The sequence below is a fragment of the Melioribacter sp. genome, from assembly GCF_049325435.1.
In the GTDB taxonomy this organism is placed as follows: domain Bacteria; phylum Bacteroidota; class Ignavibacteria; order Ignavibacteriales; family Melioribacteraceae; genus Melioribacter; species Melioribacter roseus.
Genome location: NZ_JBMOLD010000008.1, coordinates 1 through 57,671, shown reverse-complemented (window position 1 = coordinate 57,671; position 57,671 = coordinate 1). Strand labels below are relative to the sequence as shown.

38 protein-coding genes and 1 pseudogene (1 of these 39 running past the window's edge) are annotated in these 57,671 nt (G+C 40.4%); 1 reads left to right on the top strand and 38 read right to left on the bottom strand.

The window, feature by feature from the left end; genetic code table 11:
* From ACOYVE_RS05410 to ACOYVE_RS05225, 38 genes and pseudogenes are all read right to left on the bottom strand, one after another.
* Window positions 1-166: the 5' portion of an AMP-dependent synthetase/ligase gene (locus ACOYVE_RS05410; protein ID WP_422881165.1), read on the bottom strand. 1,550 nt of this gene lie to the left of the window's left edge; the window shows 166 of its 1,716 coding nt (coding positions 1-166); it begins with the start codon at window positions 164-166; the stop codon falls past the left edge of the window.
* Between the two features lie 2 nt (window positions 167-168).
* Window positions 169-1,629: an aminoacyl-histidine dipeptidase gene (locus ACOYVE_RS05405; protein ID WP_014857016.1), complete on the bottom strand. Its 1,461-nt coding sequence runs from the start codon at window positions 1,627-1,629 to the stop codon at window positions 169-171.
* Between the two features lie 9 nt (window positions 1,630-1,638).
* A complete protein-coding gene (gene ychF / locus ACOYVE_RS05400) occupies window positions 1,639-2,718 on the bottom strand; it encodes a redox-regulated ATPase YchF (RefSeq protein WP_014857015.1) in 1,080 nt (359 codons plus the stop codon).
* 47 nt (window positions 2,719-2,765) lie between these two features.
* The gene (locus tag ACOYVE_RS05395) at window positions 2,766-3,056 is read right to left on the bottom strand and encodes an ATP-dependent Clp protease adaptor ClpS (RefSeq protein WP_226990954.1); all 291 of its coding nucleotides are present in this window, start codon (window positions 3,054-3,056) and stop codon (window positions 2,766-2,768) included.
* An 84-nt stretch (window positions 3,057-3,140) separates the two neighbouring features.
* Window positions 3,141-4,361 (bottom strand): pectinesterase family protein, encoded by a 1,221-nt coding sequence (locus tag ACOYVE_RS05390; RefSeq protein ID WP_014857013.1) that lies wholly within the window; start codon window positions 4,359-4,361, stop codon window positions 3,141-3,143.
* A 3-nt stretch (window positions 4,362-4,364) separates the two neighbouring features.
* Window positions 4,365-5,843 (bottom strand): pectate lyase, encoded by a 1,479-nt coding sequence (locus ACOYVE_RS05385; RefSeq protein ID WP_157867405.1) that lies wholly within the window; start codon window positions 5,841-5,843, stop codon window positions 4,365-4,367.
* Between the two features lie 185 nt (window positions 5,844-6,028).
* Window positions 6,029-7,705, bottom strand: coding sequence for a glycoside hydrolase family 28 protein (locus ACOYVE_RS05380; RefSeq protein WP_422881162.1), 1,677 nt, complete (start codon window positions 7,703-7,705; stop codon window positions 6,029-6,031).
* An 11-nt stretch (window positions 7,706-7,716) separates the two neighbouring features.
* Window positions 7,717-9,660, bottom strand: a complete 1,944-nt coding sequence (locus ACOYVE_RS05375; protein ID WP_014857009.1) for a glycoside hydrolase family 88/105 protein — start codon at window positions 9,658-9,660, stop codon at window positions 7,717-7,719.
* Between the two features lie 11 nt (window positions 9,661-9,671).
* Window positions 9,672-10,685 carry a PorV/PorQ family protein gene (locus ACOYVE_RS05370; RefSeq protein WP_014857008.1) on the bottom strand — a complete coding sequence of 338 codons (1,014 nt, stop codon included), beginning with the start codon at window positions 10,683-10,685 and terminating at the stop codon, window positions 9,672-9,674.
* 14 nt (window positions 10,686-10,699) lie between these two features.
* Entirely contained in the window at window positions 10,700-12,844 is a 2,145-nt protein-coding gene (locus tag ACOYVE_RS05365; protein ID WP_422881159.1) for a hypothetical protein, read from the bottom strand.
* A gap of 25 nt (window positions 12,845-12,869) precedes the next feature.
* Window positions 12,870-16,118 carry a TonB-dependent receptor gene (locus ACOYVE_RS05360; protein WP_014857006.1) on the bottom strand — a complete coding sequence of 1,083 codons (3,249 nt, stop codon included), beginning with the start codon at window positions 16,116-16,118 and terminating at the stop codon, window positions 12,870-12,872.
* A gap of 29 nt (window positions 16,119-16,147) precedes the next feature.
* A complete protein-coding gene (locus ACOYVE_RS05355) occupies window positions 16,148-17,752 on the bottom strand; it encodes a glycoside hydrolase 43 family protein (protein WP_014857005.1) in 1,605 nt (534 codons plus the stop codon).
* Between the two features lie 4 nt (window positions 17,753-17,756).
* Entirely contained in the window at window positions 17,757-20,276 is a 2,520-nt protein-coding gene (locus tag ACOYVE_RS05350) for a T9SS type A sorting domain-containing protein (RefSeq protein ID WP_422881157.1), read from the bottom strand.
* Window positions 20,277-20,287: 11 nt separating this feature from the next.
* A complete protein-coding gene (locus ACOYVE_RS05345; RefSeq protein WP_422881180.1) occupies window positions 20,288-21,163 on the bottom strand; it encodes a LamG-like jellyroll fold domain-containing protein in 876 nt (291 codons plus the stop codon).
* 684 nt (window positions 21,164-21,847) lie between these two features.
* Window positions 21,848-23,236 (bottom strand): annotated as a pseudogene (locus ACOYVE_RS05340) (pectate lyase family protein); the annotation flags it as partial.
* Between the two features lie 90 nt (window positions 23,237-23,326).
* The gene (locus ACOYVE_RS05335; RefSeq protein WP_014857001.1) at window positions 23,327-24,715 is read right to left on the bottom strand and encodes a DUF5123 domain-containing protein; all 1,389 of its coding nucleotides are present in this window, start codon (window positions 24,713-24,715) and stop codon (window positions 23,327-23,329) included.
* Window positions 24,716-24,820: 105 nt separating this feature from the next.
* Window positions 24,821-25,534 carry a ThuA domain-containing protein gene (locus tag ACOYVE_RS05330; RefSeq protein ID WP_014857000.1) on the bottom strand — a complete coding sequence of 238 codons (714 nt, stop codon included), beginning with the start codon at window positions 25,532-25,534 and terminating at the stop codon, window positions 24,821-24,823.
* On the bottom strand, window positions 25,531-26,523 hold the full coding sequence (gene yiaK / locus ACOYVE_RS05325) for a 3-dehydro-L-gulonate 2-dehydrogenase (RefSeq protein ID WP_014856999.1): 993 nt from the start codon (window positions 26,521-26,523) through the stop codon (window positions 25,531-25,533). Before yiaK ends, ACOYVE_RS05330 begins: the two co-directional genes overlap by 4 nt.
* Entirely contained in the window at window positions 26,520-27,188 is a 669-nt protein-coding gene (locus tag ACOYVE_RS05320) for an aldo/keto reductase (RefSeq protein ID WP_422881154.1), read from the bottom strand. Before ACOYVE_RS05320 ends, yiaK begins: the two co-directional genes overlap by 4 nt.
* Window positions 27,175-27,522, bottom strand: coding sequence for an aldo/keto reductase (locus ACOYVE_RS05315; protein WP_422881152.1), 348 nt, complete (start codon window positions 27,520-27,522; stop codon window positions 27,175-27,177). Before ACOYVE_RS05315 ends, ACOYVE_RS05320 begins: the two co-directional genes overlap by 14 nt.
* 11 nt (window positions 27,523-27,533) lie before the next feature.
* Window positions 27,534-28,550, bottom strand: a complete 1,017-nt coding sequence (locus tag ACOYVE_RS05310) for a TonB family protein (RefSeq protein ID WP_014856997.1) — start codon at window positions 28,548-28,550, stop codon at window positions 27,534-27,536.
* A gap of 29 nt (window positions 28,551-28,579) precedes the next feature.
* The gene (locus ACOYVE_RS05305; RefSeq protein WP_014856996.1) at window positions 28,580-29,341 is read right to left on the bottom strand and encodes an SDR family oxidoreductase; all 762 of its coding nucleotides are present in this window, start codon (window positions 29,339-29,341) and stop codon (window positions 28,580-28,582) included.
* Window positions 29,342-29,365: 24 nt separating this feature from the next.
* Window positions 29,366-30,199, bottom strand: coding sequence for a 5-dehydro-4-deoxy-D-glucuronate isomerase (kduI, locus tag ACOYVE_RS05300; RefSeq protein ID WP_014856995.1), 834 nt, complete (start codon window positions 30,197-30,199; stop codon window positions 29,366-29,368).
* Window positions 30,200-30,486: 287 nt separating this feature from the next.
* Window positions 30,487-32,484, bottom strand: coding sequence for a transketolase (gene tkt / locus ACOYVE_RS05295; protein ID WP_014856994.1), 1,998 nt, complete (start codon window positions 32,482-32,484; stop codon window positions 30,487-30,489).
* A gap of 47 nt (window positions 32,485-32,531) precedes the next feature.
* Window positions 32,532-33,983, bottom strand: coding sequence for a decarboxylating NADP(+)-dependent phosphogluconate dehydrogenase (gnd, locus tag ACOYVE_RS05290; protein WP_014856993.1), 1,452 nt, complete (start codon window positions 33,981-33,983; stop codon window positions 32,532-32,534).
* A gap of 11 nt (window positions 33,984-33,994) precedes the next feature.
* A complete protein-coding gene (locus ACOYVE_RS05285; protein WP_014856992.1) occupies window positions 33,995-35,269 on the bottom strand; it encodes a lactate racemase domain-containing protein in 1,275 nt (424 codons plus the stop codon).
* 51 nt (window positions 35,270-35,320) lie between these two features.
* On the bottom strand, window positions 35,321-36,403 hold the full coding sequence (locus tag ACOYVE_RS05280) for a sugar kinase (RefSeq protein WP_014856991.1): 1,083 nt from the start codon (window positions 36,401-36,403) through the stop codon (window positions 35,321-35,323).
* Between the two features lie 48 nt (window positions 36,404-36,451).
* Entirely contained in the window at window positions 36,452-37,300 is an 849-nt protein-coding gene (locus tag ACOYVE_RS05275) for an SDR family oxidoreductase (protein WP_014856990.1), read from the bottom strand.
* An 8-nt stretch (window positions 37,301-37,308) separates the two neighbouring features.
* Window positions 37,309-37,956 carry a bifunctional 4-hydroxy-2-oxoglutarate aldolase/2-dehydro-3-deoxy-phosphogluconate aldolase gene (locus ACOYVE_RS05270; protein WP_014856989.1) on the bottom strand — a complete coding sequence of 216 codons (648 nt, stop codon included), beginning with the start codon at window positions 37,954-37,956 and terminating at the stop codon, window positions 37,309-37,311.
* Between the two features lies 1 nt (window position 37,957).
* On the bottom strand, window positions 37,958-39,505 hold the full coding sequence (locus ACOYVE_RS05265; protein ID WP_041356608.1) for a tagaturonate epimerase family protein: 1,548 nt from the start codon (window positions 39,503-39,505) through the stop codon (window positions 37,958-37,960).
* Between the two features lie 20 nt (window positions 39,506-39,525).
* On the bottom strand, window positions 39,526-40,938 hold the full coding sequence (gene uxaC / locus ACOYVE_RS05260; RefSeq protein WP_014856987.1) for a glucuronate isomerase: 1,413 nt from the start codon (window positions 40,936-40,938) through the stop codon (window positions 39,526-39,528).
* 18 nt (window positions 40,939-40,956) lie between these two features.
* Entirely contained in the window at window positions 40,957-42,282 is a 1,326-nt protein-coding gene (locus ACOYVE_RS05255) for an MFS transporter (RefSeq protein WP_014856986.1), read from the bottom strand.
* Between the two features lie 1,068 nt (window positions 42,283-43,350).
* On the bottom strand, window positions 43,351-46,248 hold the full coding sequence (locus ACOYVE_RS05250; RefSeq protein WP_014856985.1) for a discoidin domain-containing protein: 2,898 nt from the start codon (window positions 46,246-46,248) through the stop codon (window positions 43,351-43,353).
* A gap of 75 nt (window positions 46,249-46,323) precedes the next feature.
* On the bottom strand, window positions 46,324-47,919 hold the full coding sequence (locus ACOYVE_RS05245; protein WP_014856984.1) for a T9SS type A sorting domain-containing protein: 1,596 nt from the start codon (window positions 47,917-47,919) through the stop codon (window positions 46,324-46,326).
* A gap of 24 nt (window positions 47,920-47,943) precedes the next feature.
* Window positions 47,944-50,856: a TonB-dependent receptor gene (locus tag ACOYVE_RS05240; protein WP_422881147.1), complete on the bottom strand. Its 2,913-nt coding sequence runs from the start codon at window positions 50,854-50,856 to the stop codon at window positions 47,944-47,946.
* Window positions 50,857-50,892: 36 nt separating this feature from the next.
* Entirely contained in the window at window positions 50,893-54,423 is a 3,531-nt protein-coding gene (locus ACOYVE_RS05235) for a glycoside hydrolase family 2 TIM barrel-domain containing protein (RefSeq protein ID WP_422881146.1), read from the bottom strand.
* Between the two features lie 20 nt (window positions 54,424-54,443).
* Entirely contained in the window at window positions 54,444-55,625 is a 1,182-nt protein-coding gene (locus tag ACOYVE_RS05230) for an alginate lyase family protein (RefSeq protein WP_014856980.1), read from the bottom strand.
* Window positions 55,618-56,826, bottom strand: a complete 1,209-nt coding sequence (locus tag ACOYVE_RS05225; protein WP_422881145.1) for an alginate lyase family protein — start codon at window positions 56,824-56,826, stop codon at window positions 55,618-55,620. Before ACOYVE_RS05225 ends, ACOYVE_RS05230 begins: the two co-directional genes overlap by 8 nt.
* Before the next feature lie 134 nt (window positions 56,827-56,960).
* Here ACOYVE_RS05225 and ACOYVE_RS05220 point away from each other — a divergent pair, with 134 nt between their 5' ends.
* Window positions 56,961-57,599: a hypothetical protein gene (locus ACOYVE_RS05220; RefSeq protein WP_422881143.1), complete on the top strand. Its 639-nt coding sequence runs from the start codon at window positions 56,961-56,963 to the stop codon at window positions 57,597-57,599.
* The last annotated feature ends 72 nt before the right edge of the window (window positions 57,600-57,671 follow it).

Below are 57,671 nucleotides of genomic sequence, written 5' to 3'. Positions count from 1 at the left end.
ATTTTAATATGCTAAGTTTTAACTCATCAAATGTCAACTTCGAAATCGGCGTATTGTTAAGGTCTTCCAGCGCAAGTTTATCGGCATAAACATTTCCGGAACGGAGCGCCATATCCTGAATCGATTCGATTTTGGGTACGTCGTACAATTTCAGTTCTTTTTTCATTGCTACTCCCTGTTTGCAATTTCGGTAATTATCTTTTTTACCAAATCGAAAAATTTGGGCACGTCGCTTATTTTAAGTTTTTCGTCCGGCGAATGAGCTCCCGTAATTGTGGGTCCTACGGAAATCATATCGAGTCCGGGATATTTTTCGCCTATAATGCCGCATTCGAGTCCGGCATGAACAACTTTTATTTCCGGTTTATTGTTGAAATTCTTTTCATAAACCTCTGACGCTATTTTGAGCAATTCCGAATCGAAATTCGGCTGCCATGCAGGATATCCGTCCACTACGTCCACTCTTGCTCCCGCCAGTTCAAAAACAGATTTTACTGTTCTGCCGATTTTCTTTTTAGCCGACTCGACCGAACTTCTTTGACTTGTTCCGATTCTAATTTGATTGTTTTCCGTTACAACTGTCGCCAGGTTTGTGGACGTTTCGACCAAGCCGTCAATTTTTTCACTCATTTCAACTACCCCGTGAGGCAAAGCAATAATCGTATTGATAATTTTACCCGCAAATTCGTTAGTAAATGCGTCGGCGTATTTTTCATTTGATTTTTCCAGTTTAATTACGAGGTCCGAGGCGTTTGCTCCTATTTCATTTTTTACTTCCGACAAGTACCGGGAAATTATTTTATCAATATCACTTAACAGATCTTTTTTAATCAAAACATTTGCCTCTGCTTCTCTAGGAATTGCGTTTCTTTTCGATCCGCCGTTGAGCGAGGCAATTTTAACGTCGCGCTTCTGTAATAGATCCATCAGATAAGCGAGAATTTTAATCGCGTTTCCCCTCCTTTCGGAAATCTCCATACCGGAATGTCCGCCTTTCAATCCTCCGACATATAGACTGTAGGATTCGTATTCCCCGTTTACCGGTTCGTACCGGATATCAAAAACGCCTACGGTATCCATTCCGCCCGCGCAGCCGATATAAAAGATACCGTCTTCTTCAGTGTCGAGATTAATCATATATTTTCCACGGAGCATATTCTTATCGAGGTTGCTTGCTCCCGTCAATCCTGTTTCTTCATCCACAGTGAAGAGAAGCTCTATCGGTCCGTGCTCAAAATCTTCGTCTGCAATTGCTAAAGCCGCGGCCATACCGATGCCGTTGTCAGCCCCCAATGTAGTTCCTTTGGCTTTAATCCACTCTCCTTCTATTTCGAGTTCAAGAGGATCATTGAAAAAATCGTGTTCTGTGCCTTTGTTCTTTTCGCATACCATATCCACGTGACTTTGCAATACAATTGCTGGCGCGTTTTCTTTGCCTTTCGTCGCCGGTATTTTTATGACAATATTTTTTACGTCATCTTCGATGAATTCAAGATTTTTCGATTTGGCAAACTCCTTCAAATAATCGAGAATTTTCTCTTCGTGTTTAGATGGTCTCGGAATTTGCGTAATTTGATAAAAATACTGCCATACATTTTTCGGTTCGAGGTTAGATAGATTTGCAGTCATTTATTTTCCTTAATTATGTCTGATAGAAATGATATCGCCGTCTTTTACAATGTACTCCTTGCCCTCCAGACGCCATGCACCCGATTCTTTGCATTTATTAAACGAGCCGTATTTAATAAAATCGTCGTAATGCACAACTTCGGCGCGTATAAATCGGTTATAAAAATCCGTATGTATAACGCCCGCCGCCTGCTGAGCGGTATAATTCTTCTTTATTGTCCAGGCTCTGCATTCGTCTTCTCCGACTGTAAAGAAGGACTGAAGACCGAGCATTTCGTAAGAAGTTCTAAGAATTTTGGCAAGAGCGGATTCTTTTATGCCATAATCCGCCATAAATACTTTTTGATCTTCCGGCTCCAATTTGGAAAGTTCCAACTCAATTTTAGCAAAGAATGGAATGACCGGATTATTTTTCTCTTTTAAAGAGGATACGATTTTTTTAGTCTCTTCTTCTACTTTGGGAATTGCATTCTCGTCGAAATTGAGCGCGATAGCCAACGGTTTGAGCGTCAAAAGTTGATAACCCGACAGAAGTTTTAATTCGTTTTCGTCGAGTTCGAGCGTTCTTAAAGGTCTCTCGGCTTCGCAATGGCTGTAACATTTTTCAATAACGGGCAATTCTTTTTTTAATTTTTCGTCTTTCGATTTCTGGACGTCTTTTTTCAATTTTTCGAGACGATTTTCGAGAAATGCCAGGTCGGACAATAAGAATTCGGTTTCCAGGAATTCGATATCTCTTACGGGGTCAACGCCGCCCATCGGATGCGGCACCGACTCGTCTTTGAATGCTCTTATGACATAAAAAAGAGCGTCGTTGTTTCTGACGTTATTCAAAAATGCGTTTGTAATTCTTACTTTATTGTCGTCGGACATTTTGAGTCCGGGAATGTCGAAAACCTCTATTGTGGCATTTACTTTCTTTTTCGGTTGAAATATTTCCGTCAGTTTATCGAGTCGTTCGTCGGGAATTTTAACGACTTCGATAGCGGCTTCTTCTTTTTGTAATGACGGGTCGGATTCTTTTTTTGATAAGGTATTAAACAAGGTAGTTTTGCCGGAGAATTGTAAACCTACCAGACCAATCTGCATTATTTCATCTCATTTTATTGAAAAATAGAAAATAAATATATGATATTTTAGGCAATTATTTGCGTATGAAGTTCGATTTCTTCGAGCACGGAAGTTACACGCAGACATTCGCTCAATTCTCCTTCGAATATTTTTGCTTTGCCTTTAACGTGAGCTTCAAATGCATACGATTTGGCTTGTTCGAAACTGCATTTGAGCGCTTTGATTAGTTGCCTTATAACTTCGTCGAACGTATGGATGTCGTCGTTGTAAAGGATTACGCGATACGGTAAATCTACCGTGGTTTCTTCTTCAATTTCCGGTTGAATTATATTTTGTGTCTGTTCGTCAGCCATCATATTTCCTTTCTAACAATTTACATTCAATCACGGAAATTAAATTAAGTATTCGCTCCAATTTAATCAAACCGATAAAAGCGATTTTTAATCTAGGCGCACATTTCTCTTATGCACCGATGCCCTGCTGCTTATAATTTCTGCGTCGTTAGTTATACTCAATCCCGAGCAATCTTCTTTAGTCAATCGTTTATCCGTTCGAAATTTTACCGTCGAATTTTCATTTCCGGAGACATAAATAAATTTTGTGCCATTGGAAGCGGTCAACTCGGGCGTACCGTAAACGGTAACGGGTTCATCAAAATTTAAGATCAGACAATTTTCTACTATATCCTTTTGGACAACCGACGGACCCTCGGTTGATTCGGGGTCCCATTTAAAGTCGAAAGTCCAGGCAGGAGTAATTTCTTCTTTATAATATCCCGCCTGTCGCAGATTATCATTCATCCAATCGTAATTGCCGCCTTCCCTTTTGCATCCGTCGAAATAATATCTTTTGCCCCAGTGAAATATTCTGTTGCGAGTTGTGTCATCATAAGTAACGCGATAGACAGGCGAGTCGGAAAGATTCCCGGAAAAAACGCAGTCGAGGAAAATAAATTGCGCTTCGTAGTGGTGGCGCGCCAGTTGAAAACCTTCAACTCCGTCGATGTATGAATTTTTAATCACGAACTTTTGATTTTTATCGTAAGCGCCGGCATGCCACAGAGCAGCCGTTTTTTTAACTTCATAAAATTTAGAATCTCTTATAAAACACCAGCCGCGCGGACATACGAAATCGACGGCTCCTGTAAAATTACATTTCGCATGATAATACATACCTTCTTTATAATTCCACAAAGAAACCGTATCGGCGCCTTTGCTGATGAGATTGCAGTTGTAAATAATGGTTCTTGTGCCGTAGCCGTATACCGCAAAAGCATGAGGGCCGATTTCCGGCTGAGTGTTTTCTATCGTCAGATTTTTCAACACCACGTCGTCGGCATAGATGTTAATTACTCCGGGCCCGATATTATCCGGATTTTTGTTCCATTCTTCTCTCGGCAGGTTATAGACTATCTTTGTTTCGTCTTTATCTTCGCCTATCAATGTTACATAATCTCTTTCTATTCTAATTCTTTCGTTGTAAGTGCCCTTCTTAATAAAGATTATAACGCGCCTGTAACTGAACATCGGCAATTTTTTAATTGCTTCCGTTAAAGTCTTGCAGTCGCCCGAGCCGTCCGCCGCCACTATAATATCGTATTTTTCCTGCGCGTAAGTAACCGAAATCAATAAGATCAATAAAAGAGGTAAATATTTTTTCATAATTTAATTTCCCGTTTTATTAATATAATCGAGAAGGATTCTTATGTTTCTGATAAAATAGGAAGTTGATATATATTCTTCATCGGTGTTATTTCGATACGGGGACGTATCGTATTTATCTCCGACGTAAGAAACGGCGTATATTTTATTCGCGTTTTTTACTTCCGACGGGTGTCCGATATACGGATTGGAAATAAAGACGCGCTTTGTAAACCAACAATAATTCGTATCGATAGTTGATATTATTTCATGAATTACGCTTGCTCCGTCTTTACCGTCCGGTTCTCTTCTTTTTCTTCTGCTTTTTTCATAGTCCAGTTCAAGATAATTCGATAGCAATCCATAAATTTCAACGCCTTCTTTATTCTCGATTTCGAAAGGAAACAAAAAATTTCCGTATCCGAAATTATTACAATTTGCTTTATGATATAGCTCTTTAATCCTTTTCAAATTTATTGTAGAAATGCAGGGATAATGGCTTACCGTCAGACTGCTGTCGTAGTCGTAAAAATATTTTCCGTTCGACGAATTGCTTCCGGTACGGTGAATAAAAAGAGCTTTGTTTGTACCGGGTTCAACGAATTTCGGCGCTCGGCAATTTTCTTCGTCGTCGTTAAATTTAACGGTCTCAATCCATTTTAACGCATCCGGAATAATATTCAAATATTTTTTGTCGCATGTCATTTCGTAAAATTTTATCAGCATTTCGACGTGATGCGCGGAATACTGAGGATCGAGCGCCGCCGGTTCATAGGTTCGCGCGGGAGCGGGCTCCATATTAAAATCGTATTGTTGCGCCCATCCGGCTTGTGGCTTTTTGTATTGGGATAAGATATAAAAATTCATAGCTCTAATGATCGGACCGTACAGATGAGCATATTTCAGCGTCGAGTAGCATAAGATTAAAAACCTGATATTGTTCCAGATAACGTCGTCGTTATAAGTATAGTAAGCGGAATAGTGCGTCGAATCGATAATCGGATAGCGTTGAGGCCATGCGCCGTTGGGATATTGACTCTTGAGAATAAAATTAATGGCGCCGTCCAAACTTTTTTTAACGGTTGTATCTCCGCTTACCAAAAAATATCTTAACAGATATTCCGCAGCGCCGGCTGTGGAATTGTCGTCGAATGTCGCGTTCCCGAAATAGTGATTGAATTCCTCGAGGCGCCAAGCGCATTTACCGATTGTGTCGTACCATTTAATCAACGATTCCTCGCCGTTGAAATCGGCAAGGTAATTCCACCCGCCGCATTCGAGCTGAGCTTTCATCAACGCCGCTGCGGATTTACCGGCAAGATGCAAATAAAAACTGTCCTGCAATGTTTCATAAATATCGAGAAATAAATGTCCCATTGCTACAGTGCCGTTGCCCTGTATCCAGATCATGGAAGGATAAGCTTCGAGTTCTCCCCATCTTCTCGAAAGGTCTTTTTTGTAATACCAGACATAACCGCCTCCCGTAGAGACTCTTTCGTCCATAAATTCGCACGACTTCCTGATAATTTTCTTTATGTCCGTAATGTCAGCCGCGTGGGATTGAGAATACGCAGCGCCTTTTAGGAAGAATGTCAACAAAAGAAAAGTTAAGAGACGTATGATTTTTTTTGATCGGTCATTCATAATAAGAGTAAAAAAAGCGGGGTATTTTAAACCCCGCTAAATTATTATTCAACATTTATTACGTTTTCCGAAACGCCTTCGCATTTCGATTTTTTCATAAATAATTCTGCATTCTTTCCTTTCAGGATAATATTGCCGGTCTCATTGCCTTCCAGTTTAATAATTTGATCTAGAGAAAGATCGGTATCGAAATTTTCAATCGATATATTTTTGCTCTGGAAAATTCTAATAACGGGCTCACGCGAAATTATTTTGGTATTTTTAAGCTCCACGCCGTCTGCGTCGAATATCGAGACGCCTCTTTTTGACGTCATCACAACGTTATTCAATACGATATTCTTAATTTTCATTTCAGGCAAGCCTTGAATAATAACGGCGTCTTCGGCTCCTATGCAATAAATATCGTTCAGAAAAATATTTCTGAATTGAGGGGTCGTTTCGTCGACATTCAATACTTTTCTGTTTTTCAATTTTTCCGCCAGCGGAATATCTTCCGTTGGAGCTTGACCTCCGTAATACATATTGAAGCTCAAGGCTTCGGTAGGAATATCCTTCATATAAATATTGTCTATATAAATATTTTCAACGACTCCTCCTCTTCCGCGCGTGCTTTTGAATCTGAGACCGATATCCGTGCCGATAAAATTACAATTGGTCACTTTAATGTTTCTAACGCCGCCGGACATTTCGCTGCCGATGGTAAAACCTCCATGGCCATGATAAACTATGCAATCTGCAATAATAACATTTTCCGTCGGGATTCCTCTTTTTCTTCCGAATTCGTTTTTACCGGATTTCATGCAAATTGCATCGTCGCCCACATCAAACTTACAATCATAGATTACGACATTTTTACATGATTCGACGTCGATGCCGTCCCCGTTTTGCGAGTACCAGGGATTTCGAACGGTAACGTTTTTTAAAATTATGTTTTCGCTCATCAAAGGATGAATATTCCACGCCGGTGAATTTTGAAAAGTAACGCCTTCCAAAAGTATATTTTTGCATTTAACCAAATTAACCATAACCGGGCGCAGATAATCGCGCACTTTCCGGTAATCTTCCTTTGTTAGTTCTCCGTTGGCTTCCAACAGACTGTCCAGTATGCGCTGACCGTTCATTGCTTGTTCGGAGGGCCACCATTGATTCTTTTTGTCCACAACTCCTCCAGAAGAGACAAGCTTTTTCCATTGACTTTCGGTCAACTTGGATTTTTTAACGTAACGCCACGCGTCTCCTCCGCCGTCGATTACTCCATATCCTGTTATCGCGATATTTTCCAGATTCCATCCGCTTATGGGCGATTGGCATCTGTATTGTTCCGTACCTTCGTAGGTCGTTAAGACCAAAGGATAGTCGTCGAAGTTTTTAGTAAACTGAATCATCGCTCCTTTTTCGAGAAACAGATTTACGTTGCTTTTCATTTCGATGGGACCGGTCAGCCATATGCCCGCGGGTACAATAACTTTACCGCCTCCGTTTTCAGAGCAAGCGGCAATAGCCTTATTAATAGCATCGGTATTTTTAGTCAAACCGTCGCCCACCGCGCCGTAATCAAGTATGTTGAATTCGGCTTTAGGAAATTCCGGAGGAGACACCAAAGGCATTTCAAAAGGCAAATCTTTATAATATTTTTTTATTTCTTCTTCGATGCCGCTCTGCGCAAATAATGGAGCGACCAGAGTAAAAATTACAAAAAAATAAAAACTCTTTTTTATCATAGATATCTCTCTTAATTTTCTGAAACATAATCAAGTTGCAGGATCCATTTTACCCAGTTTTCGGCGGCTCTATAATTTTGAAAATCTTCGGGCAATCTGCGATTGTCGATATACTCGTTATAAATCCACGGATCCCCTACGGCAAACAAATAACCTTTGCCTACTTTCTTAAAAATCATAACAGCCTGTCCTTCTTTTTTAAGAAGAGTTTCGACCGGTTCCGGATTGTTTATTGTGGAAATCTCCTTCATATAGATTTTATCAACTCCGGCGAATACAGGATTAAACGGTAAATTGACAAATGCGCCCATATCGTATTTTTTGCCGTCCACACGATTCAGACTGACTTCGTTAAAAGTAAACCCGAAGTTATTTGCAAGTTTGTTCAGATGTTCAAATTCGCAGTTGCCTTTATCGTTAGCGAGAATTAAAAGGATTCCTCCGTTTCGAACCCATTCATTAATATTTTTCACATCTTTCGATCCGATATAATTCGGTTTTTCGGTTTCCTTTTCGGTATCGGGGTCGACGATTATATAGACATCCGAATCGGCAAGATTTCCCGCGGTAGGAGCTTCTTTCAATTCGGAGATTTTTGCTCCGTATTTTGTAAATAATTTGCCAAGTTCATAATAGCCGGAATCGGTGGTGTCTTCCCAGATATAATGGAAAGGTTCCAATTGACCTGTTGCTTTGTTTTTTCTGTACTCGTTATTGAAGTAATTATCGAGAGCGACTTTTGTCTGATTTCTTCTCAGAGCATCCGCTTTTTCGAGTTCCATTGCAGCCATAATCAAAGGACCGTATCCTTTGAAATCATTAATTCTCGTCGGCTCGCTAATATAATATTCGTAGCTGCCGTCACGATACGGTTTGCCTCCCAGTCCAGCGCCGCGGCATGTGCCGTACAGGTTATAATAACCGTCGTCTTCGAGTTTGACAAATTGTTTTAAAATTCCTTCGAACGATTTTTGCGCTTCAGCTAAATATTTTTCCGGTAAATAGCCGTTATTTACGCCTTTGGCAATAGCATAGACGAACATGCACGAAGCGGAAGCCTCGAGATAATTTCCTTCTCTCCCGTGCATATTCAGTACCTGATACCATACATTTGCGGAATCGTCCCTTACTTTAAGGAGCGCTTCTGTTTGTTGGTTTAAAATATCGATAATTGCTTGTCTATCCGGATGCGTTTGAGGCAGAAAGTCGAGAACATCCACGAGCGCCATCATATACCAGCCGATTGCCCGTCCCCAGAAGTGCGGCGATTTACCCGTTTCGGGGTCAGCCCATTTTTGTTGGCGGCTCTCGTCCCATGCGTGATAGAGAAGACCGGTTTCTTTATCGAGCGTTTTTTCATAAACTAGTTTAACCTGATGCGTTATATCGTCGAAATTTTCCGGGAGATTAAAAACTTTGGAATATTCGGCATAGAACGGCTGTCCCATATAGAGACCGTCGAGCCACATTTGATAGGGATAAATTTTCTTATGCCAGAATCCGCCGCTTTCCGTTCGAGGCATATTTATAAGCTGTTTGTATAGCGTATCGAGAGCAATTTTATATTTTTCTTCTCCGGTTATCTGATAGACAAAAAGAACCGCTCCGGCAGGTTTTATATTATCGATGTTATAGTCCGAAAGCTTATAAGTTCTTATGCTTCCGTCTTCGTTAATATACTGATCGAGATTGTCTTTAATAAACCGATAATATTTTTTTTCGCCCGTGTAGTAGTACATCTTTCTGAGCGACTCGAGCATTAATCCCTGCTCGTAATTCCAATCGTCTTTTGTCATATACTGGTCGTAAGTAACCGCGCCCGGATGCCTTGCCAGAAACGATTCGGCAAATTTAACCGACCATAAATCATGGGTGAACTTTTGCTCGCTCTGGCAGTTCGATAAACCGCTGAATAATAAAACCGCAATGAAAACGTTAATCGCTTTTTGAAACATATTTTCTCCTGTTATAATGTAAAATTGACTGATAACCGGTTGACGTTGTCGAATATTTTAATATACGAGTACGAATAATTGACTTCGATTCTATTGCCTGCAAATTCCGTTTGAAGTCCTATTCCTGCGGACCACGATGCAATATCCCGATTCGATTGATAGCCTGCTCTAAGTGAAATCAGATTCATAAAAGTATAATCGATGCCTACATTTACTCTTTCCGAGTAATTGTTATAATGCATAAAATCCGCCGCCAATGTCAACTGCTGATTATTCGAAGATTCATCGATGAATTTCCAGAGATTTATAGCCGTGCCCATTGCGAATACAATCGGCATTTGCTCGTCAATTTCTTCCCTTTTAATTTGCGACGAGAAATTTCTGATAGCCATTCCGAATCTGAAATCCTTGAAACCGGTATTATAAAGCACGCCGGCGTCGAAGACCAATTTTGTAGCGTTATTTTTTCGTCCGGTTCCGTCGAAGAAATGATTCTCGCCCAGATTCTGACCTGCTATACGAATATTGCCTCCGATCGAAAATTGCGGACTTATTTTCTTTGCATACGTAAGACCGAAGGAATAGGCGCCCACATTCGAAAGCGGACCGGTTTCAATATATCCGTCGGGATATTGACTTTGTTGAGAAGGGTCGATAAGAGTAGTGCCGATTATTTCGCCGTAATCGACAGTCATCACATGAATTCCGAGCGTGCCGTAACTATCCATATTATAAACGGCGGCTCCGGCAAGGTAATTAATATCGGCAATCCATTGAGTAAAATTCAGGCTTACGTCGAAAGTATTGTTTGTATTTGCTATGCCGGCAGGATTATAAAAAATTGCATCGGCGGAATTCCCGACGGCGTAGAAAGCTTCGCCCATTGCGCTGGCTTTGGGCGATACGCTGACCAGCATAAAATTCATTGTGCTCTGCGCAAGTTTATTCAAGCCGACCTGAGCAAATGAATTAATGCCGAATATCAAAGTAATTACTATTGTCAATAAAAATTTATTTGATTTCATTATTCATGCTCTCCTTATCTTACTACGACAAATTTATGGTATGCCAGTTCTCCGTTCGGTTTTTCGATAACGGCAATATAAACTCCGCTGCTGATTACCTGTTGACTCGAAGTTAGCATATCCCATGTAACCGAACCGGATTTTGCCGGGTCGTCGTGAACGATAGTTTGTACAAGGTCGCCGTTTTCGGAAAATATTTTAATCGTACATGTACCGGGCAAATTAAAGAAGATAATCCCTCGCTGGTCGGTAAATCCGTAAGTTTTTAAGAGCGGATCGTTAATGTTATACGGATTCGGCACAATTCTTACTTTCGACAAATCGTCAGAAGAAGGGCGAGGCGGATTTATCCAATAGATATTCGGCACGAGAACGCGTGAACTGTAGAGCATCTTGCCGCGCGTTGTCGGGTCGGCATTCGGATCGTTCTCGTCTATTTTAGCTTTCGACTGTACATAGTAATAATACTGAGCGCCGTAAAGCACGGTTTGATCTTTGAAGACGTGCTCGAGTCCCCTGTCGTTAGCGTCGGAATCGTAAATTGTTTCATAAAACACAGTATCCTGATTCGACACTCTGCGCATAATACGGTATCCGGCAAAGTTAGGCATCGATTCGGCGTCGGGGCACGACCATTTGATTTCGACGCCGTCGCCGTATCCCGTTACGGTAAGTTCCGAAGGCGGAGGCGGCGCCTGGGGTATTTGATAATTATGTTCGAAATTCCATTTTGCTCTGTAAGCGGTTAACATGACAGAATCGATACCGCTGCTTATCCAACGGTCTTTAATTTTATCCATTTCGGTAGCGTCAATCGGAAATGCAAATTCTTTAGGCAGCCATCCTTTTTCAGGGTCGGGCATATTCGGCGGATTCTCAAGAGTTTTGTTCAACCATTTCTTTCCGACTTCGATTGCTTTCTGGTACGACAGACCGGCTATTCCCGATGCATAAACAATTCTGATTTTTTGACCCGGCTCGAATTTTTCGTACGGACCGAAAACGCTTACCATCATCGGATTGGCGCCCTGTTTTGTGCCGCCGGGATAATCCGAATAATCATAAACGCCAAGTTCGTCGGAATTTCCGCCGTGATGAGTCTCCGGCCAAACATTTCCTGTCATCGGGAAATAGTCCGAGAAACCACCCGCCAGCGCCCAGAAGTTTTTACTGCCGTAAAGGTCGTTTTCCACGTTGTAAGGTATTCTTGTGGCTGTTGCGGCGTATGTAATTCTCGGTTGCAGAAAATCGTCTACGTCATCGGCGGGATTTGTAAACGGTTGTTTTGAAGCATGTATAATCGAGTAGAAATAGATATCGCTGAAGAGCAATCTGCCGTCCTGAGTAACGATCGGCGCTCCCATATCGTCGCCCGGCTTATCCGGATCGTCTGCGCTATATTGATAAAATACCCTTGCCGTATCGCCTATTCTGCCGCCGTAATAATGATTCCATACTCTTGTCAATACAGGTCTTTCATTGTAAGGCACGGCGGGCGTCATCCCTTTCGAGTAATAACTGTTTGCTCCGTTTCCTTCCATTTTAATATAAAGCGAATCGAAGGTAAAATCGGACTTATTTTCAAAAGTCACTTCGAATATTATATAATTGTCATTGTAATTTTGACTCCATGCCATAATTTTTCTGTGCATTTCGATACCGTAAACATACTCGTTCGACACCTCAATTATTTGGTCGTAAGTGCCGCCTGTAAATTTCGACGGGTCATAAACGCCGAAGTCTTCCAGGTCGACAGATTGAAAATTGACTTCCTGCGCGGGATACCGGTAACGAATATAATTTGTCATCGGTTTGGTTACTTTACCTATCGGGAATTCATCCGTAGTGGGACCGTAAATCGGCAAAGTGTCGATTAATCCGGTATACGGATTAGGCCATTCGGAAGTTGTGCCGATCTGAAAACCCGAACCTGTGTTGAGTTCTCTGTATTGACCTCTGAAGCCGATGATGTTGTAATCGTTCGGGAAGAAACCGGCGCGGTAATCGAAATTACCTTTATCCGCATTTGCAGTAACTCCGATCCATACACGCCCCATTTTCATCAGAGCTACTTCTCTTTCCGGCGGCAATTGAGCATAGGCAGCTTGCAAAGCCAGCAAGAGAAAAGCAATTACCGTTAATAATTTTTTTCCGTTCATTTATAAAATCTCCGTTTTGTTCTGATTAAAAATCAATCCTTACGCCGACCCATATGTCTCTGGGCTGACCGAAGAGCCAGAATGAATAATTAGGATCGTTTATATATGGTTTATCGTCCGAACGCAAATCGCCAACTTTATCGTCGCCCGGGATATAATAACCCGGTTGATTTTCTCTCAATTGGTCGAATTCGGGCGAATCGTACATCGGCAGATGAAGCGACGCAAGATATTTGTTCAGGTCGTTGTCGTCCTGGAATGCGTATTCGTAACGCATTAAACTGACTTTGAAATTGAACAGATTGCTGATGTCGACGTAGAAATTTAATTTAAGATGACCAACGTCGACGGCTTTGTTGAGCTTCAAGTCGACCATATAATAGTCGGGCCATTGCATATTATTGCTTATATGAAGTTTGCCCAGAGGATTATACGTGAAGTATGAACCGGCATACCATTCGCCGAAGATTGTCATACTCCAACCGCCGAATATCTTTGCGCCGAGAATTTCCGGACCCCAATCCATCGGCGAACGGAATGTAACATTCGCATTTACTTTAGGACGCGGCAACGCACGCGATTCATTACCCTGATAAAGTCCTTCCTGATCGTTGTTGATTGTTACGTCGGAGATTATCTGTTTGCCCGTCAATCCGGACTTGCTCAGCATATAATTGAAATTGACCCAGAAGTTGAACCACGATTGGTCGTTCTTGGACAGAGTGACTTCAAATCCCTGAATGTCTTCGTACTCGTTATTTGCAAGTCCGTCGTAATTCAACGTGCCGCTCGAAGTTTGGTAAGAAACTTCTCCGGCTTGCCCGGTTATGTCTTTATAGTATCCGGAAAGTTGCATCAGGTAACCTTCCATGAAATTGTAAGCCAGTCCCAATTCATAGGAGATGGTTCTTGGCGGCTCGAGATTCGGGTTAGACATATCGTACAATCCGTTTTTATCATATCTGTAACGGTAGAGATACATTGTGTAATAGGGCGGATTGGAACGAAAATGTCCGTAGTTAAAATAGAATTTGGAGTTAGTCGTAACGGGGAACGAGACGCCGATACGCGGACTGACTGTAAAGAAATTCTTTATCGGCTGCAAAAATCCCGGGTGATCTTTGTCATATTGTTCCCAGATTTCCCATATATAAGATCTGCCTGCTTCCAATATGCTAAACAACGAAGTATCTACTTTCTGTGGTCTGAATACTTCTTCGGCAAAAGGATCGCCCGAGGGCCACTTGCCTCCGCCTCCGTAGTAATAATCGAACCTGACGCCTAAATTGGCAACCAAGCCTTCGTACGATATTTGATCCTGGATGTAAGCGGCAGTCTGGCTGGGCCAACGGTGATAATTAAATTCGTATGTGTTATACGCGTTCTGGTTCCATTTTTCCCAGAAGTTATGTTTAATATCGATATAGTTATATTCCAATCCCGCTTTAACAAAGTTATGCTCGTTAATTTGCGAGGCAATATCAAACTTTAACTGTAACTGTCTTACCTTGGTTCTGTCGTAGAGATCGCCTTCTTTACGCGAGAACCTTCGCGGTATTCCCGGAGGAGCGTCATAGCTCGGGAATGTAAAACCATCAACTTTATGTTGCGATGCAAACTGCCATTTGCCGTACGGGGATTCGTCAACATAAATAGGTCCGAAATTAGTAACTATCGATGTATCCCGGTTGTCCCCGGTCGGCGAATAATTTTTAATATACAGATATCCCGCCGTAAATTCCCAGTATGTGCTGTTGCTTACCACTTTATTGATCGTAACTCCGTTCATTAAAATGGTTTGATTTAATATCGGATAAAACGATTGATCGTACCAATATTCGGGATTATTGGCTACATATTTAATATTATTTATCGGCATAAATCCGCCTGCATTGCCTGCGTTCGGAGGATCGCCCCACGGCGGTCTTACGGGACTGAGACCTATTTGTCTTTTCCACAAACCGTTGTAAGAAACGCTAAGGCCTTCCGAAGGAGTTGATTTTATTGTAGCTAAGGTCGTATACGATTTCTGGCTTCGTAAAGTCAAAGGCATTACATAATAACGCTCGCTTGAATTGTTTGATATATAAAACGTAGCGTCGCCCAAGTATTTCCCGATCAACGGCAGAGGACCGCCGAAGCCGCCGTCAAAGTTCCAGTCTCTTCCTTCTTCTTTCATCCTATGCGATGCAAAAAGACTTTTTTGTTCGTCGGGAATTTCGTAATAACCGATTTGTTGTTTCAATTCGTCGGGTAAATTGCGCAAGCCTTCATAATCAGGTTCAGCCATATGCATCCATGTTGCAAACAAATAGAGTTGGAATGGCGTTACTTGCTTTTCAGGATCCTTTCCCCTATTATAATTTTCTGCTTGAGTAATCCAGCCAGTAAACTTCGGATTTTGTTCGCGCATATAAGGGTCGTCGGCCCAAGCTGCGTCTGTGCCTATAAAAGAGACTTCCGGATCGAGATAAGCTCTCAATGCATCGTTATGCGGATCGTAGAATGACGGACCGAAGCGTTTCAAATGCGGCTGATTCGCCGAGAACGAAAATGTTCCGTGGTATCCGTCTTTGGAACCGCCTTTTGTAGTAATATTAATTAATCCGGAACGGAAATTACCGTATTCGGCATTATAACCGCCCGAAAGCAACGAAACCTGTTCAACGGCGCTCATCGGAATCGACGTCTCGGCATTTCCTACTGCAGAGTTAACGTACGACAAGCCGTTAACCATAGCGCCTGTTTGATCCGCGCTGCCGCCTCTAATCGTCAGGAATCCGTTTTCCGTCGACACGCCGGGCAGCTTGGAAAGGAACGCGTTTATTTCTCTCACGCCCGAAGCGTCTTGCAACTGTCCCGACGAAACAACCATTTGAGTATTGGAAACTTCTTTATGAAGTTCGTCCCGTTTTGCTGTAATAATAATTTCCTGCCCTTCAATAACCGACGGTTTGAGAGCAATTTCGAGATTTGTAACGCGGTCGGCTGAGACAACTACATTTTCGATAATTTGCGTACCGTAGCCGATCATCGATATCTGGATATCGTATGTTCCGACTGGCACATTCACAATAAAGAACTTACCGTCGATATCCGTCGCCGCGCCGAGATAAGTATCTCTTATTACTACGTTAGCGCCGAACAGCGGCTCTCCGGTTTGCTCGTCGATCACTCTACCGATAATACGGCTCTTTGTTTGAGCTTCTGTAATTGCCGATAGAGCGACAAGAGCCAAGAACATTACAATAAATATTTTGAGTTTGTCCGTCATAAATAACTCCCGCCTTTTATTGTAAAAAATTAAGGTTCGAATCTGAACCAATCAAAATCTGTGTATCCGTTGTTTTCATTTTCTTTCCAGTTCAAAGAAAAAATTCCGACTTTGGCGCCGACCCATTTGCCTTCGCGCGCTTTGAATCTTTTTCCCAAATTTTTAAAATTAATTCTGTCCGTACTGTAACCGAAACTGCAATATCCTCCTTCGCTCACATTTACTCTTAAATATACGAGATTAACAGGAAGATTTTCCGCATCTACAATTATTTCTTCGCCTTCCTTGTCCGCATTTTTGTTAATTGCCTGATAGATTGAATAACCGCCATTCGTCTTTTGAATACCGATATAAGAATAATCAAGACCGAAGACAATCAATCCGGCAAAGTCACTATCGGCGCCGGGATTAAACTCAAGTTTAGCAGTCGCTTTTAATTCCGATGCGGGAAATTTTTGCATTAATAATTGCGGCGCGTTCCAAAGATTACGAATCGAATCGCTTACAGTTTGCGAGTAGAACCGAAGCCATCCGTTCCTTACTTTTCTACTTGTCCATGACGTATCGAAATTAGCCTGCCACTGCCACTGTAAACCGGGATAATCGGAATCAAATTCGTCGTTTGTTTGAGGCGTTTTAATTTCGGAATTAACGGCGACTTTCGGTTTTTTATAATTCAAAACAGGTTCTCCGATTCCGTTGCCGTCGTAATCAATTCCCATTACAGGCCAATCGTCCTCCCAACGCATCGGCTGCAAATGAACAATTCTGCCGTAAGCGTCTTTATCCTGAAAATGGACGAACCAAGATTCGCCTTCGGGCGTTTCCACCCATCCTCCCTGATGCGGGCCATTAATGTTTGTGGAACCCTGTTCGAGCACCACCTTGTCCTCATACGGACCGTATATATTTTTAGATCGCAGCGCAACCTGCCACCCGTTCCGAACCCCGCCTGCAGGCGCAAAGATGTAATAATATCCGTTGCGTTTATAAAATTTCGGTCCTTCTAAAGTAGGGTGTTTTACCGAATCGCAATAAATCAAAACGCCTTCGTCGAGCAGCGATTCGCCGTCGGGACTCATTTTATGCAGAGTCAATCTGTGTTTAATACCGGAGCGGCTGCGAGCCCATGCATGAACAAGATACGCGTTTCCGTCGTCGTCCCACAAAGGCGACGGGTCTATCCAGCCTTTTGCTTTTCTTATTAATTTCAACGGTTCCCACGGACCTTCGGGAGATTTTGATTTAGTCATGAAAATGCCGTAATCAGGGTCACCGTAATAAATATAGAATTCGTTATTGTGATACCTTAGGCATGGAGCCCAGATACCGTTGCCGTGCTGCGGTTTGTCGAATTCCTTAATCGGATAATTTATAACCGCGTGCCCTATTATTTCCCAGTTAACCAGATCTTTTGAATGTAGAATCGGCAAACCCGGAAAATGCGAAAAACTCGACGAGGTCATATAATAATCGTCGCCTACGCGAATAACGTCAGGGTCGGAATAATCGGCGTGTATTATCGGATTTTTGTACGTTCCGTCGCCGTTGTCGGGAATCCATACATACGACTTACTCTGCGACAAGACCGTAACAAAAGAAATTAACGCTATATAAATTATTTTTTTAATCATATAACTATTTTGAAATAATCATCTTCTTAGTAATTGACCTGCCGTCGAAGTCGAGACGATAGAAATAAACTCCGCTTGAAACGCCGGTAGCGTCGAAATTAAAGGAATGATACCCCGCTCTTAAAATTCCCGTATGAAGATTTGCAATTTCCCGTCCTAACAAATCATAAACGGCTAATTTTACATAACCTCTTTTCGATAAACTAAAATCGATTTTAGTAGTCGGATTAAACGGATTGGGGTAGTTCTGATTCAAAATGAAATCGGTTTTAATTTCATTTTGATTATCGCTAATTCCCGTTATGGTTGCAAGTTCATTCAAATAAATTTCCAGAAAGGTATATCCGTCCTCGCGCACATAATTCCGGTCTTCGGGATTATTCGGATCCAAACCGTTGGCGGTTTCCCAGTCGTCCGGCATTCCGTCGTGGTCCGAATCAACGGGAACGTTATAAGTATTTAATTCCGGCCAGCCGCCTACGTCTTCCTGCGAATCGATAATGCCTTTTCCTCCGCCGCCCCAACTTTTACCGTAAGCAGCCGTGCCTGTACGAGCTTCTTCTACAATACGCGAGTCAATCGGGTCGCGTTTTGGCAACGTGGCGCCGGCGTTTTGCAAAACGAGTTGATATGCTTCTTCGGGCGATTGAACTGAAACATCAGCAATCGGAAAAGGAGTATCGACTCTCACCTGCGCTTTAACTTCGGCTGTAATTCCCTGAACACCCTTACCCCAGTTGTCCGCAGTCGCATCGGGATAACCGAATACAAAATTGTCGGCTACGTAGAATTTACCGAATCCGGTATTGGTGCCTCCGTCTGTGGTCGGATTCACAATTCTGTAAGCGACTCCGGATTTTGTTGCGGGACCGGCTTTATAATAATTCGATCTTACGTTTTGATTTCCTTCTTCGCCGCCGTAGGCGCTGTTTTCGCCCCAATTATAAATCACATTGTTGACAAAATCGACAATCTCTTTTTGAGGCTGACGATGGTAACGGCTTCCGTTAAAACGGGGATTCCTGCTTCTGTGATGAGCCAATAAATTATGATGAAAAGTAGCGCCCATTCCGCCCCAAATACCTCCGTATCCATGCGCTCCTTTGGAATGTTTCGATTCATTTAACGACTCGCTTATAATGCACCATTGCATTGTAAAATTTTCGTTGTCATAAAAACTGGCCGCTTCGTCTATGCTCCAGGACATAGAGCAATGGTCTATAATTATATCTTTGTTTTCTCTGCCGTTAAAAGCGTCGTCTTCCACTCCGTAAATATCGCCCAAACGAAAACGCATATATCGCACGATTACATTGTCGGCGTCGATTGTTACCGGATAGTCGGCAATACAAATACCGTCGCCCGGAGCGGTCTGTCCCGCAATTGTAAGATTTCCGTTTTTAATCGAAAGCTTCGATTTGAGTCGTATTGTTCCTGATACTCTGAACACAATTGTTCTGGGCCCCGACTGATTAACAGCGTATCTCAAGCTGCCGGGCGAATTGTTGTCATCAAGCGTCGTAACTTCGTAGACGTCCCCCCCACGTCCACCGGAAGTAAATCTGCCGTATCCTTCGGCGCCCGGGAATGCAATTATATTCGAAGGCACGCCTTTAGTATCGAATTTCATTTCGATACCGTAATAGATTGTATCCGCGGTTTTGGCATATGCCCTGTAGTAATACTGAGTATTTGGCAGCAGGCTATCGACCATGGCAGTAAAATTACCCGCGCCGTTTCCCGCAATTATTTTGATATCGTCGATTGTCGGGTTGCCTGTAGTATTCAGGCAAAATCCCCGTTCCAAAATATCGTCGTTATTTTCGTAAATGATATTTCCTCTTAACACCGCCGTAAAGGAAGTTATGTCGGTAGCTTGATTAGTTACAACGGTCAAAGGCAACTGATTTCCGGATTCGGAAGCTATTCCCGATATCGTAAATTCCTGAAGAAAAATATACTTGGACGGATTTGTCGAACCGTCCGGCAACCACGGATAGATTCTCACGTAGATTTTTTGCCGGTCTGTAATCGTCTCGGTAATATCAAATGAGTATTTATCCCGAGTGTCTCTGCCGACTTCAATAAAATCGCCGCTGTTCAGTTTAACGGGATTAGAGAAATCCGATGAAACGGAATAGTACACATTTGCTTTCATTTTGCCGGTGCCGCCGGCGTTCATATAGAAAGAGATATTCGTCACCGTTAATTTATAGCCGACAGCGGGGTATGCCGCAAATTCGATATATCTATCGGGATTGTCGGAAGATTCGTCCGGCCAGTTTTCTCCGGTCCACCATCTTTGATATTTTCCAAGGGGGCCTGTCGAATTATCCGACAAAACTCCCGTATAATCTCTAACTTCCATATTGCGCCCTGTGGCGGGCAACCCTAAAATATTTCCTTCCGTAAATGTCACTTCCTGATTTTCAATTAAATCCCATTTTACGACGGCATTATTTTGTCCGATAGCCGTACCGGTTAGAATTGCGAAAAAGAAAAAATAAGAGAGTATTTTTTTCACGTAAGCTCCTGTTATTTGAGTAGCAACATTTTTTTAGTGATTGTTTTATTGTCAAAAGTAAGTTGATAATAATAAATTCCGTTCGGCAAATTTTTATCAGGCAATGCGTTCAAACTAAAACGGTAAGAATATACGCCCGACGTCCTGTATTCATCAATCAATGTTCTGATTTCCCTTCCGAGAACGTCGAACAACTTTAATCTTACATGTCCTTTTTCCGGCAGTGAATATCTTATAATTGTTTCCGGATTGAAAGGATTGGGATAATTCTGGCTCAATTCGAGATTATATGGAATTTTGTCAGTTTCTTTCAAAGAAGTAATAAATTGTCTGAATATTTTTTCGGCTTCTGCCGCGTCAACCGGATAGTTAAATATTTTTAATTCGTCGATCGCGCCGGAAAACGGAGCGTTCTTATCGGAACTGTTTCCTACAAATAAATTTTCCCTTTCGGAAATATCGCCCGTAATGTCGGCCGCTTCGTCCGCCGGTTTACCGTTGAAAAATAATTTGAGTTTTCCGTTTTGCGCATCTCTTACCCCAATTACATTATTCCATCCTTCCGAAAGATAATTTGACAAATTCGTCAGCCTTGCGGTTGTTTTATTTGTATCGTCGTCGATTGCAAAACGAAGTTCGTTATTCTTTATTTCAATGCCGTACCATTTGCCCGACTTTTTGTTCAACGGGTCTTTTGCAAAAGAGCCTTTATTAATCAAATACATCGACGTTTCTTTCATTTCGTTTAATTCGAACCAACAGGAAATCGAAAAACTTTCCGTTGAAAAATCAATGGCGCCGTGATGAGGCATTTCCACATAATCGTCCACTCCGTCGAATAATAGCGCCGCATTGTTTATGCCTTCGGTCCACGAATTCTCATTCATTAAAAAAGCGGCGCCGTTTATATGAAATTGCATAAAATCATTGACAATAAAATTTTTACACTCGTCGAATTTCCAGTAAGCGATTACTTGGGGAGACAAATTTTTTTTTGTTATGAAATACCACGTATCGCCCGTTGTTTTTCCGTTGGAATTGATCTCGTCGATTCGCCAGTAATATTTTGTGTTGTATTCAAGATTGCCGGGTTTAAAATAATTTTCCGTAACCGTCTTAACAAACGGCGGCGGATTTTGGAGTCCGAAATAGACTTCGTGATAATCCGCGTTTAATCCGGCTTCCCATTCCAACGCCGTTGTTAACGAAACAAAACTTTCTTTATTGAACGGTATCGGATTGTTCGCTTTTAAAGGAGGCGACGTAGCGCTCAACGTTGTAATTATCAACGTATCGGAGTAATCGGAGGATAACGAGTCGTTAAATGCCGCAACCCTGTAATAATATGTCGTTAACTCTTCGGCGGAGAAATCGATAAAATTCGTTGTGTTCTTTTCTGTTTCAGCCAATAATTCGAAGACGATTTCAGATTCTCCGGATATAATTCCGCGTTCTATTTTATAACCGTTTTCGTTTTCTGCATTGTCGACCCAGCTCAATTTCACTTTCGAAAAGTCGATTAATTCTCCTCTTAAATCGGAAGGCGTAGGAATGAAATCAGGGAATGACGTTATCGAATTAAGATAATTTTCGAGATTCGTGTAACCGTTTTCGGCAAATGAGCTTCCGTCTGAAGCGTCTTGAGGATTAAGACCGTTTTCTGTTTCCCAAAAGTCCGGCATACCGTCATGGTCGGAATCGACTTGTACAGGTCCCTGCTTTAATTCCGGCCAGCCTCCTACTTCTTCCTGAGAATCGATAATTCCCGTTACCGGATGATCTTTGGAAAATCCCTGCTTTACTCGATATGTTTTGCCTTCGTAATTGGCATAACCGTTACGGACTTCGTCGATTATTCTTTTGTCGACAGCGTCTCTCCTCGGCAGAATAGCGCCCGCGCTATCGAGCACAAGTAAATATGCTTCTTCCGCAGACTGCTGCGTTATCGGCATATAATCAAAAGGCGAATCCGACTTTATTGAATCTTTATATTGCGGATAGACATTTTGAACGCCGTACTGCCAGTTGTCCTGAGTCGTTTCGGGACTTCCTTCAACATAATTATCGGCAACGTACCATTTGCCGTAATCGAGCAAACCGTTTCGGGTGCTCGGCGCCACAATTCGATTTCGCACTCCATCTTTTGTGGCGGGTCCCGGTTTAAAATAATTAGCCGCAAGATTTATTCGCGTAGCGGGACTCTCCGAATAATTTTGGTCGTGTAATTCGCCGCCGTAAATACTATTGAAGCCCCAGTTATAAATCACATTATTCCTGAAATCGGTATTGCCGCTGCCTGACACGAAACGGGGATTGCGGCTCGAATGGTGGGCAAAAAGATTGTGATGATACGACGAATTTTTTCCGCCCCAGATGGCTCCGTAGCCGTGTTCTTCTTTTTCGTGAGTCGATGAATATAAACTTTCGCTTATAATACACCATTGTATCGTTAAATTTTCGCACCAATAGAGCGACATTGTCTCGTCGATGCTCCAGCTCAGCGAACAGTGGTCGATTATAATGTTCTTATGATACCGGCTGCTCATAGCGTCGCCGTCGGCTCCCAAACCGGCTTTGTCGCCCAGGCGAAACCTTAAATATCGTATAATTACGTTGTCGGCGTCAATTTTTAACGGATAATCGGCGATGCAAATACCGTCGCCGGGAGCGGTCTGTCCGGCTATCGTAATGTATGGATTTTTAATCGAAAGGTCGGACTTGAGATGAATGGTACCCGATACCCTGAATACAACCGTTCTGGGTCCCGAAGCATCAACGGCATATCTCAAACTTCCGGGTCCGCTGTCGTTGAGGTTTGTAACTTCTAAGACGCGGCCGCCTCTGCCGCCAATAGTGTATTTACCCCAGCCTTCAGCTCCCGGGAACGCCGGTTGCTGCGCGGAGACGATTGCAAATTGAATAAAAAGCGACAGAATAAAGTATTTAATAAAATGCTTCATCGATTATCCGGAGAAATCATAAAAAAGGCATCCCGGAAAAAGTATTATTTCGATATGCAGGATGCCTTTTTAATCATATATTAAATTCCGTTATTTAATCAGCATCATTTTACGTACGAGCGACGTCTCTTTCGATGTAAGTTTATAGAGATATATTCCCGTTGATAAATTTTCGGCATTGAACGTAACGTTATGATTGCCCGCGTTCAATTGACCGTCGATCAGCACGGCTACTTCTCTTCCCAAAATATCGTATACGGCAAGTTTTGTATAACCGGCTTCGGGAATAGTAAACGAGATATTTGTAGTCGGATTGAACGGATTGGGATAATTTTGTTCCAGACTGAAACTTGTCGGAAGAATTTCATTTTCTTCTACGGAGACAGCATTGCCGGCCCATCTTAAGTCGCCGATAGGACCGCCGTCCGTACCGAATGTAAGCAGAGGCGAACCGGCGGGTAATGTAAAGTCACCGTTTTCAGGATCGAGATATTCGGGGTCCATATAAATCGTATCGTTTTCCGAAGGAATTGTAACCCATCTCAAATCGCGGTTTGGGCCCAATTCCCAGAAGCATAATTTTTGCCAGGTTGCAATCGGAGGCATATCGGAAGAAGCTCTTTTGAAATACAAAACTTTTTCGGTTTTATCCTGAGCATTAGAGAAGATCGAATTTGAAAGTACCCACTCATTTTCTGAGTGTTCTACAAGAATCATATTTTTTCCCCCGCCAACATCGTTAAAAGTACAATGGTCAATCAGACCTTTTGGAGGAAATGAATTAGGGTAACTGGAACCTCCCATAAAACGCAATCCGTATGCGTTAATGTGATAAAATGTGCAGTTCTTTGCTTCAAAGTATTTGCAATTTGCGTATTTGAACTGAACCACCGAACCAGTTGTGCCGCTTCCCGGTTCGTCTCCAAGGTTATATACGATCGTATTATGAATCATAATCGTATCCTGAACCACGTTATAGAGCGTTTCGTCAAATGCGCCGTCTATCATATTGCCAGCAAAATCATGAATAACGCAATCTTTAATATAGAGTTTTCCTACCTGGATTTCGTTCAATGGGACCGGGTATGAAATAAGTTTTGTTTGAACCGGAATTCCTGGAGCCATCGGGCTGTCGCCTCTGATTTCGAGACCTTCGAGCGTCAAAGCGCTGCCTTCGTCCATAACAAAGTATTCGCTGGGTGAATTTTCGCCCGGTGTAAAGTTGCTGTACAAAATCGGCTTGACTTCAGCAGTCGGTTCTTCGGCTTTAATAGTAATTTGCTTGTTCTTCAATACGGCGAAGTTAGCCGTCGAAGTTGTATATTCAGCGCCGTTAATCAAAACAAGGATATCCCCTGAACTGGCATTTTCGATTGCCGTCGTAAGCGAGCCGTCGCCCGGATCTACCATAATGACATTTTGTGCAAAAACCATTCCGGAAAACGCAAAAATCAACAAAAAAAGTAACTTTTTAGGCATGTTAACCTCCCAGACTTATTGTTTGTGAAATTAAGCTATATGCTTAACTTAATCGCTAACTTAAGTTGCGAAAATTTTGTTTTAATGTCAATAGATTTATTCAGTCTACTTTCCTTTTTTTAACCACTCGATTGAATTGCTGATTAAATTTCGAAAATTTTTGTTTTCGTATACATTCCTGTCATGCCCCAATAGAAGCGTAACTACCACGGAATTCTTGTATTTCCTTGTCCACCCCAAATATTTTGCCGACTCGCAATTATCCGTACCCAGTAAATTATTGTTTCCCTCCGCATATTCTATATTGATATAAATCTCGTCGTGAACGGAAAAATTTTCCATCCCTTTAGTAACCGGATGATTATTGTCGAGTATAATTACTTCAAAATCCTGATCGTGTTTGTAAGTGGAAGGACCGTATTTTAGCCCTTTGTATAAATACGGAGTGTAGTGATATCTGGCGCCGGCAATTTTTAAAAATTCATCCCATTCCTGGTGTGCAACGATTGCATGATGCAAAAATAAGACGCCAATTCCCTTTTCGAAAATCGAAAGGAACGCCTCTTTTTGTCCGGCATTCATCTCCTGAAAAGTATCGTAAAAGAGAACCACGTCATAAATCGACATCGAATCGCCGCTGAAAAAGTTAAACGCATCGGGTTTGGCTATCGCTTTATAATTTATTTCTTTATTGTCGTCGAATATCCGGTAAAACGAAGGGTCGACCGCTTTACCGCCGGTTACTATCAATAAATCCGTTTTGTTTTGGGCAAAAACGCCAGTCACTGTAATTATTAAATAAATTATAAAAATCTTCATAACGCTTTAATTCTATCCAATAATTGCTCTTCAACCGGAATTCCTTCTTCTTCGCACTTTTTCTTGAAACGCGCTGATCTTTCTCCAGGGTAATAAATAACTTCGTCGACGGACACTGGTTCCGCGCTTTTATAGAATCTCAAAATTTCATCGACATACAATTCGAGTTTATCGTTGAATACCGGCTTAATAGCTATAAATACCTGGGACATTCCCGTATCATATTCCGATTTCGACAAATCGGCGGTAGAATTGCCTTCGGCAAGAATCGAGGCAATTAAATCGAGCAGGAGCGATAATCCGGCTCCTTTCCAAAGTCCTATTGGCAGAGCCCGCTGCGTTTTATTTATTTCAGAGGGATCTTTGGTCAAATTACCCTGCGAGTCGAAACCGCCGTAGTAAGGGAGTTCTCGGTTTTTATTTATATAATCGGCAATTTTACCGTATGAAAATTGAGACAACGCCATATCGAGCACTACCGGACCCTCTTTACGCGGTACGGCAACTACTATCGGGTTATTGCCCGTCGCCGCCTGCTTTGCGTTCCACGGCGGCAGATTAGGAATTGTATTTGTCCAGCAGATAAAGATGAATCCTTTTTCAGCCGCCATCCATCCGAAATATCCCGCTCGCATCCAGTGATTAGTATTTCTCAAAGCAATACAACCGATGCCGTATTCTTCGGCGAGTTCCATTGCTCTTTGCGTTACTGCATAAGCGTTCAATGGACCGGGACCGATATTACCGTCCCATTGCTCGACTGCCGAATACGATTTTTTTAAAGCGGGCTTTGCTCCCGGCTTAATCAACCCCTTGTCGATATACTCGATAAAAAGAGGAAATCTGTTGATGCCGTGGGAATAAACGCCGCTAGCCGTATTATCAGTAAAAATTTCGGCGCACAGCTCGGCGTCATCAACTGGAAAGCCGCGCTCTAATAATTTAATTCGAAATATATCTTTGAGTTCTTCTTTTTTTATTTTTGTCACTGTTCAAAATATTTTGAATAAATAGAATTAATCGTATCAATATCTTCCCGACTTAACTGAACCGAACCCGCTCCAGCATTCTCAATTACCTGCCGACGATTTCTTGCGCCGCAGAGCAAATGCGTAATCCCTTTTCTGTTAAAAGTCCAGGCGCAAACAAGCTGAGCTACCGACACTTCGTGTTTTTCCGCAATCGGCTCGAATTCTTTCAGCATGGAATTCACCTTATTGATATTTTCCGGCGTAAACAGAGGATTATTGCGTCTCAGGTCGCCTTCGTTGTATTTTCTGTCGGGTGAAATTTTTCCGGTCAACAAGCCCTGCGAAAGCGGCGAGTATGCCAGAACTGCAATCTTATTTTCGTAACAGTAGTCAAGATTGCCCTGTTCTTCGATTTTTCTGTGGAGCATATTATATTTTTCCTGGTCGGAATCGATCGCTCCGTATCTTTTCATCTGTTCGACCGTCGCATTAGATACTCCGATGGCTCTTATTTTGCCTTCGTCTTTTAATTTGGTCAATTCCGCCATTGTATCTTCAATCGGAGTTGTCGATTCCTGCCAGTGAGTTTGGTATAAATCGATATAATCGGTCTGGAGTCTTCTCAGGCTTTGCTCTATTTCATAACGAATCGATTCGGGATGAAGATATTTATAGATTTTCATCGCTCCGGGAGTCGATTCGTCCGCAGCTCCTTTTTCCGTCGTATAGAAAAAAGAACTCGCCTTTTTCCAGGTCCCATCTCAAACCGCATTTGGTAGCAATTAAAACTTTATCCCGTTTGCCTTTAACGGCTTTGCCTACGATTTCTTCGGAATAACCGAAGCCGTATGCGGGAGCGGTATCGATCAAGTTGATTCCGTTGTCGATAGCCGCATAAATGGCGTCGATACTATCTTTTTCGTCGCTGCCGCCCCACATCCAGCCGCCGATTGCCCAAGCGCCGAATGCTATTACAGAGGCATTCAGTCCGGATTTTCCAATTTCTCTGTAAATCATGAATAAAACCCCTATTTATTTGCAGCCCAATAAATTCCGCCTACTATATGTTTAATAAAATTCTGGTCGGTATAGTGCTCCGGGAGATGTCCCAACGCGGTATACCAGATTCTGAATTTATCGATTTCTTTGCACCAAGAGACAGGGTGAAAATCGCCGTGTTTTCCCCCTTTATAAGTCTTTTCGTCAACTGTAACAAGAACTTCAACATTTTCGGGTAATTTTTTCCAGTTATACCACTCATCTTTCCAGACAAAAGTATCGGGCAGATGTTTTGTTGAAAGATGATTTTTATTTACAACTTTTACAACCGCATCCTGAATTTCCGGATGGTCTTCAAAACAAGCGCCTATAAAATTGCAGTACCAATCCCAGTCTTCCAATGTCGCGGTTGCGGAATGAATACCGACGAAACCCTTTCCCGTTTTGGAGAATTCCATAAGAGCGCGTTTCCCTTTTTCATCCAGAATGTCGCCCGATGTATTCAGAAAAACCAGAAGGTCGTAATTTTTCAGATTTTCAGTATTGATTTTCGTGGAATCGTCCGAGCAATCGATCCGGAATTTATAGTTATCCGCAAGTTTACAAAACATGTCGATTGCCGTTTCGGTCGATTCGTGCACATAATCGGACGCTTTGTAGAAAACGAACAAATTAATCATTTCAGGTTCCATCGGCTTTTCATCGATTTTGTAATTTACATTCCATTTAATCCATCGGGCAACTTTTTTGCCGTCTTCTTTAATGGGAAGGAATTTCAACTTACTCGAATAATTAATTGCGGCGGTATCGAGAATCTTGAAGCCCGAGGATTTAATCAATTTAATGTCGCTTACGCTTCCCGTAGTATCGACAAAAATCATTAAATCCACTTTGCCCTGAATATTATTATCCAAAGCTTCCTTCGGATAATACAATTCGATTGTTTTCAGGAGAACGGGTTTTTCGAGCGCCCTTTCCTTCTCTATATTACTAAAAAAAGAACAAGAATAAATAAGGAAAGGAATAACAAATAGTATTCCTTTCATGACGCTTTTTCCTTTTATTTGTTGACTTCCTATCGAGCCATCCAACCACCGTCTACTACCAGAACAGTACCGTTAACATAACTTGAAGCATCCGAGCAGAGGAAAACCATTGCGCCCATAAGATCCTCCGGAAGGCCCCATCTGCCTGCAGGAATTCTATCTTGAATGGCTTTGTTTCTTACGGGGTCTTCCCTTAGCGGTCGGGTATTTTCAGTTGCAATATATCCGGGAGCAATTGCGTTTACGGTAACGCCTTTCGAAGCCCACTCGTTGGCAAACGCCATCGTCAATTGTTTAACTCCTCCTTTCGATGCGGCATATCCGGGTACCAATATACCACCCTGGAAAGACAAAAGCGAGGCAATAAAGACGATTTTCCCGTATCCTCTTTCGACCATGTCTCTGCCGATTTCACGCGTCAAAATAAATTGCGCAGATAAGTTAACTTCGATAACCTTATCCCAGTACTCGTCCGGATGTTCGGCTATCGGCTTGCGTAAAATTGTGCCCGCGTTATTAACAAGAATATCAATTCGGGGAAAATCTTTTTTGACCTGTTCAATAAAACCGTAGAGCGATTTTCTGTCGGAAAAGTCGCTTACATAAGATTTAAAATTCCGTCCGGCGGCTTTTACAAGCTTTTCGGTTTCGGTAAAATCATTTACATACGAGACGCCGATAATATCCGCTCCGGCTTCAGCCAGAGCCTGAGCGTATTTTTGACCGATCCCCTGATTCGAGCCTGTAACCAATGCAATTTTACCGTCGAGTTTGAATTTATCGAGAATCATTACAACACCTCCGTTAATTTATTTTTATCTTAATTCTTTCATTGGAATGTGATCCATGTCGTCGAAGGCTTGATTTTCTCCGCCCATAGCCCAGATAAATGAATAACTCCTGGTTCCGCAGCCCGAGTGGAGCGACCAGCTGGTCGACAAGACAGCCTGACGGTCTCGTATTATCAAGTGCCGTGTTTCTTTCGGATCGCCGATTAAATGTACAACAAAATCGTCTTCGCTCAAGTTAAAATACATATACACTTCGGAACGTCTCTGATGCGTATGAGCCGGCATTGTGTTCCATACGCATCCTTCTTCCAATTCGGTCAATCCCATTGCAAGCTGGCATGTAGGCAAAATTTCCGGCAATATATATTGATGAATAGTTCTCTTGTTCGACGATTCCATCGAGCCCAAATTCCTGTGGATTGCGTCTTCGTATTTGATATGCTTCGAAGGATATTCTTTATGCGCCGGATAACTGACAAAATAGAACTCGGCGGGTTTGTCGGGGTCGTCGCTCAAAAATTTCACTTCTTTTGTGCCTCTGCCAATATAAAGCGCGTCTCTGAAATTCATCGTGTATTCTGCGCCGTCGAGGATAATCTTTCCTTTGTTGCCGATATTCAATACTCCTACTTCCCTCCTTTCGCAAAAGAACTCAGCCGCCATTTCTTTTTTTGACGCGGTCAACGTAAGTTCTTTTCCTGCAGGCACCGCAGAGCCTGTAATCGACCTGTCGATGTCGGAATAGACCATCGGGACTTCGTTTTTGACAAAAAGGCTTTCGATCAAAAACGACTGACGAAGTTCGTCGGTTGTCATTTTCTTAAAACCGTTTTTATCGGGGGAGTAACGTACTTCCATCTCAACCTCACTGTTTATATTCAAATTAAACGTTTACTTTGTTTTATAAAAAATTTATTGTCTGCTTTTAACTCCAGTATCAATATAACCAAATAATTTAACTAACCGCCTTTCGGTAGAACGAAACAATCGATTACTTTTAACGACTTTTTTTTGGCCTTGGTAGAAATTACAACCGGTAATAATTTAAAAACTTTCGTCGAATTTATCTCAAAAAGACGCCGAGCGTGAAAAATTTTTATATTAACAAGAGCGGAGAAAAAATCTCCGCTCCAAATTTGTTCAAATTAACCGAGCCATTCTTTAATTTTGGCTGCAACCTGCGGACCGGTAAATCCGAATTTTTCCGCTAGCGTTTTGTACGGTCCCGACGCGCCGAATCTTTCCATTCCGATTGTAAGAAGTTTTTGACGGAACAAGTCGCCCCATCCCATCATCGAAGCCGCTTCGATAACCACTACCGGCGCGTTTTCCGGGAAAATCGATTTTTTGTAATCGTCGCTTTGTTTAACAAAAAGTTCTTTCGACGGAATCGACACTACCCGCACCGAATAAGCGTCGGAGAGTAATTTAGCCGCTTCTGCCGCCACCGGCACTTCGGAGCCGCTTGCTGCGATTACAAGGTCGGGTTTATCGCCTTTTTCTTTCGAAACAATGTAAGCTCCTTTGAGAACTTCCTTCGGTTCGAAATCCGATCTTCTTTCAAAGGCTTCGATTTTTTGACGAGTCAAAACCAGCGCTACAGGGCCTTCTTTATGTTTAAGGGCAAACGACCACGCCATCGCTGTTTCAACTCCGTCGGCGGGTCTGAATACGGTCACATTAGGAATTGCTCTTAAAACCGCTAAATGTTCGACCGGCTGATGAGTCGGACCGTCTTCGCCCACAAAAATCGAATCGTGCGTGAATACATAAGTAACCGGTATTTCCATTAAAGCGGCAAGCCTTATCGTCGGGCGCATATAATCGGAGAATACAAAGAAAGTTGCTCCGAAGGGTCTGAAACCGCCGTAGAGAGCCATTCCGTTCAGAATAGCGCCCATCCCGTGTTCGCGTATTCCGAAATGGAAATTTTTGCCTTCGAATTTTCCCGGAGCTACCGCGTCGAATTCTTTCATATACGTATTAGTAGAAGGAGCCAGATCAGCCGAACCGCCAACAAAATTCGGAACCAGCCGGGCAATCTTTTGAATTACTTTACCGGACAATGATCTAGTTGCGCCTGGCTCTTTCGGAGCGGCATTCAGTAATTCTTCTTCGATGTTTTCAGGCAGCCAATTTGTAATATATTTATTAAATTCGTCGGCTTTTTCGGGATTGCTCTTTTTCCATTCCTCGAAATTTTTCTGCCAATTGTCATATTCTTTCTTTAGCTCGGCTTTCCTGTCATCGAACAATTTTTTCACATCTTCAGGCACATAGAACTCTTTATCGAGAGGCCAACCCAAGTTTTTCTTTGTCTCTATCAATTCTTCTTCGCCCAGAGGCGAACCGTGAACCTCGGCTGTGTCGACTTTATTCGGACTTCCGAAACCGATATGCGACTTTGTAATTATAATGGTCGGTTTTTCGGTTTCCTGCTGAGCTTTGTTGATTGCATTGCGTATTTCATCGTGATTATAAGCGTCTGTTTTCAGCACCTGCCATCCGTAAGATTCGAATCGTTTTTCGATATCTTCCGAGAAAGTAATCGAAGTATCGCCTTCGATAGTAATATTATTGTCGTCGTAAAAATAAATTATATTGCCGAGTTTGAGATGACCTGCAATCGAGGCGGCTTCGTGCGAAACGCCCTCCATCAAATCGCCGTCGCTTACAATCGCATAAATAAAATGTTTGCCGAAAAGTTGATTCTTGTCGTCGTTGAAACGCGCAGCCGTCATTTTAGCTGCAATTGCCATCCCGATTCCATTTCCGAATCCCTGTCCGAGCGGTCCGGTTGTCGTTTCAATACCGGGAAGAAGTCCGTATTCGGGATGACCTGCGGTTCGGCTGCCCCACTGTCTGAAAGATTTCAGTTCGTCGAGCGTAATATCGTAACCGCTAAGATACAACAGAGTATAAATAAGCATCGAGCCGTGACCCGCAGACAATACGAACCGATCCCTGTTATGCCATTTCGGGTCGTCGGGATTGTGTTTCAGAAATTCGGTCCATAGAACCATAGCCACGTCAGCCATTCCCATCGGCATACCCGGATGACCCGAATTTGCTTTCTGGACACCTTCGGCTGCCAGTATTCGAATAGTATTCGCAGCTAATTTTTTGACATCATTGTTTTGCATATAACTCCCCCAAATTGATTAAAAAGTAATCCGCAAATTTAATAAATTCAGACATTATATGTAGTCGAAGATGTCGTTCCGCCATGTCCAGTCCAGTTTGTATGGAAAAATTCTCCTCTCGGTCTGTCGACGCGTTCATAAGTGTGTGCTCCGAAATAATCTCTTTGCGCCTGCAGAAGATTTGCTGGAAGTCTTTCATGTCGGTAGCCGTCGAAGAAATTCAAAGCCGTCGATAGAGCGGGCGCCCAGATACCGTTGCTTATTGCAGTTGTAACAACTCTACGCCACGATTCCTGCGACGATTCCACTTTTTCTTTAAAGAACGGATCGAGAATCAAGTTCGACAAATCGGGATTTTTGTCGTACGCCTCTTTAATTTTTCCGAGGAATTTAGAACGGATAATGCATCCACCGCGCCACATCAAAGCAATACCTCCGTAATTGAGATTCCAGCCGTAATCTTTTGCCGCTTCGCGCATTAACATAAATCCCTGCGCGTATGAAATAATTTTCGAAGCGTACAATGCGTGCATTAAATCATTTATAAATTGTTTTTTATCGCCTTCGAATTTAGGTTTTGGACCGGAGATTATTTTCGAAGCTTCAACTCGTTCTTCTTTCAATGCAGAGAGCGACCTTGCATAAACGGCTTCGCCTATTAGAGTTAGCGGGACGCCGGCTTCCATCGAAGCGATAACCGTCCATTTACCCGTTCCTTTTTGCCCCGCCGTATCGAGTATCTTTTCCACCAGCGGCTGACCGTCGGTATCTTTATAAGCCAGTATGTCGCGTGTAATTTCAATTAGATAACTTTCGAGTTCGCCTTCGTTCCATTCTTTGAAAATTTGATGCATCTCGTCGTAAGAAAGTCCCAACAAATCTTTCATAATCTGATAAGTTTCGCAAATCAACTGCATGTCGCCGTATTCGATGCCGTTATGAACCATTTTAACGAAATGACCGGCGCCGTTTTCTCCGACCCAATCGCAGCAAGGCGAACCGCCTTCAACTTTGGCTGCTATCGATTGGAATATCGGTTTGACATATTCCCAGGCTTTCGGCGAACCGCCCGGCATAATCGAAGGACCTTTTAATGCGCCTTCTTCGCCGCCGGAAACGCCGGTTCCGATGAAGAACAATCCTTTTTCTTCAACGTACTTTGTTCTTCGAATAGTGTCTTGAAAATTCGAATTGCCTCCGTCGATAATTATATCGCCCTGCTCCAAAAGAGGAATTAACGCTTCTATAAAATCGTCGACCGGCTTACCGGCTTTTACCATAAGCATTACTTTACGAGGCTTTTTGAGATTCGACACCAATTCTTCCAGCGAATGCGTACCGATAATATTTTTGCCTTTGGCTCTTCCGTTGATGAAATCGTCCACTTTAGAAGTGGTTCTGTTATAAACCGCAACGGTAAATCCGTGACTTTCCATATTGAGGACGAGATTTTCTCCCATTACGGCAAGTCCTATCAGACCGATATCTGCTTTACTCATTTTTTATCTCCTTAATTTTGAAATCTTCCTTTATAAGCCCAGAGACCGAGAGCGGGATTCGAAATGAAGAAAATCTTTTCTCCGTCGGGCATTGTATTAAAACCGTCTGTTAATTTTTCAGGATTATATTTTTTTAACATTTCATTTAAGTCGCCGTACTCAAAATTAACGCTCTCAATTTCTTCTCTGGATAAATTGCCGGGACAATATCTGACAGTAAACCTGTTTTCAGACGAACCGTGAATCAGATGCGCAGCGGCGCTTAAATTTTCCTTAAGTTCGCTGTTTTCATCCACAAATTTAAGAATTTCCGGAGTAGTTCTGTAGCCGTATTTTCTTATCAATCTGTCGATTTCTTTGTCCTCGCCGAATTCTTTCAGACCGGGAGCAAGCACAATCAACTCTCCGCGGTCTGCAATAGCCATTCTGGTTCTGTAAATGCTTTTGTTGCCGAGCCATGTGCTCTTAAATTCATGCGGGTCGAGATATACGACCACCTTTTCGAGCGGCGCATCGAGCATTTCAAAATTAACCTGAAGGGAAAGTTCGGCCGCCATTTTAAAACATTCGTAATCGTCGCCTATAAACAAGCCTTTAAGCACAAGTTCGTTATTCTCGTTTTTTCCTACAACCGTCAAAATATAGACTATCGGTAAATCTTTTGCGAAATTGTCCGAAGCGTAATTTAGCACTTTCCGGACGGGATTGTCTGCCCTGCCCATTATTTTCTCCATTCCGTAAGCTGCTCCCAGGAAATGACTTTTGTTGATTCCTTCCTTGCCGCCTGTGCCCACAAAAATGTTTTTATTATAATTTGCCATTCCGATAACTTCATGCGGCACTACCTGTCCGACGGAAAGGATTAAATCATGTTTGCCTTCCACTAATAATTTATTAACCTGTGCAGGCCATGAATATTTTACTTTTCCTTCCGAGACCTCATAGACATATTCTTCAGGCACTATACCGAGAGTAGCAAGATCCTCGCGCCATCGATGCACTCGGAATAATTTTAGAGGTATTTCCCCGAACATAGTTTTAATTTCGCTTTCGGACATCGGGGCATGAGTTCCCAAAGCTGGCAGAATATCCTTGAGTTTATCTCCGTAATATTCATAAATTAAATTAGTTAACTCGCCCGCCTTAGAATGATATCTCGTAAAATCAGGCGGAATGGCGAGAACTTTCTTTCTCGATCCGATTTTATCGAGCGATTCATACAGATATTCTTTAGCCCGGTTCAAACTAATTTCCGAATCTTTTGAACCGACTGCGCAATAAATCATAAATACCTCATAAAAAAAAGCGGGTAATAAATTTACCCGCGTAAGAAAATTCTAACGTTGAATTCGTGCGGAACCGCCTTTGGCAAAAGCCCGTACTTCGTCGATGGATGCCATAGTGGTGTCTCCGGGATAAGTAGTTAGCAAGGCTCCGTGAGACCAGCCGAGTTTAACGGCTTGCTCCGGATCTTCGTCGTTTAAAAGTCCGTATATGAAGCCCGATGCAAATCCGTCGCCGCCGCCGACTCTGTCGTAAACGTCGAGTTGAGCCGTAGGAGCCTGATACGATTGACCGTTAATCCACGCCACAGCGCTCCAACTGTGACGATTGGTCGAATGGACTTCTCTCAGTGTCGTAGCGACTACTTTTACATTTGGAAATTTTTTGGTGACGTCTTCAATCATTGCAAGAAATACGGAGGGGTCTAGTTTCGATTTAGCGGTAACTTCCGGTCCCGGAATTCCCAAACCTTTTTGAAGGTCTTCTTCGTTACCGACCAAAACGTCCACATGCTCAACGATACGTGAAATAACTTCGGCTGCTTTTTCTTCTCCGCCCCAGATATTCCACAATTTGGCTCTGTAATTCAAGTCGAAACTTGTAATTGCGCCCGATTTTTTTGCGGCTTTCATTCCTTCGATAATCAGTTCTCCGGTGGTTTCGGACAAAGCCGCAAAAATTCCTCCGCTGTGGAACCATCGGACTCCTTTTTCAAAAATCGAGTCCCATTTGATGTCCCCCGGTTTCAGGAGCGCTGCAGCTTCATTGGAACGATTATAAAAAACCACAGGAGCGCGCGCCCCGAATCCCCTGTCGCTATAGACAGCAGCCATATTAGGACCGTTGACGCCGTTATGTTCGAACTCTTTATAAATTCCTTCTACGCCCATAGCGCGGACGCGTTCGCGAATCAATTCGCCGATTGGGTATTTGACCAAAGCTGTAACAATAGCGGTTTTCATACGAAAACAATCAGCCAGGTTGGCGGCTACATTGTATTCGCCGCCGCTGACGTGTATTTTGCATTCCGTAGCTTTTCTAAAAGGTATAATGCCGGGATCGAGGCGATGAACCAGCGCTCCCAATGACACCAAATCGTATTGTCCTTCTTTTTTGATGTTAAGTCCTGTGCTCATATTATATCCCTGTATTTAATCGTTCGACAAAATTATGATTACGATTTATTAAACTCCGCTGTAAGCGTTAAATCCTCCGTCGACGGGAATAACCACTCCCGTAACAAATTTAGAAATATCGGAGACCAGGTAGAGTAAAGTGCCGACCAATTCTTCCGGTTCGCCGAAACGACCCATCGGAGTGCCGTTAATTATTTTCTTTCCCCGTTCGGTCAATTGTTCTGTTTCTTTGTCTACCAACAAAAATCTGTTCTGGTCGGTTAAAAAGAAACCCGGCGCGATTGCATTGACACGGATATTGGCTTTGGCAAAATGAACGGCAAGCCATTCGGTCAAATTGTTTACCGCGGCTTTTGCAGCCGAATATGCCGGAATTTTCGTCAATGGTTTATACGAATTCATCGACGATATATTAACGATAACTCCCCCTCTGCCGAGCATGTCTTCAGCCAATATCATTGTCGGCAGCACCGTCCCCATAAAATTAAGATCGAACACGTTTCTGAATCCTTCCAGCTCCAATCCGAAAAAACTTTTACTTATATCATTAAGATCTTTTTCGGTCAAGAATTCCAATTGAGTTGTAGCTTTCGGATGGTTGCCGCCGGCGCAATTTACGAGCACGTCGAGCTTGCCGTATTTTTCGTTAATAGTTTTTTTTGCATTCAGAAGCGAATCCTTGTCGAGCACGTTTGCCTGGACGCTGATGGCGCTTCCGGGATAGGCGGAATTTATTTTTTCAACCAGAGCGTCGGCTTTTTGCTTATTGGAATTGTAAAAGACGGCTACTTTTGCGCCTGCATCGGCTAATCCTTCGCAAAAGACCGAACCGATAACGCCCCCGCCGCCAGTTACAGCGCAAACTTTACCCTTGATGTCGTCCATTGAATATTTCATTATTACTCCTATTTATTTAAAGCTTCGTTAATACTTCCGACCACAAGGCGGGCGTTTTCAGTAAGAACGGAATAGTTTTCTTTTTTAATTGCGTCTTTATCGAGTAATGCCGAACCGATTCCGACTGCGCAAGCGCCTGCGTTCAACCATTCGCCGGCGTTGGTAAGATTCACGCCGCCTGTCGGCATCAGTTTCAAATGCGGCATCGGCGCAAGAATTCCTTTAAAAAACTTCATGCCGAGAACGTCCGCCGGAAATACTTTGATTATATCCGCTCCGGCTTCGTATGCCGTTTGTATTTCCGTCGGAGTAAAACAGCCCGGCATTGCCGGCACATCCATTTGATGAGCTTTTTCAATAATTTCTTTTTTGAAAACGGGACTCACTACATATTTTGCGCCGGCTTTGATTGCGGCTTCTGCGGTTTCGGCATTAAGCACGGAGCCAACGCCGACAATTATATTTTCATCGAGTTCTTCGCTCATCCTTTCGATTAATTCGATTGCATTCGGAACCGTCATCGTAATCTCGGCAACCGTGATTCCTCCTTCCGCAATAGCCTCGATAACTTTTTTAAGTTTTTCCGGCTCCTTAATTCTGAGAACTGCGACCGCCTTTCTTTGAAGTATCGACTTTAATATTTTTTCTCTTTCCATTTTATTTGAAACACTCCAGATGTTTTAGAAAATGCTTTTCGAGGAATTCATAATGCGATTCTTCATTTTCGACCAAACACTTCATTATTTTATCCTTAAACAGGAAATGACCCGACGAATCTTTTTCTGTTAGTACCTTGCCGAACGTAACGTGCAAAACCTGCCTTGTATCATTTTGGTTAAAGAGTTCGATAAGTTCAGTGTCGGAATATTGGTTTGCGGGTTTTACTTTGTTGATGTCCGCCGATACGTGATAACTTCTCTTTTCGGTTTCGTACAAGTCGCGGCAGAAATCGAGAATATCTCTGAACAACGCCGGTTCTTTAGCCGCTACAACGCGCAACGCTTCCAGATAACTGGTGCCCGCCGTTTTAACGTGAGTATAAGCGCCTTTTAACGATCCGATTACCCGGTAAGCCGAGAACTTATCGCTTCCGGAGTGAAGACTGATTTTATAACTTCCGAAATATTTTGTTATGTCGAGATGCTTTTCGTATTCGGTTTTGAATACATTCAAATCGCCTTTGTAATCGATTCCTTTTTCGAAGTCGCCGATAAAACGCGGCGCGAGACTTACATATTTAACGCCAAGACGATTCAGTTCGTTGGCAAAGAAGAAATGTTCGAACGGCGACGTTACGGATTCGGTTTCGTCGACCGATACTTCGATCTCGAAAGTATCTTTATCTGCTTTGGAAGCAAGGTAGTCGTACATCTTTTTAATATGAGCAATGGCATTTCCGTATTTGGCGTAAGCGCGCAAGAAATCTGATTCTTGAATTGTAAGGGAGAGTCGTTCCGAAATATTAAAAGTCATGTCGACATAACGCTTAGCCGCATCTGCGCTCGTATCCTGCAGCCCGCTCCAGTCGATTTCACCCAATTTTTGTTTTAATTGGTCTTCGGAATAGTTGTCGGCTTCGTTATCGACGTGTTCGCTCGGGTCGAAAGTAAACATCGTAAATCCCGCATTGAGCATCAAATCGATATCCTCGAATGTTTTGAGGTGGTCGGCGTCCGAACCGAAGCCGTCTTTATATCCCTCCTGCAGAACAGCCCATACGGCGGCGTCCATAACGTCGTCAGGAGTTCTGTTGGTTCTGGTCAATTCCCTTATTGACTGTTGAGCGAGAATAGGTCGAAAATTGCTCTGTTTAATCGCTCTGATGTGACCGGCATTTGCAACGCCGAGTCTGTCGCCGCAGCCGAAAGAGTTGCACAGCCCCAACACTATCGGCGCTGTGTGCGGAAATATTTTTTGAACTGCTTTTCTGTTCTTTGTAGAAAGATTGCATTTTTTTACCGTTACATCTTTACCGGCATCAATTAATTCTCCTTCGAATTCATTCAGTAATCCGTTTTCCTTGCCTGCCGAAATCACAAAGAGAAATTTGTCGTAATTTTCTTTTCCGATAAAAAAGAAAGCATCGTCTTTCTTTAATACCGATAAAGGATAAGCTTTTATTTTTAACGACTCGCCTATCGTGAGATCGACCAAATCGTTTTTAACAATATTCTTATTTTCCACTTCCTCATATAGCTTCTGCATTTCCATGGATAACTCCTTTGTTATTGTCCGAAATCAAAATAGTTTTTAGCGTTATTATAAGAAATATCTTCTACCATTTTACCGACCAATTCCAGATCGTTCGGAATGAGTCCTGCTTCTATTTCTCTTCCCAGAATATCGCAGAGAAGTCTTCTGAAATAGTCGTGCCTGGAATAAGAGAGAAAACTGCGGGAATCGGTTAACATACCGACGAATCTGCTTAGAAGTCCCATGTTCGAGAGCGCGTCGATCTGACGTTCCATACCGCTTTTTTGATCGAGGAACCACCATGCGCTGCCGTATTGCATTTTGCCCGGGACGGTTCCGTCCTGGAAATTTCCGATCATTGTGGCAAAGAGTTCATTGTCCGCAGGATTGAGATTATAAAGGATTGTTTTGGTCAATTTGTTTTCCGTGTCGAGTTTATCCAGATATTTAGCCAGCGGACGAGCCATTTCAAAATCGCCAATCGAATCCCAACCGGTATCGGGTCCTAATTGTCTGAACATGCGGGTATTGTTGTTCCTCAAAGCTCCGAGATGCAATTGCTGCACCCAGCCTTTTTCCCAATCCATCACTCCGAATTCATACATCATTGCGGATTTGAACTTCAGAATTTCCGTATGGTCAAGATTTTCCTTATTGAGAAGTTTTTTGAATATCGATTTAATTTCCGATTCGGTATAATCCTCCGCATAAGCCGATTCCAAGCCGTGGTCGGAAAGGCGGCATCCGTTTTCGTGGAAATAATCGTGTCGTTTACGAATAGCTTCCAAAAAGTTATCGAAACTGCTGACCGATACTCCGGAAGCTTCTTCGAGTTTAGCCAGATATTTCAAAAATTCGGTTGTGTTTTCTACCGCCATGGCTTTATCGGGACGAAAAGCAGGCAGAACTTTAGTTCCAAACGGATTTTCTTTTATCTTTTTGTGATATTCCAGCGAATCGACCGGGTCGTCCGTTGTACAAATAATTTCGACATTCCATTGACGGATAATTCCCTGGGTTGAGAACTCGTCGGTAGCCAGAAGCTCGCCTGTTTTTTTCCAGATTTCTTCGGCGGTATCCGCATTGAGTAATTTGTCCGAAATTCCGAACGGCCTTTTGAGTTCCATATGAGTCCAGTGGTAGAGAGGATTTTTAATTGTATAGGGAACTGTTTCCGCCCATTTCATAAATTTTTCTTTATCGGTCGAATCGCCTGTAATATATTTTTCGTCGACTCCGTTGGTGCGCATAGCGCGCCACTTATAATGATCGCCGTTCAGCCAAACCTGCGTAATATTTTCGAACTTCTTATTCGACGCTATTTCGTCGGGAGGCAGGTGGCAATGATAATCGATAATAGGTTGCTTAGCAGCGTGATCGTGATACAGTATTTCCGCCGTTTTATTGCTCAGCAGGAAATTTTCTTTGATAAATGTGTCTTTCATTTTTATTTCCGTTTTATTTTAAATTTCTACTCTTTCCATTTTGGGCGCAAGGAGATTAAAGATAAACCATGCGATCAAATAAGCCGAACCGCAGACGAGGAACATAACGTAGTAACCCGTTTCGATTGTGCCGAGAGCTTTGAAATGGTCGAGCACCCACCCGGCTAAAGTTGCAATCAATATACCGCCAACGGCTCCGGCCATACCGCCTATACCGGTAACGGATGCAACGGCTTTTTTGGGGAACATGTCGGATGTAGTCGTAAAAATATTTGCCGACCAAGCCTGATGCGCCGAAGCGGCGATGCCGACGATTACAATTGCTATCCACGGGCTATAAACTCCGAGCGCCTGTGCGGATACCACCGGTAATGCAAACAATGCAAAAATAAGCATAGCAGTTTTACGCGCTTTATTTACAGTCCATCCTTTGCCTATGAAGTATCCGGAGAGCCACCCTCCGAAAATACTTCCGAATGTAGTCATTGTATAAACCAGGGCGATCGGCAGCGCCAGGTCGGTTTTTGTCATTCCGTATTGTTTGTTAAGAAATGACGGCAACCAGAACAGATAGAACCACCAAACCGGATCGGTCAAAAATTTACCGATAACAAAAGCCCATGTTTGTTTATAAGTCAACAAACTTAGCCATCCTACTTTTTCTTCATTTTTTTCTACCGACACCTGTTCGTCTTTGTCGCTATGAATATATTCGTATTCTTCTTTCGATAATTTTTTGTGTTTGGAAGGAATTTCATATATCATAAACCAAAAGACCAACCATATTAAACCGATAGCTCCGGTGATAATAAACGCCCATTGCCATCCCCACAGGACAGCAATAAGCGGCACAGTTAGAGGAGCGAGAATAGCTCCCACATTGGAGCCAGAATTAAATAAACCTGTTGCAAGAGCTCTTTCCTTTTTAGGAAACCACTCGGCGACTGTTTTTATGGCAGCCGGAAAGTTGCCGGCTTCGCTCAGTCCGAGGAATCCTCTTGCTACCATAAAGCCTAAAGTACCTCTGGCAAATGCGTGAGCGACTGCGGCCAAGCTCCAAACAGTGAGCGACAGCGCATATCCGATTTTAGTGCCCAATTTATCGATAAGCCATCCCATAAAAAGCATACCGACGCCGTACATAACCTGGAATGCAACAACTATATTGGCATAGTCTGTTTCCGTCCAATTGAATGCCGGCTCAAGATAATCGTCTTTGAGAAGACTAATTACCTGTCTGTCGAGATAGTTAATTGTAGTAGCAAAAAAGACGAGCGCCAGGATTGTCCAACGATATTTGCCAACTTTTGCTACAGGACTGTTTTGATTAAGTTCTGCTTGCATTACGGCTCCAATTTATTTTTAAATAAACAACGGTTACTTAATCGGTTACTAATTTAGATATTTTTATATTAATTTGCTACAAAAAAAGATAAATCACAATTTTATTCGGGAAAAAATATTGCATATTATTTTAAATTATATAATAAAATTCCTCAAGGAGAAAAATTGTATCTAAGAATATTAGTACAATATAAAAATTAATTAGTTTGAATCATGTGACGCCAAAAGTAAAAAAGGGTTATTTCTCACAAATACTCCATAGTTTTATTTTATACTAATAATATTGAAATTATATTTAAAATATCTGTCGTTCCTTTTGATAAAGGCCTCAAAGTTTACAAAGATAAGGTCTTTCTAATCTATGACAGTATCGACTTCCCCGTAATGCCAAAGAAAGATTGAATAATACAATTACTATTATATATAAGGATATAGCTTTAATTCACCTCACCGCTTTGGCAAACCAATCCTACCTGTAGTTGACAACACAATGAGGCAGATTAAAGCTCACGAATCTCAAATAATCGGTTTTACCTCGCAGGTTATCTATTTATTGAAATCGAAAATAGCATCCATCATTCCCTGATATTATCTCCAAGCATGACATCGAATAACTTGAAATCTATTTATCGTATTACTCCTCGTCTTAAGGGTATTATACGCTGGACTAACCAGAATTACCAACTTGGTATTCTGTTATCTCAACTTGACCATGCTGCTGAGCTTTCCGGCAATGTATATACTGCGGGTCAAAACCTCCGTGAATTTCAGGCTCTTTACGTTAAAACTCTACATATAAGCGGTAACAAATAGTTTGATGGCAGTGGATTAACTCACAAGCAAGAAACCATATTATTTAATCGTTAGATTCCGTCAATTTGCCAAAGAACTAATCACTACAAAGATTATAGTGAATATTACCTTAGCAACTACTAAGCCGTTAAATTTTTTGTTCTAAGGTTGATAACTTCTACTCTATTTCTCTTCTAACTCGTTTATTAAAATCAGTCTTCAGGCAGTAGCATGTCTTACCGCCTGATTTATTACTATTTTTCGTATCATTTGATACTATTTTAGAAGCATCATTTTTTTTACATAAATATTATTATTATATATTAATTGATAAATGTACACGCCTGAGCTGTATGAAGCTCCGTTAAATAGTATATTGTAGTCTCCCATTGAATAATATTTATTATCTATCAGCGTAGTTATTTCATTACCTAAAATATCATATATTTTAAACGTTACAGTTCCATCATTAGGAATCGTAAATTTAATATTGGTTGTAGGATTAAAAGGATTTGGAGTGTTTTGATATAATACAAAACCAATAGGCTTATCGATATTTTTTGCTACACTGACTAAATTACTATCATAATATATCCGAAATTCTAATATACTGGTCCATGGCCCGGGATAATTATATGCGCCTGTTACTGTTAACTTGACATATCTAGCTTTAACAGAGTTAAAAACATCTATTATAGGATTTTCTTTTGTGCCCGGAGTTGTGTTATTTGTCCTATCAACTATTTCAATATAAGAATCATTCGTATCACTTCTTGCTTCTATTGTATATTGATATGCTCTATCATTAAAACAGATAAGCTCTGTTTTGTTAAAAGTTTTTAATTCTCCTAGGTCTACTTCAATCCATTGCGGCCATGTAGCCCCTCGTTCTGAAGACCACCTTGTATTTAAATCGCCGTCTACAGCGTAAATTGCTAAATTTTCGTTACCCGGCTCAATTTGTTGACTGGAAAATTTAACTGGGCGATTTAAAGCTAAATTTTCACTTCCACCTCTGCTTAGAGTAGTAATACTTACAATATTAGAATAATCTGATGAGCCGTAAGCATTTTTCGCTTGAAGTCGGTAATAATATTTTGTCGATTCCAGAAATGAACTATCTTGGAATTCCGTAATATTCATATTGACAATACCTATTACAATCCAAACTGTATCATTTTCACTTTTCCTTTCTATATAAAAGAAATCTTCATTATTAGAATTATCAGACCATTTTAAAATTATTTTATCATAAGTTATATCTGTTACAGTTATGTTAGACGGAGCATTTATTGGCAGAGCATTCGGTGTCGTTACGCTTGCAATATTTGAATACTCTGAGCTTCCCATCGAATTTGCCGCTTTTATCTTATATAAATAAGAAGTTGCTGGAATTACACTTGTATCTAAGAATTTTGTTACATTAGCTCCTACCGAAGCAATTATAGTCCATGTATTGCCTTCATCAACTGAACGTTCTATACTATAACTCATTTCATTTTTTGAATTATCTATCCATTCTAAAAGAATTTTATTACTCGATAATGCCGTAGCTACCAAATTGCTAGGCGCAGAAGGCAATTTTCCTATTCCAAGCCTCTCTTGTAATTGCGCTTCATAAAGAGAAGCTGGATACAAGCCGATTTTATTAGTTCCCTCGATATAACCCTGCGGGTAATCAAAAGGCGCTCCTTCATACTTTAATCCGGTAACAATCCCTTTACATCCAATTGCATAATTTTGTGCTGTAGGTGGTTTTTGAATTATAATTTTATTATTGCTAGGAACAGTGCAATTCCAGGCGACAGAATGAACCGCTCCCCATCCGTGCGAAGTCCCATAGTTGCCCCGACTGTATAGTCCTATAAGAATAGTGGTATTTGGTTTTGTATAAATAATATTATCATATAAAAGAGCCTGGCTCCACATACGATGCCCCTCGCTAGATGCAAAATCATTTTCGCTTCTGTTATTATAAAATACGCATCCAGAAACCGTACTCGTTCCATTAGAAATATAACTATGTCTTGCATATGTAGTTAAGCAATTCTTCACTAGTATTAATTGAGAAGCATGGTACAAATTAAAATTATAACGCCTCTCGCCGGTTATGTTACTTACAGGTTCCAAAGCTTTACAAGAGTCAATTGTAATTCTCGTAGCTGTGCTTGTTCTTACACCCGATTGCCCAAAATGAAGCAAAGTACAATTCTTTACCCAAGCATCTTCAATTTGGATTAGGTCGATAGCTTGCCATGCATGGTTTTCATCACCATTGGAGTCTGTAGTTATTCCATTAGCCTCGATATCAATACGTAAATTTTCTATACCTATATTTTTCTTTAATCCTGTCCGAGCATATTTATATATATAGGACTGTGATAAACTTTTATCTAAAGTATTGTATATTGGGGCATCAATAAAAATAGTGTCGTCTTTAATATTTTTTATAAACCGATTATACACTATATTAATTCCGTCTGATACTTGCCATTCTCTGTCAGTATCCGTACCTCCACCGCCAACGGCAGCAATCCACTTGTCTGTAACCGGATGAAATATTATTATGTTATCTCCAACATTGAAATATTCGGGATTTTCCACTGTGAACATATTAGCGCCTATGTATAAAATAGAATCTTTTATATTTGTTTTTGTTCCAGGCGCTTGCTCTTGCCACTTGGTAATATTACCCCCGCCGGCTACTATAATTGTTCTTTGATGCGGCTTATCGCCTTTACCTATAAGAATTGTATTGTTAGAAGGATCGGCGCCATCACCTACGCCTCTCAATATAACTCCATCATAATTAATTTTTATTGTACCATATATTTCATAAGTGCCTGCCGATAGCAGTACAGCTCCTCTAAAACCGTTTTCATTAATTGGCAATTTACCGGCTTCGTCGATAGCATTTTGAATATTCCTGGTATTATCTCCTTCAATTGGAGAAATTGTTTTTACAACAGGAATATATGGTATATCAACCTCCCCATTCCTATAACCAGCATAACTAAAATCGGGAATTTTATTGCCCTCATCATCGCTTACGTATACCAACTTTCCTGAATCATTATAATATAGAATCTTGGACTGCCAAGTTTGCGCTTCGACAAAAGAAAGATTTACCGCTGTAAAGAATAAGGTCAATAAAATCGATACAAATTTTTTCATATGTTTATTCAATAATAATTAATATAAATATGAGGGGAACGAGAAACTTTTCCCGTATCCCCTAACAATCAGGTACTATTTAAGAAGAATCATTTTCTTAGACAAAACGACGTCGTCTGTATTTAATTGATAATAGTAAATTCCCGACGCTAAAGAATTTCCGTATGCATCCTTACCGCTCCAAGTAATTTTATAAGTCCCGGCGCTTTGCATTTCATTATTGACAAGTCTTATTACTTCTTGCCCTAAAGAATTATAAACAGTAATTGTTACATTAGACTGTTTTGGTAATTCGTAAGTAATATTTGTGGTCGGATTAAATGGATTTGGATAATTTTGATTTAACTTTATATTAGTAGGGATAACATCAGTAACCCTTTCAACGGACGTAATATTTTGGAACCATTGAAGGTCTCCTATTGGTTTCCCGTCCGTTCCGGCGCTGTATAAAGGATTATTTTTATCATAAGAGAAGTCATAATACTTATAAGCTAAGTATGCAATTCCATTCTCGTCAACATAACCATCAGGTAAGAATCTTGTATCTGGTAATTTATCTGTCGATCGTTCACCTGAGAGGTAAAGTCCAATCCATTTAATTAATGTATCGGTTTGTGGAGCATTAATAAAATTAGGATTTTCTGAAAGCGCAACTTCAATATCATAACGCTGAGGATATTTGGCTGCAAAGGCGCTATCGTGACTACTTATCCAAGGTCGTAAAACTAAAGTATCATCTAAAGACGAGAAGAAATCTAGGACGTTTTGGCTGAAGTAATAATTGTTATTTTTAACTGTCCACTTTTTCTGGTCTTCGGAAGCTAATTCGTGAGAAAGTGTATCGACGTCAACCACACCGGGCACCTGGAATCCTTCGGCGGTATCTACGTTCGTTGCGGGATTAAATGCTATCGGGTATATACCTGTGTTAACAAGATTATTATTCGTGAAAGTTACGTTAACACCTGTGCTAAAACCTCTCACATACATGGTTGTATTGTAAAATGTGCAATGATTCACATAATAATTTTTAACTAGCGTACCCCAGAAATGTATTGGGCTCCTCATATTGATAAAAGAACAGTTCTCGGCATAAAAAGATTCTACGACATTCTGCCTATCGTCAAATGCCCTTCCATTATATAAGTTGTTGTCTGTTAAGCAGTTATTGAATATACAATTTGTAAACTTTATTTTCGCATACAAACCGTTTGAGCTGAAAACATTTAGTCTTGCTAACTCGAATATACATTTATGCGCCTCTGCTGTTAGACTGTCAGTTTGTAATACAAATACGCGCAAACGCACAGCCCCTCCATTGTCGACTCCAGAGAATGCAATATTTTCTACATATACATCTTTATAAATATGGAACAAATCAGAGGGAGAACTGCCATTAATGTCTTTTGCCGCCTGTACAAGCGCAGGTTCGCCGTCTGGACAAATTAAAGTTAGTGGGAAGTTAATTTCCATAGTATGGTCAAGCAAATAGGGCTGTCCATTAGCTAACCGATAGACTCTATTGCCAACGTCAACCCCGCGTTGAATATCTGACTCTATTTGCTCAGACAGAGTATTAAATCCGGGAATTACATCTACAGTATCTTTATTTTGAGCAAATGAAAGTGAAGAAAAAACAACAAATAATACAATAAATAAACGCGTCTTCATGTTACCTCCTATTTGATAAATTAATTAAAAGGTGTATCTAACACCTAAATCCGCCGTCCAGTCATAATAAGATGCAGATGTTTCAAAGCCCTTAACGGGTTCGGTAGACACATCCGCCGAGTTTGTGAAGTTATTTAGATTAAAGAATAACTGAATGTGTTCGTTTAAATTTTGTTTGAGCGAGAGATCGAAACGTAGCAGATCTTTAGTAAAACCGTCTAATTCCGGTCTAGAGCCAATTCTACTCAATGTATTCCCTTGATATAAGAGCGATATCCTTCCGGAAAAATTCTTGTAATCGTATCCTAATGATAAATTTAAAACATCATTAGGTTGGTCAAGCATCCTCCCTTTACGACTTGTATCAATTCTTGTAATCCTAAACCAAGGCGGCGTAGTTAGTCTTTCCTGGAGCAGTAGTGTTCTTGGATAGTAAGTTATTGAATTCATTGTAGTGTAATTTAGACTTAAGACAATACCATTTAATAATCCCGGGAGATACCAAAGTCTTGTTTGCAAATCAAATTCAATACCTCTTATGAAAGCTTTGGAAGTATTATTGATAGGATCAGTCAACGTAAAACCGTTTTTATCAGACGTTAAGCCTAAATTAAGAGCGTCATCTTTGGAAATTATCGGCCTCGATATTGTATAGAACATATTTTCTATTTCTTTGTAAAAAGCCGAGACAGTGAAGAGTCCTATAACATTAGAATGGAACGCAAGGCTTAAGTCAAGATTACGGGCAATTGCCGGTTTTAATTGAGGGTTTCCTCTTATAACGCTTAACCCTAATGAATTTTCAAAATATTTTGGAACGAGATATTGATAATCGGGTCTGATAATAGTTTTAGTAAAAGCCAATCGAACATCAAACCACGAGCTAGCTTTAAATCTTAGATGCAACATCGGGAACCAATTTTCATTCTTGCGAATTTGTAGTGAATCTCGCCTCGAACTCTCATTGGCTCTTAATCCAGTATCTTCATAAATTACGTAAGCCCCTTTATAATGACTTAGCTCTTTCTCATAGCGTACGCCAGGAAGTATCATAATATTTGAGCCTAGATTAATCACGGACATTAAATATCCAGCGTATATCCTTTCATATACTGTATTGTCATTAATATCGCCACGCGGTGAATAATAGTAACTATTATTAGAAACTCTTCTATATAATTCTTCAATAATATCTTTATTTAATGCGTAGCCGAAATTATACTTGTTATTCATAAAAGAGCTTATACTAAAAGTTGAATCCCAAAACGGACGCATTTGTATTAATCCGTTGGAGGTCATTGGAAAAGTACGATCAGGATAAGCATTAATCACACCTGCAATACCTTTTGTAGGGTCATATGAATCCGCAATGCCAGGGTTAGATCTGTAATAGTTGCTATTTGCGTTTTTATTTGTGTATCTAAATTTCGAGCCGGTTTTAACTTTGCCATAAATCGCGTCTCCCAAGTTAAAAGGCAACGTTAAATTAATTTCTCCAGTGATATTTCTCTCCAAATTTTCTGAAGGTTGCTTAACCAAAGTATTCAGGCCTGTTTCAGTCAAATTATTTCTAGCATATCTTTGCAAAATAGCCGGCCCATCATATATGTGCTCAGCCCAGTCCCCGCTAAAAGCCGAATTTTCTTGAAATTCTACATAATAGTCGGTGGGATTATCTCTTTGAGATACAGAATGGGATAATTTCACCTCCGACTTTATCCATTGTAAATCATAATCAAAGACAAAAGAATTGGTAAGTAAACTCAAATCATAATTATCATGCATAAGTCGATAAGTATGATTTACATTAGACACATTATAGCCATCATAATAAGTAATTTTATCGTTATTTAGATAACTAAAAATATTCATTAACATAATAGAACCGTTACTGAGTAAATAGTCTAAGTTTAGAGTCGCCCCAACGCGCTTAACTTTAGACCGCACATCCCTTAATGAAAAATTCGTAACCGTAAGGTTTTTCACAAATTCCTCTCCCGGAAGCGGAGTTCCTTGCACATCATAATTTCCTGTAAATTGATGAGCGCTTCTATCCACCTGTTCGTAATTTAAATAAAGGTAAGCTCCCACCGAATTATCGAAGTAACGATTACTTATGGCGCCATTAATTTTAAAAGGATAAAAAGTTTTTGAATGTCCATTATAGCCTTGTTGAACTTGTATTTTTCTATCAAGCCCTTGCTGCACCCTGTTAACCTTAAAATCAATAATCCCCCCTACTGCGTCCGCGTCTCTATCGGGCGTTATTGCCTTTGTTAACTCAATTCCATCAAGCATATTTACTGAGAACATACTGAGGTCAACGCTTCTATTTTCGTTTTCTGTGGAAGGTATTCTTACGCCGTTTACAGTAATAAGATTAAATTTTGGTTCCAACCCTCTAATAGATACCATATTTCCTTCGCCTCCGCTTCGAATAATCGAAACTCCAGGCAGACGTCCGACAGATTCTGCCGCGTTTGCATCAGGAAGCTCTTCTATTTTCGTTTTTGACACAACATTAACAATCGTGTTCGAATTAAGTTGTTGATTTATCGCTTCTACCTGTCCTTTTGCCTGCCCAGTTATAGTTATAACTTCCATACCTTCCAGAACAGTAGGAACAAGAGAAAAATTAATCTCAGTAATTTTGTTTGCCTTTATTTCGACCGTAACTTCTTTTGCCTCAAAACCTATATACCTGGCTTGTATTTTATATGTGCCAACCGGGATGCCGCTAATTTTATAATAGCCTTCGGCATCGGTTGAAGCGCCATAGCTTGTTCCAAGTATTATGACATTAGCGTAAGGAAGAGCCTCCCCTTCAGAACTAACCTTTCCTTGTACTGTTCCTTTTAATTGCCCATAGCTTTCATAATTAATAAATAGGAAGCAATACAATAGCGATAAAAAGAATAGTACTTTTTCATTTTTCATTATTATTTCCCTTTAATAATTTGTAGATTGTTATAATTAATCTTCGATAGTTATGAACGTACCCTTAAAATCCTGGTTGCGAACTTCTACAATACCCTTTTGCAACGGAATATGTTTGAATTCAATTAATGCCTTACCGTTTGCCATCTCTATTACGCAGCTGCCATTGGGGGTGCCAAGATTGTCTATTAATTTTCCACCGCTCAACGCCGCAAAGTAAACTCTTTCTTCGTAATCGATACAACGCTTGCCATTTTTGTCAACAGCATATGCTGTTATTAAGTAGTTGCCGTTTTTTAATCTTTCTTTTTTAAGAATAATTTCATCAGGTCTTCCATTTTTCTGCGTTGTGTAATTGATCGTCATACTATCATAAGCAACTTTTTCAGTTACATTATAACCTATTGCTTCAATTATATTTTTCCCTACTTGAAATTTTACATTCCAGCTTAAGCCGCATGCCGGGTATTTATTTATATCCTTTTTCAATTTACCATAACTCACTCCATTGACAACCAATTCTACTTCGTCACAATTACTAAAAACATTTACTTCTTTCAGCTCATTCTCCTTGCCGATCCTTTCAGTCCATGTATGAGATTCGATGTAACAAAATTTCGGCTCATTAGTCCAGTAACTTTTGAATACATAATAAGCATCTTTGGGTTTGTTGCTTCTGTCAACGAGTCCTTTTTGATTAACATATGGTATAGGATTTTCTGGGCGTAACGGAGTGACAAAATCTCTAAATATCCATTGAGCCGAGCCGCTGAACCAGTCTAAATTTTCTGTTACATGCAAATACCAATCAAATAAATCAACTATATAACTTTCACTCCAATCACCAATATTTGCAATACTATTCAATTGTATTTTATTAATTGGTTCATCGCCTCCTTCTAAAATTATTTTACCATCTCCATTGATTGGGTTTTCTGTATGTCTTCCTGCATGACTATCGCCACCATATTCAGCGTGGAATAATCTTTTATAAGTATCACGGGCTTTTGTAATTGTTTTCTCATAATTTTTATAAACATCAGAATACCATCCTGACCAAATTGAGGGGGAGAAGACATCTACAACATCTTGAGCGGCAGGAAATTTTCTTGTAACGGTATAACGATAAGGATCTAATTTTTTTGCTAACTGATGCAACTCTTTTGCAAATGCCTTTAAGGAATCTGGGTTATCTCCACCCGGGAAATCAGGCATCCAATCGCTTTCATTGCCTATTGACCATAAAATTATTGATGGATGATTGTAATTCTGAAGTATCATTTCTTGAAAGATTCTTTTTGTATTTTCTTTCCATTCTTTCGGACCAACACCGCCTCTGCACCATGGATTTTCATCCCAAACAAGTAAGCCCAATTCATCACAAGCTCTGTATATTTCAGGCGCTTGGGGGTAATGTGCTAATCTTATAAAATTTGCCCCCATTGATTTAATCATTTCTATATCTTTACGATGCAAACTATCAGGTATAGCATTACCATAACCTGCTAAATCCTCATGCCGGTGCGTACCTCTTAATAATAATCTTTCACCATTAAGATAAAATCCATCATGTTCTTTGAACTCATACCAGCGGTAACCTATTCTTTCTTTTATTTTGTCGATTACTTTCTCATCGTATACTAAATTTGCTTCAATGGTATACAAGTATGGCGCAGATGGAGACCATAGATTTGGATTTTTAATTACAGGTAAATCTAATTGAATTGAATTTTCACCAAAGTCTAATTTTTCTTTACTGTTCTTTTCTACTACTGGTTTACCATTTGCATCTTTTATAACAAGATTGATTTTAAAATTTTCAATTGCATTCTCATTTTTGATTTTAAGTCGAACACTTGTTCTTGCAGTTTCTTTACTTACCTCCGGGGTTTGAATTAGCATTCCAACAAAATGAGTTTTGGGTAAAACATTCAGCCATACGTTACGAGTTATACCTCCATAAATAGCAAAATCAGATTTTTGTGAAGGCACTACATAAGGGTCATAGGAATTATCGGCTTTCACCTGGATTAAATTATTTTTGCCTTTATAAACAAACGGAGTTATATCGACATCGAAACCTACATACCCGCCAATGTGACCGCCTGCTTTTTCCCCATTAACATAAACTTCAGATTTTATGTTGACTCCTTCAAAATGAAGAACATAGTCCATATCAACACTAACTTCCGGAATAAATATTTCCTTTTCATACCAGCCTATTCCTCTTCTATAACCGGGAACCTGGTCTAATACATCTGTCTTGTTCCACGTATGCGGTAAATTTATTTTTTCCCATATAGCCGTATGTTGATACAGATTATTTTTATCTTCTATATCCTCACAAAGGAAGAACCAATTGTTGTTTATTAAATATTTTTTTCTTTGGTCTGTTTTTTCTATAAAATATTCTGCTTTGTTGTAATCATATTCTTTTTTCAAGCATTCAATAAAATAAAAATCACCGGCCGGATAAGATTCATCAACACCCCATTTATTGTGGAAATGATAAACCGTATGAATTAATATACCTTCTTCTGCAGCGCGTATGCTTTTTGTAAATAAGTAACTGTCTTTCAATGATTTAATTATTTGCAGCGCTTCGCTTAAATATTTCTTGTAATCAGATTTTAGACTTGTTAATTCTGAAATAAGAAACATTCCAGAGGCTGCAATTGCGCCTGCCGAGGCATCCTTTAGAGCGTCAGAATCAGTCAAGCTTAAATCCCAGTAAGGAACATTATCAGCTGGCAACTTAGAAATAAAATAATCTGCCATTTTCTTTGAAATATTCAGAAATCTTTCGTCTTGAGTGTACTTATAAGCTATTGCGAATCCATATATTCCCCATGCTTGTCCCCGTGCCCAAGTAGTTTCATCACCAAAACCCTGGTGCGTTCTTTTCTTTATTACTTCTCCTGTCTTGGGATTAAATTCTATTACGTGATAAGAAGAATAATCTTTTCTTACATTTTCATTCATGCAGGTAATTGCGTGCTTATAGGCGATATCGTAGAGAGTATAATCTCCGGTTTCCTTTGCCGCCCAGAATAAAAGCTCTAAGTTCATCATTGTGTCAATAATCATAAGACCTTCGCGGTCGTCCGTTCCTAATCTCCCCCATGCTCTTATGAAATTTCCTTTTTCATTCAATCTCTTTGCAAGCATATAAGCAGCTTTTATAGCTGCATCGCGGTATTTTATTTCTCCCGTATGTTGATATGCCTTTACGCAGGAATTATAAAATATGAATCCCAAATCGTGCGTATTGTCTAACGTTGCATATTTAATTAAAATATCTGAATGCCTCAGCGCTCTTACTTTATATTCTTCATTGCCTGTCATGTCATACATATACCATAATTCTCCGGCTGTAAAACCAGCGAACCAATTTGGTTTATCACTTAGTTTCCACTTCCCATTTTCTGTATATAAAGGAAAGCGTCCGTCAAATATTTTGTCTTTTTTAATTAGTTGTTCACCAACTATATCAATAATACTCTGAGAATAAATTCTACTTGATAGTGTAATTAACAGCGCTATAATTAACATGATTAGTTTTTTCATATAGTTCTCTGATTTTATTATCAATCTGTATTAATCCATAATATTGGATGTCGAATTGGTAAATTCCTAATAACTTCTTCATTAGATGGATCAGCTTTCAGCGTTTTCCACAAATCGATATATTTATATTCATTGTAAGCTAATCCGCCAAATAATAACGACGGCTGTCTTACCGGATATTCATCAAAATACATTACATCATGCCGATATGGCCACTTTGATTTGTCCAATATGTACGGATACATAAAATCAATTGCCTTTTTTATTCCTCTTCCATCCGGTAATGTAAAATTCCAAAGATTATCTTGATTCGTTGAAAGAATTTGACATATTGTTGTCATTGCATCAAGGTTAAATAAGGAATAATTATACGGTTTAGTTCTAGCCAACTCCAAAGGAAAGCTCCCATCTTTATCCATTTGGTTCGGCAGCAATACTTCCTTAAATCTTTTTCTGCAGAATTCTATTTTACTGCTGTCCCCCACCAACTTTGCATACACTGCTGCCTGCATTACCCAGCATGTCCCATGATTATTTTTTGCATTCATTTCATCGATACCATATTGATGAGTTGTTAGCCATTCAAGATAATCTCGAAACCATTTTTTAATTGCATTCAAGTCATTCCCTTTTAATATCCCTGCCTTTTCCAATATCATTATTGATTGAGAAATTTCGATTAAATGAATAGTATCAATAATCCCAATTCCTCTTCCCGTAACTCTGCCCTTTATTGCTTGTGCATAAAGCAAATTAGGATTCATTTTTGTATCTGGATTTACAAACCATGCTAACAAGTGTTCAATTGCTTTTTGCGCATACTTAATATCATTAGTTAATTTATATGCAGACGTTAATGTGGCTACATGAAGGCTGAATCGAATTAATACTTTTCGATGCGCTGTAATATTCTGAGGATTTGTCATTCCATCTCGTTGAATATATGGAGCATCAGGATTATCCGGATCAGGCCACCAATAATCGCCCTCAGAGTAAAAATCGTGCGTCCCCCCGGCGCTACGCTCACAATGAAATGCAGTTATAGTTATTGGTATTTCTAATAAATATCTTTCTGCTATTGGTATAATTCTTTGCTTTTCTATTGCTATTATTTCTGATATTATTTTATCCTTAGCGAACATATAATATGCTGCAAACAGGCAATAGATAAAAGCAATTAAAAAAATTGTTCTGTTATTCATAAATTAAATTTTCGATTTTCTGTTGGTTTTCATCATTTGATAATTTTTTCAGCCACTTGTCGTAAGCATTTTTGTCATATTTTTTTCTTGCAATTAAAACCAGGGGATAAATTTCTTCCGAACTAATTTTTTCGATTTGCTTATACTTCCATTTATCAGGTTCAATGCAGTAAGGCAGCAAATAATCCAGCGCTTTTCTTAATGCAGAATTCTTTTTATCAGGATAATTCCATAAATCAATACCAACACGTTCACCTAAAACTGCTAATAGAAAAAGTGCATGCAAGTTAAATACACTATAATGCCATGAACGTGTCCTCACAATTTCAAAAGGCTGTTTCCCATCTTGTTGTATTTGCAAATCAATTCTTTTTGTTTTGACCTTTTCAATAATTTTTTTAGCATAATCAGTTTTCCCGAGAAACAATGAAATTGAGGCAGCCTGCACATCATACCATGAACCATGATTATTTTTTTCGTTCGATTCATCAATACCATTTTTACTTGTAGTCAGCCAGATGAAATAATCTTCAAACCATTTTCTTATTTTGTATTCAAAATGTGGATCCCAATCTTCTGACATTTTCAAAATCCCAATTGCATCAATAATTTTATAAATTGAAGATGCTTCGATTATTCCTATTCCACGACCAGTATTTACGCCAGGAATAAATTGAGCAAAATTTAAGTTTGGATTCATCTTAGTTTGTTCGTCAATAAACCATGCTTTTAAGAACTCTATTGCCTTTTTCGAATATTTATTCTCTCGCGTAATTCTATAAGCTAAGGATTGAGTTTCAACAGCGTCAATCATGGCCCGCATATTATCTCTGTCGGGTATTTTTTTAATTTCCGGATTTCTTAAACCGTCTTTTCTTATATATGGCAATCCGTCTTTTGAATTAGGGTTGGGCCACCAATATGGAGCCATACTCATGTAATCATGTTTATCACCGCTGGGAGGCACTTGATTTTTATCAGTCACAGTCGCTATTTTAGTAAAGAGTAGTAATTCAGCTTTATCGAGGATTTTTTGTTTTACAGGATTACTTATTTCAATATTTTTTTCTTGCAGAAATAAATACAGTGAGTTGGAATATAAACTTGAGGGGGAAATTCCAACTGTTATAAAAATAACAACTCTCATTAAATAGTTAAATTTAGATTTATTCATTTTAATATGATTTTTATTTACGCCCATGACAGTACAAATAGTTTATACATTTTCGCCTATAACTGGTGCATATTTAATAAAATGGATATGGCAACTCAAGTATTTTACAGTAAATTACGGGCAAAAATCAGTATATTACATAACTTAACAAGGTGGATACAATGCCTAATAGCATTAGCGACAAAGAGAAGAATGAAATTTTATCCAAGATATTGGAAAGTGATGAATTTAAAGACTCTTCACGTTATCAGGAATTATTAAGTTATTTAGCTAAAAAGTCTGAAGAATGCGATTCAGTTAAGGAAATTGATATAGCTATCGATGTTTTTGGAAAAGACTCTAATTTTGATCCTTCAAGCGACCCTCAAGTTCGTTCTTACATTAGCAATCTTAGAAAAAAATTGGAACATTTTTTTTTAACGAATGGAGAAAAATTCAACTATCGAATTGAAATACCTAAGGGACATTATCGAATTGAATATTTACCTAATAAATCAGCTACTTCTTCTTTCAAAGTTAATCGTAGAACTTATTCTGCTATCCTGATTATAGTTATAGCTAGTGCTTTATTATATTTTCTTATATCACATTTTAGTACGGTTCCTAAAAGTAATTATAGAAATTTCATCTGGGATGATTTCTTAAACAATCAAAATAGATTGACTATAGTTCTTGGCGACTATTATATATTAACTGATAAAAATAGTTTAGATAGAATTTTTATTAGAATACCATACATAAACAGCGGCAAAAAGTCAAATTTAGTTGAAATTATTTCAGAGAGACTCCGCATAAATTAAGCAACCTTTGTTTGATTTAATCCTAATTCTGTTTTTAATGCATCTCTAAGTAAGTATAATTTTTTATAATTG

Excerpts from the sequence above, each read along its gene's own strand:
- ACOYVE_RS05405 (WP_014857016.1), bottom strand. The coding sequence starts at position 1,629 with ATGACTGCAAATCTATCTAACCTCGAACCGAAAAATGTATGGCAGTAT.
- ychF (WP_014857015.1), bottom strand. The coding sequence starts at position 2,718 with ATGCAGATTGGTCTGGTAGGTTTACAATTCTCCGGCAAAACTACCTTG.
- ACOYVE_RS05395 (WP_226990954.1), bottom strand. The coding sequence starts at position 3,056 with ATGATGGCTGACGAACAGACACAAAATATAATTCAACCGGAAATTGAA.
- ACOYVE_RS05390 (WP_014857013.1), bottom strand. The coding sequence starts at position 4,361 with ATGAAAAAATATTTACCTCTTTTATTGATCTTATTGATTTCGGTTACT.
- ACOYVE_RS05385 (WP_157867405.1), bottom strand. The coding sequence starts at position 5,843 with ATGGACGAAAGAGTCTCTACGGGAGGCGGTTATGTCTGGTATTACAAA.
- ACOYVE_RS05380 (WP_422881162.1), bottom strand. The coding sequence starts at position 7,705 with ATGATAAAAAAGAGTTTTTATTTTTTTGTAATTTTTACTCTGGTCGCT.
- ACOYVE_RS05375 (WP_014857009.1), bottom strand. The coding sequence starts at position 9,660 with ATGTTTCAAAAAGCGATTAACGTTTTCATTGCGGTTTTATTATTCAGC.
- ACOYVE_RS05370 (WP_014857008.1), bottom strand. The coding sequence starts at position 10,685 with ATGAAATCAAATAAATTTTTATTGACAATAGTAATTACTTTGATATTC.
- ACOYVE_RS05365 (WP_422881159.1), bottom strand. The coding sequence starts at position 12,844 with ATGAACGGAAAAAAATTATTAACGGTAATTGCTTTTCTCTTGCTGGCT.
- ACOYVE_RS05360 (WP_014857006.1), bottom strand. The coding sequence starts at position 16,118 with ATGACGGACAAACTCAAAATATTTATTGTAATGTTCTTGGCTCTTGTC.
- ACOYVE_RS05355 (WP_014857005.1), bottom strand. The coding sequence starts at position 17,752 with ATGATTAAAAAAATAATTTATATAGCGTTAATTTCTTTTGTTACGGTC.
- ACOYVE_RS05345 (WP_422881180.1), bottom strand. The coding sequence starts at position 21,163 with ATGAATGAGAATTCGTGGACCGAAGGCATAAACAATGCGGCGCTATTA.
- ACOYVE_RS05335 (WP_014857001.1), bottom strand. The coding sequence starts at position 24,715 with ATGCCTAAAAAGTTACTTTTTTTGTTGATTTTTGCGTTTTCCGGAATG.
- ACOYVE_RS05330 (WP_014857000.1), bottom strand. The coding sequence starts at position 25,534 with ATGAAGATTTTTATAATTTATTTAATAATTACAGTGACTGGCGTTTTT.
- ACOYVE_RS05320 (WP_422881154.1), bottom strand. The coding sequence starts at position 27,188 with ATGAAAATCTATAAATATCTTCATCCCGAATCGATTCGTTATGAAATA.
- ACOYVE_RS05315 (WP_422881152.1), bottom strand. The coding sequence starts at position 27,522 with ATGATTTACAGAGAAATTGGAAAATCCGGACTGAATGCCTCTGTAATA.
- ACOYVE_RS05310 (WP_014856997.1), bottom strand. The coding sequence starts at position 28,550 with ATGAAAGGAATACTATTTGTTATTCCTTTCCTTATTTATTCTTGTTCT.
- ACOYVE_RS05305 (WP_014856996.1), bottom strand. The coding sequence starts at position 29,341 with ATGATTCTCGATAAATTCAAACTCGACGGTAAAATTGCATTGGTTACA.
- kduI (WP_014856995.1), bottom strand. The coding sequence starts at position 30,199 with ATGGAAGTACGTTACTCCCCCGATAAAAACGGTTTTAAGAAAATGACA.
- tkt (WP_014856994.1), bottom strand. The coding sequence starts at position 32,484 with ATGCAAAACAATGATGTCAAAAAATTAGCTGCGAATACTATTCGAATA.
- gnd (WP_014856993.1), bottom strand. The coding sequence starts at position 33,983 with ATGAGTAAAGCAGATATCGGTCTGATAGGACTTGCCGTAATGGGAGAA.
- ACOYVE_RS05285 (WP_014856992.1), bottom strand. The coding sequence starts at position 35,269 with ATGATTTATTGCGCAGTCGGTTCAAAAGATTCGGAAATTAGTTTGAAC.
- ACOYVE_RS05280 (WP_014856991.1), bottom strand. The coding sequence starts at position 36,403 with ATGAGCACAGGACTTAACATCAAAAAAGAAGGACAATACGATTTGGTG.
- ACOYVE_RS05275 (WP_014856990.1), bottom strand. The coding sequence starts at position 37,300 with ATGAAATATTCAATGGACGACATCAAGGGTAAAGTTTGCGCTGTAACT.
- ACOYVE_RS05270 (WP_014856989.1), bottom strand. The coding sequence starts at position 37,956 with ATGGAAAGAGAAAAAATATTAAAGTCGATACTTCAAAGAAAGGCGGTC.
- ACOYVE_RS05265 (WP_041356608.1), bottom strand. The coding sequence starts at position 39,505 with ATGCAGAAGCTATATGAGGAAGTGGAAAATAAGAATATTGTTAAAAAC.
- uxaC (WP_014856987.1), bottom strand. The coding sequence starts at position 40,938 with ATGAAAGACACATTTATCAAAGAAAATTTCCTGCTGAGCAATAAAACG.
- ACOYVE_RS05255 (WP_014856986.1), bottom strand. The coding sequence starts at position 42,282 with ATGCAAGCAGAACTTAATCAAAACAGTCCTGTAGCAAAAGTTGGCAAA.
- ACOYVE_RS05250 (WP_014856985.1), bottom strand. The coding sequence starts at position 46,248 with ATGAAAAAATTTGTATCGATTTTATTGACCTTATTCTTTACAGCGGTA.
- ACOYVE_RS05245 (WP_014856984.1), bottom strand. The coding sequence starts at position 47,919 with ATGAAGACGCGTTTATTTATTGTATTATTTGTTGTTTTTTCTTCACTT.
- ACOYVE_RS05240 (WP_422881147.1), bottom strand. The coding sequence starts at position 50,856 with ATGAAAAATGAAAAAGTACTATTCTTTTTATCGCTATTGTATTGCTTC.
- ACOYVE_RS05235 (WP_422881146.1), bottom strand. The coding sequence starts at position 54,423 with ATGAAAAAACTAATCATGTTAATTATAGCGCTGTTAATTACACTATCA.
- ACOYVE_RS05230 (WP_014856980.1), bottom strand. The coding sequence starts at position 55,625 with ATGAATAACAGAACAATTTTTTTAATTGCTTTTATCTATTGCCTGTTT.
- ACOYVE_RS05225 (WP_422881145.1), bottom strand. The coding sequence starts at position 56,826 with ATGGGCGTAAATAAAAATCATATTAAAATGAATAAATCTAAATTTAAC.
- ACOYVE_RS05220 (WP_422881143.1), top strand. The coding sequence starts at position 56,961 with ATGCCTAATAGCATTAGCGACAAAGAGAAGAATGAAATTTTATCCAAG.